The following is a 57,671-nucleotide window of genomic DNA, read 5'->3' on the forward strand; positions in this document are numbered from 1 at the left end:
CGCCACTACCAGGCCATGGTCACCATCGCCTGCCTACAACTCTGGCTCACCACATGACTTTGCGGACACGCCCTAGCGCAGGCCGCCCGCCGCGAAGGTGAGCACCAGGTCGGGGTCGAGGGACAGGATGACCCCGGCTGCCGCCGTCAGGGCGATGCCCGCGGAGAGCGGGGCGGCGATCCGCGGACGCTGCTGCGGCCCGTCTCCGCCGGCTCCTGCCGCCGCGGGCTTCGCGGCACCCTTGGCGGCGTGCTCCGCGCCCCGGAAGGCGAGCGCGGTCCAGCGCAGGTAGTAATAGAGCGCGATCACGACGTTCACGGCCATGATCACCGCGAGCCAGCCCAGCCCGTTCTCGACGGCCGTCGAGAAGACCGCGACCTTCGCGAAGAGGCCGATGACGCCGGGCGGCAGCCCTGCGAGGCAGAGCAGGAAGAAGCCGAGGGCGAGGGCGGCGAGCGGGTGTGAGGCGTAGAGGCCGCGGTAGTCCTGGAGGCGGTTGGCCCTGCCGGCGCGGCCGATGTGGGCGACGACGGCGAAGGCGCCGAGGTTCACCGCCGCGTACATCAGGAGGTAGGCGACGGTGGCGCCGGCGGAGGACAGCGCCCGCTCGGGATGCGTACCGGCCTCGGGCGCGGCGGCGGCCAGCGGCACGAGCAGGTAGCCGGCTTGCCCGACGGAGGACCAGGCCAGGAGGCGTACGGCGCCGTGTGCCCGGTCGGGGCGCTGGCGCAGCGCGGCCGCGTTGCCGGCGGTCATGGTCACCGCCGCGAGGACGGCGAGGGCGGGACCCCAGATCTCGCCGCGGGACGCGAACGCCTGGACGACCAGCAGGACGAGGCCCGAGAGGCCGGCGGTCTTCCCGACGACGGAGAGGAACGCGGCCACGGGCACGGGAGCGCCGACGTACGTGTCCGGGACCCAGAAGTGGAAGGGGACGACGGACGCCTTGAACGCGAACCCGACCATCGTGAGGGCCAGTCCGGCCGAGCCGAGGGGGTTCAGCTGCGGGTCGGTGTTGGTGAGCCCGTCGCTGATCCCCTGGAAGTGGAGGGTGCCGGTGACGGCGTAGAGGAAGCTCGCCCCGAGCAGGGTCACCGCGGTGGCGGTGACCGAGGAGAGGAAGAACTTCAGGGCGGCCTCCGCCGATCCCCTGTTGCCCAGGCGCAGTCCGACGAGCGCGAACGAGGGCAGGGAGGCGACCTCGAGGGCGATGACGAGGGTGACGAGGTCGCGCGACGCCGGTACGAGGGCGGCTCCCGCGGTCGCGGACAGCAGCAGGAACCAGTACTCCCCCGCGGGCAGCTTCAGGTCCCGTACCGCCGGCATGGAGATGAGGACGGTGACGAAGGCCGCCGCGAGGACGAGGAACTGGAGTACGAGCGCGAGGGTGTCCGCGGAGTAGCTGCACTCCTGGAGGCCGTCGGGCAGGCAGAAGGTCGCGGTGTTCCGGGTGCGCAGGAAGAGCAGCGGGACGGCGGCCAGCAGCAGCGCGGCCCCGGAGAGCGGACCGAGGATCCGCTTGCGGTGCTCCGGCAGGAAGAGGTCCGCGACGAGGACGGCCAGCCCGGCGACGGCCACCGCCGTCGGCGGTGCGATGGCGAGCCAGTCGACGGACTGGGCGGCGGGGCCGGCGGGCGCGGTGAGTGCTCCGTCGGCTGCCGGTGCGTGGACCTGGACGTCGGTCGTGGCGCTCATCGGCTCACTCCAGGCAGGAGGTTCTGCACGGCGGGGTCGGTGAGCCCGATCAGGAGGGCGGGCCAGAGTCCGGCCACGACCGTGAGCAGTACGAGGGGTGTCCACGCGGCGTACTCGTAGCTGTGGACGTCGGGGAGGCGCGCTGCCGCCGTGTCCGCCGCTCCGGCCGCGCCGGATCCGGTCTCCCGGTGGGCCAGTTCGGCACGCTCGCGGCCGCCGCCCGCGTGCCGCGGGGCGTCCTGCGGGTCGCCCATGCAGACGCGGCGTACGACGACGAGCATGTAGGCGGCGGTCAGCAGGGTGCCGAAGGCGGCGACGGCCGTGAAGGTGAGGAAGGCGGGGCGGCTGAGTCCGTCCGCGGGGTCGAACGCGCCGAGCAGTGCGAGCATCTCGCCCCAGAAGCCCGCGAGTCCGGGGAGTCCCAGCGAGGCCACGGCGGCGAAGGCCAGCAGTCCGCCGAAGCGGGGCGCGCTGCCGTACAGAGCGCCGCCGCTCTCACCCGAAAGGGTGTCGAGGTCCGTGGTGCCCGCGCGTTCCTTGAGTGCGCCGACGAGGAAGAACAGCAGACCCGTGATGAGCCCGTGGGCGACGTTCGCGAACAGCGCGCCGTTGACACCCGAGGGCGTCATGGAGGCGATGCCGAGCAGCACGAAGCCCATGTGTCCGACGGACGAGTAAGCGATGAGGCGCTTGAGGTCGCCCTGCGCGCCTCTGCGGGCCAGGGAGAGGCAGGCCAGCGAGCCGTAGACGATGCCGGCCACGGCGAAGGCCGCCAGGTAGGGCGCGAAGACCCTCATCCCCTCCGGAGCGGCGGGCAGCAGGATGCGGACGAAACCGTAGGTCCCCATCTTCAGCAGGACGCCCGCCAGCAGTACGGAGCCGACGGTCGGAGCCGTGGTGTGGGCGTCGGGCAGCCAGCTGTGCAGCGGCCACATGGGGGTCTTCACCGCGAGCCCGGCGCCGATCGCCAGCACCGCGACGATCTGCGTGGTGCGGCTGAGTCCGGCGTGGTCGCCGCCGGCGAGCGCGACCATGTCGAACGTGCCGGCCCTGAGTCCGACGAGGAGCAGGCCCAGCAGCATCACGACGGAGCCGAGCAGCGTGTACAGGATGAACTTCCAGGCCGCGCGGGCCCGTTCGCGGGCGTCCCCGCCGCCCCAGCGGGCGATGAGGAAGTACATCGGGACGAGCACCGTCTCGAACGCCAGGAAGAACAGCACGAGGTCGAGCGTCGCGAAGGTGGCGAGCATGCCCGTCTCCAGGAGGAGCAGCAGCGCGACGAACGCCTGCGGGCTGCCGCCCTGGTGCGCGGGCCCGGCCGGGCCCGCTCCGCCGGGACGGGCGTCCGCGGAGGCGGCGTCGCCGGCTGCGGCGTCTGCCGGGGCGCGGTCCGCGGAGGTGTGGGCCCCGTAGCTGTAGAGCGCGCACAGGAAGGTGAGCAGCGCCGTCAGCACGACCAGCGGCAGGGAGATTCCGTCCACCCCGAGGTGGAAGCGGATGCCCAGGGAGGGGATCCAGCCGGCGTCCGACTCCGCCTGCACGGTGCCCGCACGGTCGGTGTCGAAGCCGAGGGCGAGCACGACGGACAGGGCGAGCACGGCGCCGGTGACGGTCACGCCGTGTCGGAGCACGGCCTGGCCGGGGTCGCGTCCCCGCAGCCCGGGCGGGGCCGGCAGCAGCGCCGCCACCGAGCCGGCCAGCGGGACGAGCAGCACGCCGACGAGGAGCACCTGCATGACTGTGTTGCTGACGGAGATCACGGTCAGGCTCCCGAGGTTCCGGCGGCGACGAGGACGGCGGCCACCGCGAGCACCAGCGACCCCACGAGCAGCGCACCGAGGTAGGTCTGGGTGTTGCCCGTCTGCGTACGGCGGACGAGCGAGCCCAGGAGCCGGGGCCCGAGGCCCGCGCCGCGCACGTAGGTGTCGACCACTTCGCGGTCGATGAAGCGGACGAGCCGGGCGGCGGCCCGCGTGGGGCGCACGAACAGGACGGCGTACGCGGCGTCGAGGCGGAAGCCGTGGGCCGCGGTGTCGTGCAGCGGTCCGAGCAGCAGCCGGGAGGGGTCGGCCGGGTCGGGCGCGGAGGCGATGTCGCCGTAGGCGGGTTCGTGGGTGGCGATGGCCTCGGCCTCGGAGAGTGCGGCGTCTCCCCGCGGATGCGCGGCGACGGCTCCCATGGGGGTGCGCGGGGCGGCGTGCGCGGTCGTCTGCCGCCACGCTCCGTAGGTGAGGAGGACGCCGACGAGCGCCACGCCCGTCGCCAGTACGGAGGTCGCGAGGGACGGAGCCAGGGAGCCGCCGCCGAACCACTCCGGCAGGACGCCGTAGGCGAGTCCCAGCGCGAGGGAAGGGAGGGCGAGCACCCACAGCACGACGTTCATGACGGCCGGCTCGCGGCGGTGCTCCTCCGCGGGGACGGGCGGGCCCTCGCCGCGGAAGGCCAGCAGCCACAGCCGGGCCGCGTAGGCGGCGGTGAGGAGCGCGCCGAGCATCCCGGCCGCGAGGACGATCCAGCCCGCCGCGGGTGTCGTGCCGGCGGCGGCGGCGCCGAAGGCGGCGTGCTCGGCGGCGGCGAGCACCGCCTCCTTGGAGAAGAAGCCGCTGAAGGGCGGGATCGCCGCCAGGGCCAGCAGCCCGACCGTCATCGTCCAGTAGGCGTCCGGGGCGATCCTGCTCAGCCCGCCCATCCGGGACATGGCGGCGAGGGAGTTCGTCCCGGCGGCGTGGATGAGTACGCCGGCCGCGAGGAAGAGCAGGGCCTTGAACGCGCCGTGCACCAGCAGGTGGAAGACGGCCGCGCCGCGGTCGGCGACGGCCAGCGCGCCCGCCATGTAGGCGAGTTGGCCGATCGTCGAGTACGCGAGCACGCGTTTGACGTCGTCCTGCGCGAGCGCGGACAGGCCCGACCCGACGATCGTGACCGCCGCCAGGACGGCCAGTACGACCATCGCGGCGGCCGACGCGGCGAACACCGGCAGCAGACGGGCGATGAAGTACACGCCGGCGGCGACCATCGTCGCGGCGTGGATCAGGGCGGAGACGGGCGTGGGACCGGCCATCGCGTCCGGGAGCCAGGTGTGCAGCGGGAACTGGGCGGACTTGCCGGCGACTCCGGCGAGCAGCAGCAGCGCGATGACGGTGGGGTGTGCGAGTTCGAACTCGGCGAGCTGCGACCCGAGCCGGCTGGTGATGCCGCTGATCCGGAAGGTGCCCGCCTCGGTGGCGAGGGCGAGGATGCCGAGCAGGAAGGGCACGTCGCCGAGCTTGGTGACGAGGAAAGCCTTGAGGGAGGCGTCGCGGGCGGCCCGCGTCTCCCAGTAGTGGCCCACCAGGAAGTACGAGCAGATGCCCATGACCTCCCAGCCGACGAGCAGCACGATCAGGTCGTCCGCGTAGACGACGAGCAGCATCGCGGCGGTGAAGAGGGAGACGAACGAGGCGTAGCTCGCGTAGCGCGGGTCGTCCCGGAGGTAGCCGGTGGAGTACAGCTGGACGCAGGTGGCGACGGCGCCGACCAGTACGGCGACGAGGGCGGCGAACCCGTCCACGTCGAGGGCGAGTTGGATCGGCAGGGAATCGTCGCCGGTCGGGGTGAGCTCCGTGGCGGCCCGCAGCGGCTCGCCGCCTCCCTGGCGTACGGCGACCAGGACGGCCAGGACCGCGGAGACGAGCGTGGGCAGCACGGCGAGCGGCTGGGCGAACCCGGGTGCGCGGCGCCCGGTGAGCAGGCCCGCGACGGCGCCGAGGAGCGGCAGCAGGGGGACGAGGGCGGCCAGGGTCGTGGTGCTCACGAGGTCTGCCTCCCGCTGTCGGTGGTGGCCTGCACGCCTGCCTGCTCCTCGGGTCCGTCGGCGCCGGACGCGGCGCCCGCGTCCGGGCCGGTGTCCGTCTCGCGGAGGTCTCTGAGCCGGTCGATCTCGGAGCTGCCGCGCGTGCGGTACACGAGGAGCACGATGGCCAGGCCGATGCCGATCTCGGCGGCGGCGACGGCGATGGTGAAGAGGGCGAGCGCCTGCCCGGTGTGCAGCCGCTCCTGCAGCCAGACGTCGAAGGCGACGAGGTTGAGGTTGACGGCGTTGAGCATCAGCTCGACGGACATCAGCATGAGGATCGCGTTGCGCCGGGCGAGTACGCCGTACAGGCCGACGCAGAACAGCAGGGCCGCGAGTACGGCGGGGTAGGCGAGATGCATCAGCCCTGCGCCTCCCCGTCCCGGCCCGTCCGGCCGTGCCCGCTCGTCCTCGTACCGCCGCCGCCGTGCCCGTCGCCCGGGCGCGCGGCCTTCCCCTTGCGGGAGAGGACTATCGCGCCCACGAGCGCGGCGAGCAACAGCACCGACAGCGCTTCGAAGGGAAGGACCCAGCCGCGGAAGAGCGCCTCGCCGGTGACACGCGTCGAACCGCGGCCCGTGGTGCCGAGGTCGATCCAGGTGGTGCGGAAGGCGTCGACGACGAGCGTGACGAGGGTGGCGGCGGAGACGAGAGCGGCTGCGAGGGCGACCGGGCGGTTGCCGGAATCGGCGTCCGGCGACGGCCCTATCGGCGCCTTGGTGAGCATCAGCCCGAACAGCAGCAGGACGACGACCGAGCCCACGTAGATCAGCACCTGCACCCAGGCGATGAACTCGGCCGTCAGCAGCAGGTATTCGACGGCGACACCGCCCAGCGCGGCCACCAGCCACAGGGCCGCGTGGACGAGCTTCTTCGTGGTGACGGTGACGACGGCCGCGCCGAGGGTCGCCAGACCGACCAGCACGAAGACGATCTCCACCCCCGTCGGCGAGAGAAAACCGGGATGGGCGGCCGCTTCGGCCACGGCGCCGTGGCCGGCTTCGGTCAGGGTCACGCGTCGCCCTCTCCTTCGGCCCGGCCGGGCCGCTCAGCCGACGGGGACGGCGGTGTCGAGCCGGAAGACGGCGGCGTCGCACCGGAAGACCGCGGCGGGGACGCGGACGGGGGGCCTCCGGAGGGACGCTGCCCCTCTCCGGCCTCCTTGGCCGCGAGCTTCTCGGCGGACTTGCGGGCGGCTGCCATCTCCTTGGGCTCCTCCGCGGCCGCGTCGAGCGCGGGCGGCTCCGGCACGGTCCACATCCACTCCCGGAGCGTGTCGCGCTCGTGCGTCAGGTCGCGGATGTCGGTCTCCGCGTACTCGAACTCCGGCGACCAGAACAGCGCGTCGAAGGGGCACACCTCGATGCAGATGCCGCAGTACATGCACAGGGCGAAGTCGATGGCGAAGCGGTCCAGCACGTTGCGGCTGCGCTCGCGGCCCCCCGGCGCCGCGGCCGGCATCGTCTCCTTGTGGGAGTCGATGTAGATGCACCAGTCCGGGCACTCACGCGCGCACAGCATGCAGACCGTGCAGTTCTCCTCGAAGAGACCGATCACCCCGCGGCTGCGCGGCGGCAGCTCCGGCTGCACGTCCGGATAGTGCGCGGTGACCGAGCGGCGGGTCATCGTGCGCAAGGTGACGGCTAGGCCCTTGGCCAGTCCGGCTCCGGGCACGGCCATTACTGGATCACCACCTTGACGACGCCGGTGAGGGCGATCTGGAAGAGGGCGAGCGGAACGAGCACGGTCCAGGCCACGCGCTGGATCTGGTCCTCGCGCAGCCGCGGGTAGCTGACGCGCAGCCAGATGACGACGAAGGCGAGGACGGCCGTCTTCAGCAGCGTCCACACCCACCCCAGCGTGTCGGCGAACGGCCCGTGCCAGCCGCCCAGGAAGAGCACCGCGGTCAGCGCGGAGAGCACGACGATGCCCGCGTACTCGGCGAGCAGGAAGAGGGCGAAACGCAGCCCGGTGTACTCGGTGTAGGCACCGAAGATGATCTCGGAGTCGGCCACCGGGGCGTCGAAGGGCGGACGCTGCAGCTCCGCGAGGCCCGCGGTGAAGAACACCAGACCGCCGACGATCTGCCAGGGCAGCCACCACCACTGCCACGCGTCGAGGATGCCCGGCAGGGACAGCGTGCCCGCGGCCATGGCGACCGAGGCCGCCGCGAGCAGCATCGGCAGCTCGTAGGCCATCAGCTGAGCCGCGGTGCGCAAGCCGCCCAGCAGCGAGAACTTGTTGGCCGACGCCCAGCCGCCCATGAGCGACCCGAGTACGCCGACGCCCATCACGGCGAGGACGAAGAAGACTCCGGCGTCCACCACCTGTCCGACCATGTCGCCGTCCCCGACCGGGATGACGATCAGCACGACGAGGTAGGGCAGCAGCGCGACGGCCGGCGCCAGCTGGAAGACCCTGCGGTCGGCGCCGCTGGGGACGATGTCCTCCTTCTGCGCGAACTTCACGCCGTCGGCCACGAGTTGGGCCCAGCCGTGGAAGCCTCCCGCGTACATCGGGCCGACCCGGCCCTGCATGTGGGCCATCGCCTTGTGCTCCGCCTGCCCCACGAGCAGGGGGAGGACGAGGAAGGCGAGCAGGACGGCGAGGAGCCGCCACAGGACGTCGAGCGCATCCATCAGGAACCGCCCTCCGTCCGGCCGCCGGTGCCCTCGCCGGGCCCGTTCCCGCCGGGTTCGTTCTCGCCCGGTCCTCTCCCGCCGCTCGCGTCGCCGGACCCGCCGGACTCGTCGCGCCGCGGGGCGTCTCCGGCTTCCGGCCCGTCTCCGCCGTCGCGCTCCTCGCCGCCGAAGGCGGGACGCGCGTCGTGCCACGGCGCCTCGGCCGCAGGCCCGGCGGGCCGCGGCCCGGCAGCGGGGCGGCCCTCGGCTCGCGGTCCCTCCCGCGACTGACGCTCCTGCTCACCGGCTGTTTCGGCCGCCAGCTCCCCGGCACGCGCCTGCGACTCCGCGGCCTTCTCCGCCTCGGGCCCCGGCTGCCGTGGCTCCCGCTCCCGCGGTGAGCCCTGCCCGGGGCCCTGCTGGGGCCCCTGTTCCGCCGGCTCCGGTGCGCTGCCCGCCTCGCCGCGCTGGCTGGCCGAGCCGGCACTCGCGGAGCGGCTGCGCCGTACGGGACGGTCCCCCGCGGCTCGCCCCGCTGCCGCACGGCCGGCCCCCGCGCCACCCGCGCGTCCGCGGGCCGGCCGGGACGGCACGGGCGGCAACTGGCCCTTGAGCGGCCCCCATTCGTTCGGGTCGGGCACTCCCGGCGGCAGCATCTGGCGGCGCTTGGGACCGCCGTGCTCGGACTCGCCGGGTTCCTTCGCGCCGGGCCAGGCCTTCGCCACGCGTGCGGCGAGGACGAAGTCCTTGCGCAGGGGGTGTCCCTCGAAAGCGTCGGGGAGGAGCAGCGGGGCGAGGCCGGGGTGGCCGGTGAACTCCACGCCGAACATCTCGTGCGTCTCCCGTTCGTGCCACGCGGCGCCCGCGTAGACGGGCGTCGCGGTCGGGAGTACGGGCGCCTCGTGCGGGACGGTCGTGCGCAGCAGCAGCCGCTGCACGTACAGGCCGTGCACGGCGGGCAGCAGCACCACGTGCGCGCAGACGCGGAAGCCTGTGCCGGGTTCGTCGACGGCGCTCAGCCAGTCGAAGTAGCGGCAGCCCAGCCGGTCGCGAGCGGTTTCGAGAGCGGAGATCCAGGAGCCGGGGGGCACGTCGACGGTCAGCACGCCGTACGCCTCCTCGGCGTGCGCGCCCTCGCCGAAGAGCGTCACCGCGTCGCGCGGCAGCCAGCCGACCTGGGCGTCCGCGGGCTCCGGGGCAGGCCCGTCCGCGGGCTGCGTGCCGGAGGCATCGGGCGGGCCGGCCGACCCGGTCTCGTCGGGCTTCTCGGAATCCGTCACCGGCCGCCCTCCTGTGGCCGCTGCCCGGGCTCGGGCGGCTCGACGAGTCCGCTGGTGAGCGCGGCGGCCGAAGGACGGCCGCGTCCGCCGCCCGCGTAACGCTCCGCCGTCGACTCCCGCGCGATCTTCTCCTGGAGCTTCAGTACGCCCTGCAGCAGCGCCTCCGGGCGCGGCGGGCAGCCCGGCACGTACACGTCGACGGGGACGATCTGGTCGACGCCCTTGGTCACCGAGTACGAATCCCAGTACGGGCCGCCGCAGTTGGAGCAGGCGCCGAAGGAGATCACGTACTTCGGCTCGGGCATCTGCTCGTACAGCCGCTTCACGGCGGGCGCCATCTTGTCCGTCACCGTCCCGGAGACGACCATCAGGTCCGCCTGCCGCGGCCCTGGCGCGAACGGGATGACGCCGAGGCGGATGAAGTCGTGCCGGGCCATGGAGGCCGCGATGAACTCGATGGCGCAGCAGGCGAGTCCGAAGTTGAAGACCCACAGGCTGTACCGGCGGCCCCAGTTGAGGATCACCTTCATCGGCTCGGGTGCGAGCCGGGCCAGCGGGCCGAGGCGGCGGGGCTCGGGGAGGTCGGTCGTCGTGCGTGTCACGTCCATTCCAGGACGCCCTTCTTCCATGCGTAGAGCAGGCCGACGGCGAGGAAACCGAGAAAGACGAACATCTCCACGAGCGTGACGCCGCCGAAACCGGGTTCCGCGAAGACCGTGGCCCAGGGGAAGAGGAAGACGGAATCGACGGCGAAGATCACATACAGGAACGCGTAGACGTAGTAGCGGATCTGCGTGTGCGCCCAGCCTTCGCCGACGGGGTCGACCCCGCATTCGTAGGTGAGGAGTTTCTCGCGCGTCGGCACCACGGGCCGCAGCAGCCGTCCGGCGCCGAAGGCAACGGCGACGAAGAGCACTCCGACCACCGCGACCAGCCCGACGACCGAATAGCCGTGGAAGTAGTCCGGCACGTCTGCCCGTCCTCACTCTTTCGCTGGTGGAAGTGCTCGGTCCCGGCAGGGGCGCGGGGAGACGCGCCGCCGCCGTTCCGTACGCAGGGGAGTCTAGGGCGTAACGCCGGACTTTCACCGGGCAGGACCTGTGACCGGAAAGCATGCCGCGTGTGCCCCTTTATGGACCCCTTGCCGCCGGAAACCGCCTCTTGCCATGAGCGCACGTACCGGCAGAGAATCGCAAAGCGTCTAGCGGGACCTTGACCAATTCCCGGATTACCGCCGGAACTTGGGATCTTGCAAGGTGTCATCTCCTCGCGGGTGTCATGGCCCTGACCAGGCGCAAACCCCCCACCGAGAGGAAGAACCGTGGAGAAGAACCGCAAGGTGCTCGTGAGAATCATCGCCGGTGCCGCCGTCGGGCTCACCGCCCTGGGCATGACCGCCGCCGGCAACGCCATGGCCGGCACGGACGACGTCAAGGCCTCGCACTCCGCCACGGCGAAGAAGGACGGCCCAAGCACGAAGATCGTCGGCGGAACCCCGGCCGAGCAGGGCGAGTTCCCCTGGATGGTCCGCCTGTCCATGGGCTGCGGCGGCGCACTGTTCGAGAAGGACGTCGTCCTGACCGCCGCGCACTGCGTGGACGGCAGCGGCGACGACACCAGCATCACCGCCACCGGCGGCGTCGTGGACCTTGAGGACTCCAACAAGGTCGAGGTCAAGTCCACCAAGGTCCTGCAGGCCCCCGGCTACAACGGCACGGGCAAGGACTGGGCGCTCATCAAGCTCGCCGAGCCGATCGACCAGCCCACCCTTCCGATAGCCGAGGACCCTGCCCTCAACGAGGGTGACCTCACCGTCGCCGGCTGGGGCGCCGACAAGGAGGGCGGCGAGCAGCAGCAGAAGCTGCTCAAGGTCACCGTTCCGTTCATCGACGACGCGACCTGCAAGAAGGCCTACGGCGAGCTCGTCGAGGGCGAAGAGCTGTGCGCCGGCGTCGACGAGGGCGGCCTCGACAGCTGCCAGGGTGACTCGGGCGGCCCGCTGTTCCGCAAGGACGAGGCCGGCGAGTTCGTCCAGGTCGGCATCGTCAGCTGGGGCGAGGGCTGTGCCCGTCCCGGCAAGCCCGGTGTCTACACCGAGGTGAGCACCTTCGCCGCGGACATCAAGAAGGCCGCCGGCGAGCTCGGCTGACGCCTGGAAGTTCTCACCGCGGAGCCCGCACGTCCCTTGGTGGACGTGCGGGTTCCGCTGTTTCCGCCCCTGTCCGCCGTTCCGCCGCGTTCCGGCACACCGCCGGCCGGCCCCGGACGGACCGCTGGGAACGGATCGGGACGGAGGTGGGGTTAGCCCCACCGCGTTCCCCCGCCGAACCCCATGGCGCCACCCCCCTGCGCGGTGCAGTCTTGGCGCATGACCGCGAGCGCGTACCGCCCCGGCCGCCAGGAGCAGCCGCACGGAGGGGACCCCGACCAGCACGGCGACCAGCACCACGAGGACGGCGACCGCCTGCCGCCGCCCCGCGCGGTGGCGCTCGACGGGCAGACGTGGCGGGAGATCGCGCACCTGCTGAGCGACCTTCCCGTCGGCATCGTGAGCTTCACCTACATCTCCGTCTGCATCTACGCCAGCGCGGCGCTCTCCATCACGGTGATCGGGCTGCCGCTGCTGGCCTTCACGCTGCTCGGCTGCCGTCAGCTCGGACGGTTCGAACGGGCACGGGCACGGCGGCTGCTGCGCGTGCGCATCGACGAGCCGAGCAGCGTGCGGCCGCGTCAGCCGGGCTTCCTGTCCTGGGTGTGGGCCCAGTTGAAGGACTCGGTCGCCTGGCGGCACGTCCTCTATCTCCTGCTGCGGCTGCCCTGGGGGTGGCTGACGTTCTCCGTGACGCTGCCCGCGCTCTTCGTCGCCTGGCCCGTGCTGCCGTGGCTCGCGCGGGGGCTGACGAACGTGGACCGGGCTCTCGTACGCGCCCTGCTCTCGCCCTCCGACGAACTGGAGCGCCGTATCGAGGAGTTGGAGTCGGACCGTGGTTCGGTGGCCGACACCGCCGCGGCCGACCTGCGCCGCATCGAACGAGACCTCCACGACGGCGCACAAGCACGCCTCGTCACCCTCGCCATGGACCTCGGCCTCGCCAAGGAAAAACTCCTCGAAGACCCCCAAGCCGCCGCCAAAATGGTCGACGAAGCACACGGCGAAGTAAAAATCGCCCTCCAAGAACTACGCGACCTCGCCCGCGGCATCCACCCCGCCATCCTCACCGACCGCGGACTCGACCCCGCCCTCTCCGCACTCGCCGCACGCTGCACCGCCGACGTCACCGTCACCGTCGACCTCCCCCGACGCCCCGCCCAAGCCATCGAAGGCATCACCTACTTCACCGTCTCCGAACTCCTCCAGAACATCACCAAACACTCCCGCGCCACCACCGCACGCATCGACGTCTGGCACACCCCCCACCGCCTCCTCCTCCAAGTCACCGACAACGGACAAGGCGGCGCCAACACCACCACCGGAACCGGCCTCGCCGGACTCACCGAACGACTCGACGCCGTCGACGGCCTCCTCCTCATCGACTCCCCCACCGGCGGCCCCACCACCATCACCGCCGAACTCCCCTGGCGGGAGCGGGAAGGACTCACCGCCGAGAGCGGCGGCAAGGGCTTCGCCAAGGGCTGGCGGCGGCCGCCGGGGGACGCCCGCCGGGGCGCCGGGGTGGGGTAAACCCCCTCTCCCTGAGACCGGCCGGCGCCATGGCCACCGTCCCCGTCCACAGCGGATCCTGACGGTGAAGCAGGAGCCCGGCCGCCGGCAGGCGGACCGCGCACCCGATCGCGGAAGGACGGGACCTCGCCATGGCCACCGCAACGAACACCGCGCAGCCGCGATCCCACGCGGTGCCGGCGGTACTGCGCGCACCCTTCGAGGGCCGCAACTGGCGCGAGCTGCTGTACGTCCTGACCGGGCTGCCGGTCGCCTGTTTCAGCTTCGCCTACTCCGTGACCTTCTTCTCGGCCAGCGCCGGGCTGCTGATCACTTTCCTGGGCGTCCCCCTCCTCGCGGCCGGCCTCATGGGCTGCCGGGCCATCGGACGGCTGGAGAGAGCCCGCGCCCGGGGCCTGCTGCGGCTGGACGCCGCGGAGCCCGAGCCCGTACGCGTCCTGCAGCGACGCAGCGGGCTCATGCCCTGGGTCGGCGCCCTGCTGCGCAGCGGCGTCTCGTGGCGGCACCTCCTCTACACGGTGGTGCACTTCCCCTGGGCGCTCTTCTCCTTCGTCCTCACTGCCGTCTTCTTCCCCCTCGGGTGGTCGCTGGCGCTGTACCCGGCCTGGCAGTGGGTCTTCCCCCGCTACCTCGGGGAACCGGGGCTGCAGTGGGGGCCCGACGGCCTCACCGCCGTGGGCCCGGCCACGGTCGGCGACACCTACCTCGACAACGCGCCCGACATGGCGCTCACCAGCGCCGCCGGAGTGGGACTCGTCCTGCTGACGCCGTGGCTGGTGCGGGGCCTCAACACCGTGGACCGGCTGCTGGTGGCCGGGCTGCTCGGCCCGTCCCGGCTGGCGACGCGTATCGAGGAGTTGGAGTCGGACCGTGGTTCGGTGGCCGACACCGCCGCAGCCGACCTGCGCCGCATCGAACGAGACCTCCACGACGGCGCACAAGCACGCCTCGTCACCCTCGCCATGGACCTCGGCCTCGCCAAGGAAAAACTCCTCGAAGACCCCCAAGCCGCCGCCAAAATGGTCGACGAAGCACACGGCGAAGTAAAAATCGCCCTCCAAGAACTACGCGACCTCGCCCGCGGCATCCACCCCGCCATCCTCACCGACCGCGGACTCGACCCCGCCCTCTCCGCACTCGCCGCACGCTGCACCGCCGACGTCACCGTCACCGTCGACCTCCCCCGACGCCCCGCCCAAGCCATCGAAGGCATCACCTACTTCACCGTCTCCGAACTCCTCCAGAACATCACCAAACACTCCCGCGCCACCACCGCACGCATCGACGTCTGGCACACCCCCCACCGCCTCCTCCTCCAAGTCACCGACAACGGACAAGGCGGCGCCAACACCACCACCGGAACCGGCCTCGCCGGACTCACCGAACGACTCGACGCCGTCGACGGCCTCCTCCTCATCGACTCCCCCACCGGCGGCCCCACCACCATCACCGCCGAACTCCCCTGGCGGGTCTGACGTCCGGCCTCCGGCCCCCGGGCCCCGCGTCCAGCCGCCCGCCCGTCCCGCCGTCCCGGCCAGGGCTGAACCACGCGGTGCGTTGCCGCGTCCCCCCGTGCGGGACGCCGGCTTCTGGAATGCTGAGCGCGTCGCGGGCGTCGTACTCAGGGACGGCGCGGGCGCACACAGGAGTCCGGGACCGGACGGGTCCGCAGGGGAGTCGGGGGGCCGTGATCGTGGAGGACGTGAAGAAGGTGCAGGTCGTCATCGCCGAGGACTCGGTGCTGCTCCGCGAGGGGCTCACCCGGCTGCTGACCGACCGCGGGCACGAGGTGGTGGCGGGCGTCGGCGACGGCGACGCGCTGGTCAAGACGGTCGCGGAGCTGGCAGGTGACGGGCGTCTCCCCGACGTGGTGGTGGCGGACGTGCGCATGCCCCCGACCCACACGGACGAAGGCGTCCGCGCCGCCATCGCCCTCCGCGAGGCGCACGCGGACCTGGGCGTCCTGGTGCTGTCGCAGTACGTGGAGGAGCAGTACGCCACCGAGCTGCTCGCGGGCTCCAGCAAGGGCGTCGGCTACCTGCTGAAGGACCGTGTGGCGGACGTACGCGAGTTCGTCGACGCCGTCGTCCGGGTGGCCGGGGGCGGTACGGCGCTGGACCCGGAGGTCGTCGCGCAGCTCCTGGGCCGCAGCCGCAAGCAGGATGTACTGGCCTGTCTGACCCCGCGTGAGAGGGAGGTGCTGGGGCTGATGGCCGAGGGCCGCACGAACTCCGCGATCGCCGGCCAGCTGGTCGTCAGCCACGGCGCCGTCGAGAAGCACGTGAGCAACATCTTCCTGAAGCTGGGCCTCTCCCAGAGTGACGCGGATCACCGCAGGGTGCTGGCCGTGCTGACCTACCTCAACTCATAACCGTCTCCGGGCCCCGTCCCGCGTCCGGCATCCACCGCGTGAGCTGGGACGAAGCCCGCTCTCTAGAAATACTGAAGGCCGCATGGTGCAGAGTGGGCCGACTGGCGGACGGTCGTCTCACGGGTGCGTCCGCGATGTGAGCGCTCCAGGGAAGGTAACCCTTACCGACGTACGATGGCTGGCGAGTACGCCGCCTCAAGGAGGTCCGATCCACCGTGACCAACCAGGTCAACAGCCCAGCCGGGCAGCGCCCGGGCACCGACGCGCCCCGCAGCGGCGGGACGGACGGAGCCGACGGCGCCGAGGGGGATGCGAAGACCGAACTGGGCGGCGGCAAGGAGGTCCGCCGCCTCGACCGCGTGATCATCCGCTTCGCGGGCGACAGCGGCGACGGCATGCAGCTCACCGGTGACCGCTTCACCTCCGAGACGGCCTCGTTCGGCAACGACCTGTCGACGCTGCCGAACTTCCCCGCCGAGATCCGGGCCCCCGCAGGCACGCTGCCGGGCGTCTCCAGCTTCCAGCTGCACTTCGCCGACCACGACATCCTCACGCCGGGTGACGCGCCGAACGTCCTGGTCGCGATGAACCCCGCGGCGCTCAAGGCGAACATCGCGGACGTCCCGCGCGGTGCGGAGATCATCGTCAACACCGACGAGTTCACCAAGCGGGCCATGGCGAAGGTCGGATACCCGGTCAGCCCGCTGGAGGACGGCTCGCTGGACAACTACAACGTCCACCAGGTGCCGCTGACGACCCTGACCGTCGAGGCGCTGAAGGACTTCGACGTCGGCCGCAAGGACGCCGGCCGCTCGAAGAACATGTTCGCCCTCGGGCTGCTGTCGTGGATGTACAACCGCCCCACCGAGCAGACCGAGCACTTCCTGCGGACGAAGTTCGCGAAGAAGCCGCAGGTGGCGCAGGCCAACATCGCCGCCTTCCGCGCGGGCTGGAACTTCGGCGAGACCACCGAGGACTTCGCGGTCTCCTACGAGGTCGCCCCGGCGAAGACGGCCTTCCCACCTGGCACGTACCGCAACATCTCGGGCAACCTGGCCCTGTCCTACGGGCTGGTCGCCGCGTCCCAGCAGGCGGACCTGCCGCTCTTCCTCGGCTCGTACCCCATCACCCCCGCATCGGACGTGCTGCACGAGCTGTCCCGGCACAAGAACTTCGGCGTGCGCACCTTCCAGGCCGAGGACGAGATCGCCGGAATCGGCGCGGCCCTCGGGGCGGCGTTCGGCGGCGCGCTCGGCGTGACCACGACGTCCGGCCCCGGTGTGGCGCTGAAGTCCGAGACCATCGGGCTCGCCGTCTCCCTCGAACTGCCGCTGCTCGTGGTCGACATCCAGCGCGGCGGCCCCTCGACGGGACTGCCCACCAAGACCGAGCAGGCCGACCTGCTGCAGGCGATGTACGGGCGCAACGGCGAGGCCCCGGTGCCGATCGTCGCCGCCGCCACCCCCGCCGACTGCTTCGACGCGGCACTGGAGGCGGCCCGCATCGCGCTCACCTACCGCACGCCCGTCTTCCTGCTCTCCGACGGCTACCTGGCCAACGGCTCCGAGCCGTGGCGCATCCCGGAGGTCGACGACCTGCCGGACCTGCGGGTGCACTTCGCCAAGGAGCCCAACCACAAGCTGGACGACGGCACCGAGGCGTTCTGGCCGTACAAGCGCGACCCGCAGACCCTCGCCCGCCCGTGGGCCGTCCCGGGCACGCCCGGCCTGGAGCACCGCGTCGGCGGCATCGAGAAGCAGGACGGCACCGGCAACATCTCCTACGACCCGGCCAACCACGACCTGATGGTCCGCACCCGGCAGGCCAAGGTCGACGGCGTCGACGTCCCCGACGTCGAGGTCGACGACCCGCGGGGCGCGGCAAACGTGCTCGTGCTGGGCTGGGGTTCGACGTACGGCCCCATCACGGCGGCGGTCAGGCGGCTGCGCCGCGACGGTCAGCAGATCGCACAGGCCCACCTGCGGCACCTCAACCCGATGCCGGGCAACCTCGGCGCGGTGCTGCGCAGCTACGACAAGGTCGTCATCCCCGAGATGAACCTGGGCCAGCTCGCCACCCTCGTACGCGCCAAGTACCTCGTCGACGCTCACTCCTACACCCAGGTCAACGGCATGCCGTTCAAGGCCGAACAGCTGGCGACCGCCCTGAAGGAGGCCACCAATGACTGAGACGGCCCAGGTCTCCGAGCCGCTCTCCCTCGTCCCCAAGGCCGAGGCCGCCCAGACGATGAAGGACTTCAAGTCCGACCAGGAGGTGCGCTGGTGCCCCGGCTGCGGCGACTACGCCGTACTGGCCGCGGTGCAGGGCTTCATGCCCCAGCTCGGCCTGGCCCGGGAGAACATCGTCTTCGTCTCCGGCATCGGCTGCTCGTCCCGCTTCCCGTACTACATGAACACCTACGGGATGCACTCCATCCACGGCCGCGCCCCGGCCATCGCGACCGGCCTCGCCAGCTCGCGCCGCGACCTGTCGGTGTGGGTCGTCACAGGTGACGGGGACGCGCTGTCGATCGGCGGCAACCACCTCATCCACGCGCTGAGGCGGAACGTCAACCTGAAGATCCTGCTCTTCAACAACCGCATCTACGGCCTCACCAAGGGCCAGTACAGCCCCACTTCGGAGGCAGGGAAGATCACGAAGTCCACGCCGATGGGCTCGCTGGACTCCCCGTTCAACCCGGTCTCCCTCGCCCTGGGCGCCGAGGCGTCGTTCGTCGCACGTACGGTCGACTCCGACCGCAAGCACCTCACGGCGACCCTGCAGGCGGCCGCGGACCACCCCGGCACCGCGCTGGTGGAGATCTACCAGAACTGCAACATCTTCAACGACGGCGCGTTCGAGGTGCTCAAGGACAAGCAGCAGGCCCAGGAGGCCGTCATCCGCCTCGAGCACGGGGAGCCGATCCGCTTCGGGACCCCCGGCGAGGACGGCCTCGGCGGCAAGGGCGTCGTCCGCGACCGGGCGACCGGCGAGCTGCGCATCGTCGACGTCGCCGAGGAGGGCACCGACGGCGTCCTCACGCACGACGCTCACGCCTCCTCGCCGGCCACCGCGTTCGCGCTCTCCCGGCTGGCCGACCCGGACACCCTGCACCACACGCCGATCGGCGTGCTGCGGGACGTCCGGCGCCCCGTCTACGACGACGACATGGCGCACCAGCTCGAACAGGCGGTGGAGCAGCACGGGAAGGGCGACCTCGGTTCGCTCCTCGCCGGCAACGACACCTGGACCGTCGCGGGCTGAGCCCCGCAGGACGGCGCCGTCGGCACGGCACAGCAGCGGGCGGGCCCCGTCGGAGATGCTCCGGCGGGGCCCGCCCGCGCCGTATGCGGAGGCCACGGACGCATCCCCCGGGTGTCAGTACCGTCATGTGGAACGGATATGACACCGGATTGAGGTGAGCGCTACCGTCGATCTGGTGCCGGGCCAGTACGCGTCTGGAGCCGCGCGCACGACGAGGAGGACGGCAGTGGGAGACCGAAGCGACAACCGCGTCGGCCTGCTCTACGGTTTCGGCGCCTACGGCCTGTGGGGAATCCTGCCGCTCTACTGGCACCTTCTCGAAGCCACTCCCCCTACCGAGGTCCTCGCCCACCGCATGGTGTGGTCCCTGCCGACGGCGCTGCTGCTGCTCGTCGCGCTGCGGCGCTGGTCGTGGATCCGCCCCCTGCTGCGGCAGCCGAAGAAGCTCGGGCTCGTCGTCCTCTGCGCCGCCGCCATCTCCCTCAACTGGGGGCTGTTCATCTGGTCGGTCAGCGTGGGGCGTGTGCTGGAGTCGTCCCTCGGCTACTTCATCAACCCCCTGATGTCCATCGCCTTCGGCGTGCTGCTGCTGCGCGAGCGGCTCCGTCCCGCCCAGTGGGCGGCGGTCGCGATCGGCGTGGTGGCGGTGGCCGTGCTCAGCATCGGTTACGGCCAGGTGCCGTGGCTCTCCATCGCCCTGGCGCTCTGCTTCGCGCTGTACGGGCTGTTCAAGAAGCGCCTCGAGATGGACGGCGTCGACAGCTTCAGCGCCGAGACCGCCGTGCAGTTCCTGCCCGCGTTCGGCTACCTCGTCTACCTCGCCGCCGCCGGCGAGGGGACGTTCACCGACGGCGGCACGGGACACATGCTGCTCCTGGCCGTCTCCGGCCTCGTCACGGCGGTCCCGCTGATCTTCTTCGGCAGCGCCGCCGTACGGCTGCCGCTCTCCACGATCGGGCTGCTCCAGTACGTGGCGCCCGCGCTGATGTTCGTCCTCGGTCTGCTCGTCTTCCACGAGGCGATGCCGCCGGAGCGCTGGGCGGGATTCGTCCTGGTGTGGGTCGCGCTGTGCGTGCTCACGTGGGACGCGCTGCGCACCAGGCACCAGGGCCGCGTCCGGCTCCGCGCCGCGGAGCGTGAGGCTGCGGAGCGCGGCGCCGCCCGGCGGGCGCAGGTCACGTCAGCCGGCGCGACGACCGAGGGCGCGACGACCGACGACGTGGCGGAGGACGGCGTGACTGCGGACGGAGCCTCCGGCGACGGGGCGAAGCCCGCCTCCGCGCCGTGCACTAAGCCGTGATGTCGCGCGTGGTGAAACGCGCCCACGCCGCGGAGCCGAACACCGCTGCGTAGAGCGCCTGCACCCCGGCGTTCCTGAGCAGCTCCTCCCAGTAGACGGGCGCGCGGAGCAGGTCGGCGAAGCTGAGCCAGTAGTGCGTGAAGAGGTACGGATGCACCGCGTGCAGCTGCGGCACGGTGTCGACGATCTGCACCGTCAGCAGCAGCCCGACCGTCGTGGCCATGGCGGCGATCCCGCTGTTCGTCAGGGTCGACACGAACAGTCCGAGCGCGGCCAGACCCGTCAGCGACAGAGCCACCGCGACTGCGATCGCCAGGGCGCGCAGCAGCCCGTCCGAGAAGGGGACCGTGGTACCCGACAGCAGGGTGACCTCGCCCACCGGGAAGAGCAGCACCCCCGTGCCGAGAGCGAAGACGGCCACGACGAGCGTGGCGGCCAGGCAGAAGACCATCGTCCCCGCGAACTTGACGAGGAGCAGCCGGGTGCGTCCCGCCGGGGCGACGAGCAGGTACCGCAGCGTCCCCGCACCGGCCTCGCCCGCGACGGAGTCCCCCGCGACGACGCCCACCGTCATCGGCAGGAAGAAGGGCAGGGTGACGGCCAGCGAGGTGAAGACGAGGAAGAGGCCGTTGTTGGTGATCTGCGAGATGAAGGCCGGCCCGCCTCCCCCGCCGCCTCCGTCGTCTGCCCCGCCGGTCTCGATCCTGACCGCGATGCCGACGAGGACGGGGACGGCGGCGAGGACGCCCAGCAGCGCGAGGGTCCGCCAGCGCCGGAACGTCATGAGGACCTCGCTGCGGAAGAGCGGCCAGACCCGGCGTGCGGAGGGGCGGCCGCCGGCCGCGGCCCCGGCACCCCCGGGGTTCGTGCCGTCCGCACCGGCGGCGAACCGGCCGTCCTGGCCCGCGAGTTCAGCCCGCGACATCGAAACCCTCCCCCGTGAGAGAGACGAAGACGTCCTCCAGCGACGCCCTGGTGACGCCGAAGGCCCGCACCCGCACCCCGGCCCGTACGAGCGCGGCGTTGAGGTCGGCGAGGTCCGGCGGCGGCCCGCCGGGCGGCTCACCCGGCCCGGGCAGCTCACCCGTGACGGTCTGCCCCTCCGGCGACTCCGCCGTGGCCAGGTCGCTCAGCCCGTGCCCCTTCAGCACGCGCATCGCGTCCGCACCGTCCGGTGTGGTGACGGAGAGCCTGCCGCGCGCCCCGGCTGACATCTCGGCGACGGTGCCCTGGGTGACGAGGCGTCCGCGGTTCATCACCGCCGTGTGCGAGCAGACCTGCTCGATCTCGTCGAGCAGGTGGGAGGAGAGGAAGACGGTGGTGCCGTCCTGCGCGAGCGCCCGCACCAGCGAGCGGATCTCCCGCATCCCCTGCGGATCGAGGCCGTTGGTCGGCTCGTCCAGCACCAGCAGCTCGCGCGGCTGCAGCAGCGCGGCGGCGATGCCGAGCCGCTGCTTCATCCCCAGCGAGTACGCCTTGGCCTTCTTGCCCGCCGCGGCCGAGAGCCCCACCCGCTCCAGCGCCGCCTCCACCCGTGCGTCACGCGTGCGGGGATCCGCGGTGGGGTCCGCGGCGTCGTAGCGGCGGAGGTTGCCGCGCCCGGAGAGGAATCCGTAGAGCGCCGGTCCCTCGATGAGCGCGCCCACCCGCGGTAGTACGCGCCCCGCCGCCCGCGGCATCGGTTCGCCGAGCAGCCGGGCGCTGCCGCCGGTGGCGTCGATGAGGCCCAGCAGCATCCGGATGGTGGTGGTCTTCCCCGAGCCGTTCGGGCCGAGGAAGCCGAAGACGCTGCCGCGCGGCACGGACAGGTCGAGCCCGTCGACGGCCGGCCGCCCTCCGCGGTAGGTCTTGCTGAGCCCGCGCGTCTCGATGACGGCTTCGGCGGACGGCTGGCGGCCCATGGTGCTCCCGTGCTCGGTCGTGGTTCCGCCCCGCGCACCGGTTCCCGCCGCGGGCGGCGGGAACCGGACCGGAGTTCAGGCTGCGGCGGCCGTCACCTGCCGGCTGCCTCGGCTGCCTTGATCAGGCCCTCCTTGCTGACCGCCCCGACGTAGACCGTCCCGTCCTCCGTCATCAGGGCGTTGACGAGACGGGTCTTGAAGACGCGGCCCTGGCCGAAGTCGCCCTCGGCCTTCTCGGTGAAGCTGTCGAGCATCTCCTCGGCCTGCGACGACTTCGAGCCGCCCTCCGGCTCTCCGCCGCCCATGCCGGGAAGCCCGCCCAAGGCCCCGTCGGGGGCCTTGAGTTCGGCGACCGCGCCCCAGCCCTTGCCGATGGTGTTCAGGCCGGACAGCTCGGGCCGGACGTCCTTGCCGGGCTTGCCGCCCTTCTCGGACGTCCCGTGGTGCCCGGACTTGCCGTGGTGCTCGCGCAGGGCCTTGCCGTCGAGCTTCTGCTCCGTGACGTCGGTGCCCTTCGGGGGCTTGAAGTCGAAGGTGCCGGCCGACGGCTTGCCGAAGTCGACCTTGGTGTAGACCGCCTCGACGACGGGCTTGCCGCCGCCCTTCGGGCTGAGCGTGAACTTCAGGGGCGTGCCGTTCTCGGCGTCCACCGCGATCCGTACGGAGTCGACCGTCGAGTGCGGGGCGCCCTTGGGCTTCACGACCAGCTGGTAGGCGTCGCGCCCAGCGACCTGGGCCGTGCCGTCGACGGAGACGGAAGCGGTGTCCTCCGTGGCCTTCAGCACCTCCCGGGCCGCCTCCTGCGGGGTGGCGTTCCCCAGGCCCTTGTGCAGCTTTCCGCCGTGTCCGCCGTCCTTCGAGACGGCGTCCTCGGGGGCGACGACGTGGAGGGCGGAGTCGCTGCCGCTGTCGTACGCCCACGCCTCGTTGCCGTTGTGGATCCAGCTGTACTCGGCGGCCTCCTCGACGACCGAGACGCGCTGCCTGTCGGGGCCGTCCGTGGCGACGCGGAGCGTGTGCTCCCCGGAGGCGAGCTCCATCAGCTTCTCCTGCGGCTGAGCGGTGGAGCCCTTGCCTCCGCCCTTCCCGTCGCCGCCGGGGCCGTCCCCGTGCGGGCCGCCGCCGAAGAGGCCGCCGCCCTGCTTGCCGCTGCCGGCGTCCATCCCGGGCATCCCGGGAAGTCCGAGATCCGCGCTCACCTTGACGGTGCCGGACATGTGCTCCGTGTCCGAGGCGGCCATCTTCTCCACCAGCTTCTGCGCCGAGATCTCGGGCAGGTCCGGGTTGCCGGAGCTGGCCAGCGCCGGTACGAGCCCGACGGTCGCCGCGGCGATGCCCACGACGGCGACCGGTATGCCGTACCTGACGGCTTTACCGCCGGGCGTCCTCGGTTGGATCTGTGCCATGTTGGTGCCTACCTCCGGGTCGGTGGCGGTTCAGTACCTCGCACTCGTCCTTCCCCAGCCGTCGGCGGGGAGGCCCCTCCCGCATCCTGCGGGGAGGCCCCTCCCGCATCCTGCGGGGAGGCCCCAGGCCTGCTCCGCCATTCTCCCCGATATTCCGGGGACGGCGCGGGGTGGTTCCTCAATGGCACCAAAACGGTGAGCTTCGCGCGTCAGCCGGTGGAGGCAACTGTGCGTACTCCCGCAGTTGGAGGCAGAGTCCTCCCGCCTCCCCCGCACGGCGGCCCGCCCTGGGTGACAACCCTGATACGCCGTCGCGCCGCACGGCCCGTCAGAAGGCGCGGTACAGGGCCCTCGGCGGGCGGGGCACACACGGCCCGTCAGGACGCCCGGACCGGTCAGGAGGCGCGGTGCACGACCGCGTCGCACAGCTCCGAAAGGGCCGCCTTGGCCGCGCAGTCGGGCAGCGGGCGCAGCGTCTCGCGTGCCTCGTCCGCGTAGCGCACGGTGTCGCGGCGGGCCTGCTCCAGCGCCGGGTGGGCCCGCAGCCCCGCCAGGGCCTCGGCGTGACGGGCGTCGTCGGTGAGGTCGCCGTCCAGCAGCTCGCACAGCGCGCGGTCCTCGGCGGTGCCCTCCGCGGAGGCGGCACGCCTCCGCAGGTGGAGCACCGGGAGCGTGGGGATGCCCTCGCGGAGGTCGGTGCCGGGGGTCTTGCCCGACTCGTGCGAGTCGCTGGCGATGTCCAGTACGTCGTCCGCGAGTTGGAAGGCGGTGCCGACGCGCTCGCCGTACTGCGTCAGGATGGAGACGGCGCTCTCGTCCGCGCCCGACATGAGCGCTCCGAAGCGGCCGGCGACGGCGATGAGCGAGCCGGTCTTGCCGGCGATGACGTCCAGGTAGTGCTGGACGGGGTCGCGGCCCTCACCGGGGCCGGCGGTCTCCATGATCTGTCCGGTCACGAGCCGCTCGAACGCCTCCGCCTGGATGCGGACGGCCTCGGGGCCGAGGTCGGCCAGGGTCTGGGAGGCGCGGGCGAAGAGGAAGTCCCCGGTCAGGACGGCCACGGAGTTCGTCCAGTTGACGTTCGCGCTGGGGACTCCGCGCCGCACGTCCGCCTCGTCCATCACGTCGTCGTGGTAGAGCGTCGCGAGGTGCGTCAGCTCCACGACGACCGCCGAAGGCACCACACCCGGTGCGTGCGGGTCGCCGAACTGTGCGCCGAGCATCACCAGGAGGGGCCGGAAACGCTTCCCGCCGGCCCTCACCAGGTGCTGCGCGGCGCCCGTTATGAACGGGACGTCGCTTTTGGTGGCCTCGAAGAGACCTTCTTCGACAGCCGCCAACCCTGCCTGGACATCGGCTTCGAGGGCCTGGTCCCGCACGGTCAGTCCGAAGGGCCCGACGACGGTCACGAGGGGTCTCCTGTCTGCGAACGACAAAGGGGCGGCCGGGGCGGACACCCGCTGTCTCAACTTCCCGGCATCGCCGCGACCAGTCGCCGGCGCTGCCTTCACCTGGAAGCGTATCCGGTCCTTGCCCGATCACCATGGGCGCCCGGTCGGCACCGCAGCAAGGGGTACCGCACCCCCGATTCCGGAGACGTCGCGCACACGAGCCCCAGATGGGAGCGCCCGCGCGCGTTCCCCGGCCCCGGGCCGGGGCGGGACAACACGGCCCCGGGCCGGGGCAGGACAGCACAGCCCCGGGCCGGGGCGGGACGGCACAGCCCCGCCCCCGGGGAGGGCGGCACCGTCCCGGGACGGGGAAGGGGCGGCACGCGGCGTCCGCGGCCCGTGCCCGTGCCCGTACGCTGAACTCGCCCTGGACCGGCGACGATCTCGAAGGCGAGGCATCCGTGACCGACGCGACTCCGCCCCCACAGCTACGCGTGGGAGGTACCCCCATCGATCTGCCCGAGGGGGACCCCTTCGGCCCGCACAACCTCCCCTACGGGGTGGGCGCCGCCCGTGAGGAACCGGACCGTCCGCACATCGTGGTGCGCTTCGGCGACTCCGTGCTGGACGCTGGCGCGGCCGCGGAGGCGTTCGGCTCGCCCCACGCGGCGCTGCTGCGGGAGACGCGGCTCAACTCGCTGATGGCGGCGGGCCGTCCGGTGTGGACGGACGTCCGGGCCCAGCTGCGCGAGTGGCTGACCGAGCCCCGGCACCGGGAGACGACGCTGCGGTTCCTGCGACCGCTGGACGCCATGACGATGCGGCTGCCGTTCGACGTCGCGGACTACGTGGACTTCTACGCGAGCGAGCACCACGCCACCAACGTCGGCCGGATCTTCCGGCCCGACGGGGCGGCTCTGACGCCCAACTGGAAGCACCTGCCCATCGGCTACCACGGCCGTGCCGGCACCGTCGTGGCCTCCGGCACCCCCGTCGTACGGCCCAAGGGCCAGCGCAAGCCTCCGAACGAGGAGGCGCCGCTCTTCGGGCCGTCCCGCAGGCTCGACATCGAGGCCGAGGTCGGCTTCGTCGTCGGCACGCCCTCCGAGCAGGGCACCGCCGTGCCGCTGTCCGGCTTCCGCGAGCACGTCTTCGGCGTGACGCTGCTCAACGACTGGTCGGCGCGCGACATCCAGGCGTGGGAGTACGTGCCGCTCGGGCCGTTCCTCGGCAAGTCCTTCGCGACGTCGGTCTCCGCGTGGATCACCCCGCTCGACGCCCTGGACGCGGCACGCACGGCTCCCCCCGCACGGGACGTACCGGTCCTGGAATACCTGGACGACGCGGCGGAGAGCGAGCCCGGCGGCATCGACCTGCGCATCACGGTGAGCGTCAACGGCCATACCGTCGCCGAGCCGCCGTTCTCCGCCATGTACTGGACGGCCGCGCAGCAGCTCGCCCACATGACGGTCAACGGCGCGTCCCTGCGTACGGGCGACCTGTACGCGTCGGGGACGGTCAGCGGTCCGGAACCGGGCCAGCGGGGCTGCCTGCTGGAGCTGACGTGGGGCGGCAAGGAGCCGCTGCAACTCCCGGACGGCAGCCGGGCGTTCCTGGAGGACGGCGACGAGGTGACGCTCTCCGCGTGGGCGCCCGGCCCGGACGGCAGCCGCATCGGAATGGGCGAGGTCAGCGGACGCGTGACGCCGCCGCGCTGACACCGGCGGGAGCGGGAGCGGCAGGTGTGCCGGGCCGGGCCGGCGGTCCGCCCGGCACGGCGCCTCCCCGGCCGGGGCGTGCGGGGCCCAGGTTCAGGGGCCGTCGGCGGGCGCTCCGGCGGCGCCGGCGCCCTCGGCCGCTCCGGGCACGTCCGTGCCCGGGCCCTCCGTCCCGTCGCGGACGGCGTCCAGCCGAGCCCGCACCCAGTTCTCGACATCGCTCACGTGGCGGCTCGCCGCCGCGAACGCCCCGAGACTGTCGCGGGCGCGGAGCGCCGTGTAGATGTCCATGTGCTGCTGATGCGTCCAGGCGAGCACGTCCGACTTGACCAGGGCCCGCCAGATGCGCGCCCTGGCCGTGCGGTTGCTGACGGAGGAGACCAGCGACTCCAGCGTGCGGTTGCCCGTCGACGCGACGATGTCGCGGTGGAACGCCAAGTCCTCTCGGACCAGTTCGCCCGGGTCCTGGAGCGTGCGCATCCTCTCGATCCGCTCCAGCAGCGCGTCCAGCGCGGCCTCGTCCATGCGGGTCGCCGCGAGCGCCGTGGCACCCGGCTCCAGGACCTTGCGGCACTCGAGCATCTCGTCCAGCGCGGTGTCCTGGGCCAGGTCCAGGAAGCTGCCGATCGCGCTCAGCAGCCGTTCGGGACGCAGGTCGGTGACGAAGGTGCCGTCGCCCCGCCGCACGTCCAGGACCCCGGCCATCGCCAGCGCCCGTACGGCCTCCCGGAGCGAGGGGCGGGAGAGCTCCAGCTCCCCGGCGAGCACGGCCTCCGGCGGAAGCCGGTGGCCCGGCGCGAACTCGCCCGTCTCGATGCGCCGCTTGAGACGGCTGATCGCCACGTCGACGACGCTCCCCGGGCCGCCTCCCGGCCCGGCGGCACTCATGTCCCCGCCCGATCGTGCACGGTGTGTCCCCTGTCTCCTCCGTCGGCGTCCCCCGGCATGCGCGACGTCAGGATGTCACCCGCTGCGCACCGCTCCACACGGAACCGTCCGGGTAGCGGTGGGCGTCGAGCGTCTCGCGGCGGATCTGTGCGCTGTAGCCGGGGGCCTCGGGAACCATGTAACGGGAGCCGCGCACCCGGACCGGGTCGTGGAAGTGCTCGTGCAGGTGGTCGACGTACTCGATCACCCGGTCCTCCATCGATCCGCTGACCGCCACGTAGTCGAAGATCGACAGGTGCTGCACCAGCTCGCACAGCCCCACGCCGCCCGCGTGCGGGCAGACGGGGACGCCGTGCGCCGCGGCCAGCAGCAGGGACGCCACCGCCTCGTTGACGCCGCCCAGTCGGCAGGCGTCGATCTGGCAGATGCCGATCGCGTCCGCCTGGAGGAACTGCTTGAACATCACGGCGTTGTGGGCGTGTTCGCCTGTGGCGACGTGGGTGGGCTTGATGCTGCGGGCGATGGCGGCGTGCCCGAGGACGTCGTCGGGGCTGGTGGGCTCCTCGAACCACCAGATGTCGAACTCCTTGAGCGCCTGCGCCCATTCGACCGCTTCGGCGACGCCGAGGGTCTGGTTCGCGTCGATCATCAGCCTGCGGCCGGGGCCGATGATCTCCCGTGCGATGCGGCAGCGGCGTACGTCGTCGGCGAGGTCGGCGCCCACCTTGAGCTTGACGGAGTCCCAGCCCTGCTCCACGGCCTCGCGGCACAGCCGGGCCAGCTTCTCGTCGTCGTAGCCGAGCCAGCCCGCGCTGGTGGTGTAGGCGGGGTATCCCTGTTCGCGGACGTGCGCCTCCCGCTCGGCACGGCCCGGCACGCGGGCCTCCAGCATCTCCAGGGCGGCCTCCGGGGTGAGGGCGTCCTTGAGGTAGCGCCAGTCGACGAGGTCGACGATCTGCTGCGGCGTGAAGTCGGAGAGGAGCTTCCACACCGGTTTGCCCGCGAGCTTGGCGGCGAGGTCCCAGCCGGCGTTGACGACGGCGGCGGTGCCCAGGTGGATCGCCCCCTTGTCGGGGCCCAGCCAGCGCAGCTGGCTGTCGCCGAGCAGGTGCCGGGAGAACCCGCCGAGATCGGCGGCGATCTCCTCGACGGAGAGCCCCACGGCCCGCTCGCCGACGGCCTGGGCGGCGCGGGCCGCCAGGTCGTTGCCGCGTCCGATCGTGAAGGTGAACCCGTGGCCCTCCGCGACGGCGGGCCGGCCTCCGCCCTCCTCCTCGACGTGCAGCACGACGTACGCGGCGGAGTAGTCCGGCGCCTCGTTCATCGCGTCGGAGCCGTCGAGGGCGCGGGACGTGGGGAAGCGGACGTCGATCGTCTCGACGCCGGCGATACGGGCGGTCATCGGCACTCACTCCTGTTGCGTGCGTGAAGGCTGAGGGACACGGCCGCGGCATGCCCGGGAGGGCCTCACCCGGCCGCGGAGCCGCGGTGGGCGTGCGGCCTCAGACTCGCGAACTCAGGCCAAGATGTCAGATGTCTGCCGTCATCGCCAGAGCGATACCCGAAGGTCCGGTGATCAACACACAGGTAGATCGTTGATTCACCACCTCTTGTCAGCACTTCCCACGGAGGTTACGTTCCAGCGGTCAGACGTCTTCAGGCCGTCTCTCCTCGTCCACAGCGGCAGGCACGTGCAGACGGAGATGAGCAAGAGAGGAGCAGGCGAATGACACGCATCATCCGCTTCGCCGACGAGAGCGGGACCGTACGCACGGGCGTCGCCGACGGATCGGGAGCCGTGCGCCCCTTCGACGGCGTCTCACGCGTCGCCGATCTGCTGCGGCTGCCCACCGCCGAGCTGCGCGCCCTCGTGGAGCGGACCTGCGAGGCTCCGGCGGTCTTCACCGAGTCCTCGGTGCTGCTCCTGCCGCCGCTGGACGGGCTGATGGAGCTGTGGGCGGCCGGCGTCACCTACGAGCGGTCACGGGAGGCGAGGGTCGCCGAGAGCACCGAGCAGTCCGTGTACGAGCGGGTCTACGAGGCCGAACGCCCCGAACTGTTCTACAAGGCCCCGCCGTGGCGCGTGGTGACGGACGGCGAGCCGATAGCCGTACGGGACGACTCCGAGCTGAACGTGCCCGAACCCGAGCTCGGCCTCGTCGTCAACAGGCAGGGCGACACGGTCGGTTACGTCGTCGCCGACGACGTCAGCTCGCGCACCATCGAGGGCGAGAACCCGCTCTACCTCCCGCAGGCCAAGATCTACGGCGGAAGCGCGTCGGTCTCCCCCGGCATCGTGCCGGCCTGGGAACTGCCGGACACGGCGGACCTCCGCATCCGCCTCGTCGTACGGCGGGACGGCTCCGTCGCCTTCGAGGGCGAGACCTCGACGGCCGCCTTCCACCGGGACCCGCACGGCCTGCCCGCCTACCTCTGGCACGCCCAGCCGTTCCCCGACGGGGCGGTGCTGTGCACCGGCACGGGCATCGTCCCCGAGATGGACTTCACGCTGCGGGGCGGCGACACGGTGGAGATCACCATCGACGGCGTGGGCACGCTGAGCAACCCCGTGCTGGGCGACCAGGCGCAGCTGGACTGGCTGGTCGACGCCGTCGACGAGCCGCTGATCCGGCGCCGCGAGCGGCGCGGTCACGCGGCTTCCTGAACCGCCTCCGGAGCCGCGGTGCGGCCGGGGCGTCACAGGTACAACTGCACGCCGCAATCCGCGCAGCAGATCTTGCCGTCGCGCTTCTTGATCGCGGGGTGTGCGCACCTGACGGGCTTCGGACTGCGCGTCGGGGCGTCGTCACGTTCCGGCTTCGGAGCGGGGGTCACCGCTTCCACCTCCATGGTGATCGCGACGCCGACTCGTGGCTGAGCCCAGAAGCGTGACGTGGTCGGGGTCGGTGGTCCACTCAAGGCCACCGCCCTCGGGCCGCAGGAACGCCAGGCGCCGACGCCGGCGGGGATGGCCGGCGAGGTCCTCGTACTCCCCGACGTGCATCAACTCGCCCACCTCGCCCGTCACTTCGTCGCGGACGAGCCGGCCGTGCCCCTCGGCTGCCACTCCCTCAGGGTCGAAACTCACCGGCCCGCACCCTTCTCGATCACTGCCGCGAGGTCACGTGCCACCGGCGCCGAGCACTCGCCGAGGTTCACGAACGCGTACGTCGCCCTGCCCGCGCCCAGAGGCACCCGGACGTCCGTGGCCGGAAGCTGGACGCCCGCACGCCGCAAGGCCGCCACAAGCGCCTCCCGCGCCTCCTCGGCTTCCTTGATCTTCCTCGAATCCGCCTGCTGCCCCGTCGTCATGCTGCCTACTCCTTCGTCCGCCTGCCGGCCCCGGCAGGAATCCATTACGTTGCGTAGTCACAGCATTGCCCTGCATGACGGGCGATGAGTAGGGGTTCATGTCCCCAGCCGCTTTTGGGGAGACGGGAGTTGCACAGTGGCCGCACGTCCTCGGGAGCTGACCCCCGACCGGAGCGCCCGCCATCTGTTCGGCGCGAAGATGCGCGCGCACCGAGAGCGCGCCGACACGAGTCTCGAGGGTCTGTCGGACATCGTGAACGTCAGCCGCAGCCACCTGGCCCGCATCGAGACAGCCGAAGCGATGCCGCCCCCGTCACTCCCGGCGAGGCTGGACGCGGCCTTCGGGACGGACGGGATCTTCGAGGAGCTGTACCGGCTCGCCAGCCGGGAGATCCACCCCGACCAGTTCAGGCGTCAGATGGAGCTGGAGGCACGAGCCAGGCTCATCGAGGAGTACAGCCCTCAGATCGTGCCTGGCCTGGTGCAGACGGAGGACTACGCCCGCGCCCAGTTCGTCGTGTCCAGCCCCAAGGCGGCGACGGACGCGATCGAGGATTTGGTCACGGCCCGCATGAGCCGGCAGGCGCTGCTGAAGGCCGATCCGCCGCCCGACCTCTCCCTGATCATCGATGAGGCAGTGCTCCGGCGAGGCTTCGGCGGACCGGCAGTCATGCGCGCCCAGTTGGCGCGTCTCGCAGAGCTGGCCCTCACGCCGACGACCGTGGTGCAGGTTCTCCCCTTCGACCGAGGGGGACATGCCTTGGTGGGTGGCACGCTGAGGCTAATGACCTTGGAAGACGGTGCGCGGGTGGCCTACGAGGAGAGCATCAGCACCGGAACGCTGCTGGAGGATATTGGGATCGTGGCGGAACGGCAGCGGGCATACGATCTGCTGAGGGCTTGCGCCCTGTCGCCGGGCGACTCGGCGGCACTCATCCGGTCCGCAATGGAGGAGCTTCCGACATGAGCACCAACCCCGACCTCTCCCGGGCGGAGTGGGTCAAGTCGAGCTACAGCGGCAATGGGGGCGCCAACTGTGTTGAGTGGGCACCGGCTTACGTCAACGCAGGCGCCGTACCCGTGCGCGACAGCAAGGACCCGGACCTTCAGGCACTCACCTTCGAGCCGTCTGCCTGGTCGTCGTTCATCACGGCTGTCCAGCGGGACGAGTTGCGCGGCCTCTGACCCCGTCCCGACTCCGTGATGCCCCGCCACTCCCAGCGAGCGAGCAGCGGGGCATCACTCGTGTCACCACGCGCCCCGGGTCACTCCTGCGGGATCAGCTTCGCCACGTCCCCCGGGTTCTCGGGCAGCTTCGCCGGAGCGTCGGCGACCCTCTTGTAGACGTCCGTGGCGCCGCCGTTCCAACTGACCTTCATGCTCTCGGACTTGAGCGCGCCCACCGTTCCGTTCGTACGGTCCTCCCCGGTCCCGCCGGGGCACTTGAGCGTCAGCGTCGTCTTGTCCACGACCCGGCCCGTGCAGTTGGACTCCGGCCGCAGCAGGGTCACGGCGTCCCCAGCGATGGTCAGCACGAACTGCTTCCCCTTCGCCTTCCAGATGCCGGCGACCTTCGGCGGCTTCGCGTCCTTCCCGCCTGACGGCGGCTTCGGCTTCTGGGACTTCTCAGCCGTCGCGGTGGCCTCAGGGTCCGCCTCCGGCGACGAGACCGAGGCGTCGCTCTTGCCGCCGTCGCCGCCGTCGTCGGCCCCCTTCTTCTCGCTGCTTCCGCAGCCGCTCACCAGCAGCGCCGCGGCCGCGATAGCGGCCACCGCCCCCGTCGTCCGCGCCGACCTGCGCACGTGTCGTCTCCCTCGACTCCCGCCCCGCCGAGTTGCAGGGGCATGTCAAATTAGCAGCAGCCGGGCGCCTCCTGACGGAATCACTCACGACCGCGAGGGCCGGGCGCGGCAGACGTACACGCCGGCTCACCCTCCCCGGCCGGGCTGGACGTACCTCCACCAGCCAGTACGCGGAAGCGGCGGCCACCACCAGCAGGCAGGCCAGCAAGTCCCAGCGGGGGTACGGCGCCACGCTCCGCACCAGCAGGCAGGCGGCGAAGGCGAGCACGCCCAGCCATGCCAGCGCCGTGGCGGCCCGCAGCGTCACGTCGCGTCGGATCACCCGAAGTCGTCCCTCCTCGGGGCACGTCGTTTGGATCTTCGCGCGCTCGCGACGACGCAGCCAAGCCCTTCCGCGCGCTCGCGCAGCGCGCCCGGTCCCCCCTGCCGAAGTCGCCCCCGCCGTCCCCCGCCGCGCCCGCCCGGGCCGGACGCGCTGCTGCCCGGCGCCCCCTCGCGGGGGCGCCGGGCAGCGGCGACTCGGTACGCCTGGAAGGCGGCGTCAGCGGACGAAGACGCCCGCCTGGCTCGCCAGGTCCAGGAAGTACTGCGGGAAGACGCCCAGTACGAGCGTCACGACGACGCCGATGGCGATGGCGGACGTCGTCCACACGCTCGGCACGGCGACCGTCGGCCCGTCCGCCTTCGGCTCGCTGAAGAACATCAGCACCATGACGCGGATGTAGAAGAACGCCGCGATGGCCGAGGCGATCACACCGACGACGACGAGCGGGGTGGCCCCGCCCTCCGCCGCCGCCGCGAAGACGGCGAACTTGCCGATGAACCCGGACGTCGCCGGGATGCCCGCGAACGCCAGCAGGAAGACCGAGAAAGCGGTCGCCAGCAGCGGCGAACGGCGGCCCAGGCCCGCCCACTTGGACAGGTGCGTGGCCTCGCCGCCCGCGTCCCGTACGAGCGTGATCACCGCGAAGGCGCCCAGCGTCACGAACGAGTAGGCGCCCAGGTAGAAGAGCACCGAGGAGACGCCCCTCCCCTCCGTCGCGATGACACCCGCGAGCAGGAAGCCCGCGTGAGCGATGGACGAGTACGCCAGCAGCCGCTTGACGTCGGTCTGCGTGATGGCGATGACGGCGCCCGCGATCATCGTGACGATCGCGACGCCCCACATCACGGGGCGCCAGTCCCAGCGCAGCCCCTCGAGCGCCACGTACAGCAGACGCAGCAGCGCGCCGAAAGCGGCGACCTTCGTCGCGGCGGCCATGAAGCCGGTGACGGGGGTCGGCGCGCCCTGGTAGACGTCCGGCGTCCACATGTGGAACGGCACGGCGCCGACCTTGAAGAGCAGGCCCATCACGACCAAGGCCCCGCCGATGAGCAGCAGCGCGTCGCTGCCCGCGGTCTCGGCGAGGACCGCGGTGGTCTGCCGGTCGGCGTTGCCGATGACGCGGGCGATGCCGGAGTAGGCGAAGGTGCCCGCGTAGCCGTAGATCAGCGCCGCGCCGAACAGCAGGAACGCGGACGAGAAGGCCCCCAGCAGGAAGTACTTGACGGCCGACTCCTGCGAAAGCAGACGCCGCCTGCGGGCGAGCGCGCACAGCAGGTACAGCGGGAGGGAGAAGACCTCCAGCGCGATGAAGAGCGTCAGCAGGTCGTTCGCCGCAGGGAAGAGGAGCATGCCGCCCACTGCGAAGAGCAGCAGGGGGTAGACCTCGGTCGTCGTCCAGCCGGCCGCGTTCGCCTCGCGCTCGCCCTCACCGCCGGGAACGGCCGCGGGCTGTGCGGCGAAGGAGTCGACGTGGGCCGTCTGCGACTTGGGTTCGAGCCTGCGCTCGGCGAAGACGAAGACCGACACCAGGCCGACCAGCAGGATGGTGCCCTGCAGGAAGAGCGTCGGCCCGTCGACGGCGAGCGCTCCCATGCCCACGACGGCGCGCTTCGTCGTGGCGTGCCCCGTGACGGCCAGGCCCAGGACCGCCGCGAAGGCGCTCACCAAGCCCAGTGCGGTGACGACCAGTTGGGCGCCGTAGCGCACCCTGCGCGGCAGGAACGCCTCCAGCAGGATCCCCAGCACGGCGACGCCGAGCACGATGATGACCGGCGAGAGCTGGCCGTACTCGATCTTGGGGGCTTCGAGCGGCTCCGCCGCAAGTGTCCACAGGCTGGGGACAGTCCCCGCTGTTGCCACGGCGCTCACTTGTGGTCACCTCCGGCGTGGCCGTCCACCGGCTTGTAGTCGAACCAGCCCTTGTCGGCGACTGGATGGTCTGGTTTGGGGTCCTTCTTCTGCACGTCGGACATCGTGTGCTCGACGGCGGGGTTCACGATCCCGGTGAGTGACTGCGGGAAGACACCGAAGAAGATCAGCAGCGCGATCAGCGGTGCCACCACTGCCAGTTCGCGGGGCCGCAGGTCCGGCATCTCGCGTACGACGCTCTTCTCCACCGGTCCCGTCATCGTCCGCTGGTACATCAGCAGGACGTACAGCGCGGCGAGGATGATGCCCGCCGTAGCCACGATCCCGGCGACCGGGTACCGGCTGAACGTGCCCACCAGCACCAGGAATTCGCTGATGAACGGCGCGAGACCCGGAAGCGACAGCGTCGCGAGACCGCCCACGAGGAACGTCCCGGCGAGCACCGGGGCGACCTTCTGGACGCCGCCGTAGTCCGCGATGAGACGCGAGCCGCGGCGGCTGATGAGGAAGCCCGCGACCAGCATCAGCGCGGCGGTGGAGACGCCGTGGAAGACCATGTAGAGCGTCGCCCCGCTCTGGCCCTGGCTGGTCATCGCGAAGATGCCCAGCACGATGAAGCCGAAGTGGGAGATCGACGCGTAGGCGATCAGGCGCTTCATGTCGCGCTGGCCGACGGCCAGCAGGGCGCCGTAGAGGATGCTCACCAGCGCCAGCACGATCACGACCGGCGTCGCCCACGCGCTGGCCTCGGGGAAGAGGCCGAGGCAGAAGCGGAGCATCGCGAAGGTGCCGACCTTGTCGACGACCGCGGTGATCAGCACCGCCACCGGAGCCGTCGACTCGCCCATCGCGTTCGGCAGCCATGTGTGCAGCGGCCACAGCGGGGCCTTCACGGCGAACGCGAAGAAGAAGCCGAGGAAGAGCAGCCGTTCGGTGTTCGTGCCGAGCTGGAAGTCGCCGTCGGCACGTGCCTGCACGATCTGCTGCAGGGAGTACGTGCCCTCGCCGAGCTGGTCGGAGGTGACGACGAAGAGGCCGATCACCGCGGCCAGCATGATGAGGCCGCCCGCCAGGTTGTAGAGCAGGAACTTCACCGCGGCGTACGAGCGCTGCTTCCCCGCCTCCTCCTCACCGGCCGCGTGCGCGCGGTCGCCGAAGCCGCCGATGAGGAAGTACATCGGGATGAGCATGGCTTCGAAGAAGACGTAGAAGAGGAACACGTCCGTCGCGGCGAAGGACATGACGACCATCGCCTCGACGGCGAGCATCATCGCGAAGAAGCCCTGGGTGGGCCGCCACCGCCGGTTGGGGCGGGTGGGCTCCAGGTCGTCCGCGTCGTGCCAGGCCGCTCCGATGATGAAGGGGAGCAGCAGGGCCGTCAGCGCGATGAGTACGGCGGCGATGCCGTCGACGCCCAGTTCGTAGCGGACGCCGAAGTCCCTGATCCAGGAGTGCGATTCGGTGAGCTGGTAGCGCTCCCCGTCCGGGTCGAAGCGCACCAGCACGGCCACGGCCAGCGCCAGCGTCGCCACCGAGAAGAGCAGCGCGACCCACTTGGCGACGCGCTTCCTGGCGGCGGGCACGGCCGCGGTGGCGATCGCGCCCACCGCGGGCAGCGCCGCCGTTGCCGTCAGCAGAGGAAATGACATGACTCAGACCGCCCTCATCAGCAGGGTCGCGGCGACCAGTACCGCCGCGCCGCCGAACATCGAGACCGCGTACGAGCGGACGAAACCGTTCTGGAGCCGGCGCGTACGGCCGGACAGACCGCCGAACGAGGCGGCGGTGCCGTTGACGAGACCGTCGACCACCTTGCTGTCGACGTAGACCAGACCTCGCGTGAGGTACTCGCCGGGCTTGACCAGGACGGCGTGGTTGATGTCGTCCTGGAGCAGGTCGCGGCGGGCGGCCCGCGTCAGCAGGCTGCCGCGCGGCGCCACGACCGGTACGGGCCTGCGCCCGTACTGCAGCCATGCCGCGCCGACGCCGACGAGCATGGTGACGACGGTCGCGCCGGTGACCACCGCGGCCGAGACCGGCGGGTGGCCGTGCTCGAACTGGGTGACCGGCTCCAGCCAGTGCACGAACGAGTCGCCCACCTTGAACAGGCCGCCGGCGAAGACCGATCCGAAGGCCAGGACGATCATCGGGATCGTCATGGAGCGCGGCGACTCGTGCGGGTGCGGCCCGCCGTGCTCGCCGTGCACCTCGGCCGCCGGCTCCGCGCTGGGCGCGTCCGCTGACGGCGTCTTCTGCCGCCAGCGCTCCTCGCCGAAGAAGGTCAGCAGCATCACGCGCGTCATGTAGTACGCGGTGATCGCCGCACCCAGCAGCGTGACGGCGCCCAGGATCCAGCCCTGCGTGCCGCCCTTGGCGAAGGCCGCCTCGATGATCTGGTCCTTGGAGAAGAAGCCGGAGAGGCCGGGGAAGCCGATGATGGCCAGGTATCCGAGCCCGAACGTCACGAAGGTGACCGGCATGTACTTGCGGAGACCGCCGTACCTGCGCATGTCGACCTCGTCGTTCATGCCGTGCATCACCGAGCCGGCGCCGAGGAAGAGGCCCGCCTTGAAGAAGCCGTGCGTGACGAGGTGCATGATCGCGAAGGCGTAGCCGATCGGGCCGAGTCCGGCCGCGAGGACCATGTAGCCGATCTGCGACATCGTGGAGCCCGCGAGGGCCTTCTTGATGTCGTCCTTCGCGCAACCGACGATCGCACCGTAGAGGAGCGTGACCGCGCCGACGACGACCACCACCGTCTGCGCGTCCGGGGCCGCGTTGAAGATCGCGCCGGAGCGGGTGATGAGGTAGACGCCCGCGGTGACCATCGTCGCGGCGTGGATGAGCGCGGAGACCGGGGTGGGGCCCTCCATCGCGTCTCCGAGCCAGGACTGCAGCGGCACCTGCGCCGACTTGCCGCACGCGGCGAGCAGCAGCATCAGGCCGATCGCCGTCAGCTTGCCCTCGCCCGCCTCGGTGGCGTTGCTGAGGACGGGCGCGAAGGCGAAGCTGCCGAAAGTGGTGAACATCAGGAAGATGGCGATGGCCAGGCCCGCGTCACCGACGCGGTTGACGATGAACGCCTTCTTCGCGGCCACCGCCGCGCTCGGCTTGTGCTGCCAGAATCCGATGAGCAGGTACGACGCGAGGCCGACGCCCTCCCAGCCGACGTACAGCAGGAGGTAGTTGTCGGCCAGCACCAGCAGCAGCATCGCCGCGAGGAACAGGTTGAGATAGCCGAAGAAGCGGCGGCGGCGCTCGTCGTGCTCCATGTAGCCGACCGAGTAGATGTGGATCAGCGTGCCCACACCCGTGATCAGCAGCACGAACGTCATCGACAGCTGGTCGAGCTGGAAGGCGACGTCCGCCTGGAAGCTCTCCACCGGCACCCAGCTGAACAGGTGCTGGTGCAGGGCCCGTTCGTCGGCGTTCTTGCCGAGCATGTCGAGGAAGAGGACCGCGCCCACCACGAACGAGGCTCCGGCGAGCAGTACGCCCAGCCAGTGGCCCGTCCGGTCCACGCGCTTGCCGCCGCACAGCAGCACTGCCGCACCCAGCAGCGGGAAGCCGACGAGCAGTCCGATCAATGACTCCACTGGTTCGTACCCCTTACAGCTTCATCAGGCTGGCGTCGTCGACCGAGGCCGAGTGCCGGGAGCGGTACATCATCACGATGATCGCCAGCCCCACCACGACTTCGGCGGCAGCGACGACCATGACGAAGAACGCCATGATCTGGCCGTCGAGGTTCCCGTGGATGCGGGAGAAGGCGATCAGCGTCAAGTTCGCCGCGTTCAGCATCAGTTCGATGCACATGAACACCACGATGGCGTTCCGCCTGATCAGCACACCGGCGGCACCGATGGTGAACAGCAGCGCGGCGAGATAGACGTAGTTGACGGGGCTCACTTCGCGGCCTCCTCTTCCCGGGCCTCGTCCCGTGCCTGCCGGGCCTCACGGCCCTGGCCCGCGTCGTCCGCGTCGTCCGTGTCGCGGTCCGGGTCGTGGGGTTCGCCGTACATCCGCCCGTGGTCGGCCTGACCGTGCTGGTCGGCGGTGCGCTGCTCCAGCGCCGCGACCCGGTGCAGGGCCTCGGGGCCGACCTCGCGCATCTGGCCGCGGTCGCGCAGCGTGGCGCTGACCGTCATGTCGGACGGGGTTCCGTCCGGCAGGAGGCCGGGGCGGTCGACCGCGTTGTGCCGTGCGTAGACGCCGGGCGCGGGCAGCGGGGGCAGCTGGGTGCCCTTCCTGACGCGCTCCTCGGCCTGTTCACGCTGCGACTTGGACTTCTCGATGCGCTCGCGGTGCGTCAGCAGCGTCGCACCGACGGCGGCGACGGTGAGCAGCGCGCCCACCACCTCGAACGCGACGACGTACTTCGTGAACAGCTGCGAGGCCAGGGCCTGCACGTTCCCGCCGGAGTTGGCGGCCTCCAGCCCGCTGAAGGACACCACGGACGCCTGCCCGATGCCGGAGATCAGCAGCAGGCCCAGGCCGAGACCGCAGGCCACGGCCAGCCAGCGCTGGCCCTTGAGCGTCTCCTTGAGGGAGTCCGCGGTGCTCACGCCCACGAGCATCAGCACGAAGAGGAAGAGCATCATGACCGCGCCCGTGTAGACGACGATCTGGACGATGCCCAGGAAGTACGCGCCGTTGGCGAGGTAGAACAGCGCCAGCAGCACCATCGTGCCCGCGAGGCACAGCGCCGAGTGCACGGCCTTGCGCAGCAGTACGGTGCCCAGCGCGCCGATCACGGCGATGGTGCCCAGCACCCAGAACGCGGCCGCCTCACCGGCGGAGGTGCCGGAGGAGGTGGCGGCGAGGGCGGCACCGTCGATGTGTGCCGCGTACGCCGTGGAGGCCGAGGACAGCATGGTCACCGTCCCTCCTTCGAGTCGTTGCCGGAGCGGTTGCCCGCCGCTCTGGCGGCGGTGCCCTGCCCGCGGACGTCCTCGTCGGGCGCGTCCTGCGCGGAGGGGTCGACGCCTCCGCCGTGCGCCGCGGGGCCTTCCGAGACGACCGGCGCGGCCGCGGGCTCCTCCTCGCCGAACGTCGACGCCGAGTCCTGCGGGTCGCCGGTGTCGGTGACGGTCTGGACCTCGGTGCCGGGGGCGGCCTCGGTGACCAGCCCGCGGTAGTAGTCCTTCTCCGTCATGCCCGGGAAGATGGCGTGCGGCGAGTCGACCATGCCCTCTTCGAGGCCCGCGAGCAGCTCCTTCTTGGTGTAGATGAGCGACTCGCGGGAGGAGTCGGCGAGTTCGTACTCGTTCGTCATCGTCAGGGCGCGCGTCGGGCACGCCTCGACGCACAGGCCGCACAGGATGCAGCGCAGGTAGTTGATCTGGTAGACGCGGCCGTAGCGCTCACCCGGCGAGTAGCGCTCCTCGTCCGTGTTGTCCGCGCCCTCCACGTAGATGGCGTCCGCGGGACAGGCCCAGGCGCACAGCTCGCACCCCACGCACTTCTCCAGGCCGTCGGGGTGCCTGTTGAGCTGGTGGCGGCCGTGGAAGCGCGGTGCCGTCGGCTTCTTGTACTCGGGGTACTGCTCGGTCAGCCGCTTCTTGAACATGTCCTTGAAGGTCACGCCGAAGCCGGCAACGGGGTTCTCAGGCACCGTCGGCCTCCTTTCCGTCGGTCTTCTCCGCGTCCTCACCGGCGGACTCCCCCGCTCCCGAGGGCCCGACCAGCGCGTGGTCGGCCTGGCGGGAGCGGCGGCGCGGTACGGGCGGCAGCGTCTGCCCGGGCAACGGCGGTACGGGATAGCCGCCCGCCATCGGGTCGAAGACCTCGGATGCGGCCTTCTCCTTGGCGGCCTGCTCCTCCGCGTCCTCCTTGCGTCCGCGGAAGACGTCCACGACGAAGGAGAGCAGCAGGATCGCGAGCGCCGCGCCGGCGACCCAGTAGACGATGCCCGCGAAGTCGTAACCCTCGTTCCGCATGGCCCTGATGGAGGCGACCAGCATCAGCCACACCAGCGAGACGGGGATGAGGACCTTCCAGCCCAGCTTCATGAACTGGTCGTACCGCGTACGCGGAAGCGTGCCGCGGATCCAGACGAAGAAGAAGATCAGGCAGCAGACCTTGAGGAAGAACCAGAGCAGCGGCCACCAGCCGTGGTTGGCGCCCTCCCAGTAGGTCGAGATCGGCGCCGGCGCACGCCAGCCGCCCAGGAAGAGGGTGGCGGCGAGGGCGGAGAGCGTCACGATGTGCACGTACTCGGCCATCATGAACAGCGCGAACTTGATGGAGCTGTACTCGGTCTGGTAGCCGGCGACCAGGTCGCCCTCGGACTCCGGCATGTCGAACGGCGCGCGGTGCGCCTCGCCCACCATCGACACCATGTAGATCAGGAACGACACCGGCAGCAGCGCGGCGAACCACGTGTCCTGCTGGGCGTCGACGATCGCCGACGTCGACATGGAGCCCGAGTAGAGGAAGACCGCCGCGAAGCTGAGGCCCATCGCGATCTCGTAGCTGATGACCTGAGCCGTCGCGCGGACGGCACCGAGCAGCGGGTAGGTCGAGTTGGACGACCAGCCCGCCAGCACCACGCCGTACGCGCCGATGGAGGCGGTGGCGAGGATGTACAGAGCCGCCACCGGAAGGTCGGTGAGCTGCATCGCCGTACGCGTGCCGAAGATCGAGACCTCGTTGCCGGGAGGCCCGAACGGGATGACCGCGATCGCCAGGAAGGCGGGGATCGCGGCGAGCACGGGCGCCAGGAGGTACACGACCTTGTCGGCGCCCTTGACGACGACGTCCTCTTTCAGCATCAGCTTGATGCCGTCGGCGAGCGACTGCAGCATGCCCCAGGGGCCGTGCCTGTTGGGGCCGACGCGGAGCTGCATCCAGGCGACGACCTTGCGCTCCATGACGATGGAGATCAGGACGGTCACCATCAGGAACGCGAAGCAGAAGACCGCCTTGAGCGCGATCAGCCAGAACGGGTCCTTGCCGAAGAAGGAGAGGTCCTCGGCGGCGAGAAGAACGGTGCCGGTCACGCCGTCACCTCCCCGGTGCGGGCGCTCGGCCCGTCCGCGGCGGTGACGTCCGCGCACAGGTGCCGGACCTGTAGGAGCGCGCTCACGCGCTCACCTCCTCCTGAACGATGCGCTGTCCGCGCGGGGTTCGAGACCGCCCGGGCGGTCGAGCGGAGCGGAGTCATGCGCCCGCCCCCTCGGTTCCGGCGCCTGCGGCCGCCGCGGCGGGTGCCGCGGAGAGGCGTACCAGCTCGCCCGGGAGCGCGCCCGTGTCCGCCTGTACGCCGCCGCCGACGGAGTTCAGCGGCACCCAGACCACACGGTCGGGCATCTGCGTGATCTGCAGCGGAAGCTGGATGCTGCCCAGCGGTCCGGAGACGGCGACCGTGCCGCCGTCCGCGACGCCGACCTCGGCCGCCGTGGCCCGCGAGAGCCGGGCTACCGCGGGGTGACGGGTGCCGGCGAGGGCCTCGTCGCCGTCCTGCAGGCGGCCCTGGTCCAGCAGCAGCCGGTGTCCCGCGAGCACGGCCTCGCCCTTGCCCGCCTGCGGCGTGGACGCGGAGGGCGCCCCTGTCCGTGCCTCGGGGACCCCGGCGGACATCGAGCCGTCCGGGTTCCACTGGCCGAGCCTGTCGATCTCGGTGCGGATGGTGCGCACGTCGGGCAGGCCCAGGTGCGCGTCGAGGGCGTCGGCGAGCATGTGCAGGACCCGCGCGTCGGGCTGGACGTGGCGGCGGGTCATCTGGTCCGCACGGAGGGACGCCGCGAACGGCCGTGCGCGCCCTTCCCAGTTGAGGAACGTGCCCGCCTTCTCCACCACGGCCGAGACCGGCAGGACGACGTCCGCCCGGTCCGTGACCTCGCTGGGACGCAGCTCCAGGCTGACGACGAAACCGGCCGTCTCCAGCGCCTGCGCGGCACGCGCCGGGTCGGGCAGGTCGGCGAGTTCGACACCGCCGACGACCAGCGCCGACAGCTCCCCGTCGATGGCTGCGTCGACGATGCCGGAGGTGTCACGGCCCTGCCCGCCGGGCAGTTCGGCGACTCCCCAGGCCCGTGCGACCTCGTCCCGTGCGCGCGCGTCGCTCAGGGGACGGGCGCCGGGCAGCAGCGTCGGCAGCGCGCCGGCCTCGACGGCACCGCGCTCGCCGGCCCGCCTCGGGATCCACACCAGACGGGCACCGGTGGCGACGCTCGTGCGGACCGCGGCGGTGAGCGCGCCGGGGACGGCCGCGAGCCGCTCTCCGACCACGATGACCGAGCCCTCGGCGCGCAGCGCGTCGGCCGCCGCCTCACCCGCGGCGTCGAGCCCGACGCGGCCGGACAGCGCGTCCAGCCACTCGGTCTCGGTGCCGGGTGCGGCGGGCAGCAGCGTGCCGCCCGCCTTCTGCAGTCCGCGGGTGGCGTGCGAGGCGAGGGAGAAGGTGCGCTGGCCGTGCTTGCGCATGGCCTTGCGCAGCCGCAGGAAGACGCCCGGCGCCTCCTCCTCGGCCTCGAACCCGGCGAGCAGCACCGCGGGCGCCGCCTCCAGCGCCGAGTACGTCAGGCCCTTGCCGTCCCCGACGTCCACGCCCGTTCCGGCGACGTGGGCGGCGAGGAAGCCGGCCTCCTCGGCGGAGTGGACGCGGGCGCGGAAGTCGATGTCGTTGGTGCCGAGCACCACCCTCGCGAACTTCGCGTACGCGTAGGCGTCCTCGACCGTGAGGCGTCCGCCCGTCAGCACGCCCGCGCGGCCCCGCGCGCCGGACAGCCCGCGGGCCGCCCTCTCCAGCGCCTCGGGCCAGCTCGCGGGGGCGAGTTCGCCGTCCTCACCGCGAACGAGAGGCGTGGTGAGACGGTCGGGGCGCTGGGCGTAGCGGAACCCGAAGCGGCCCTTGTCGCAGAGCCATTCCTCGTTGACCTCGGGGTCGTTCGCCGCCAGCCGCCGCATGACCTTGCCGCGCCGGTGGTCCGTACGGGTCGCGCAGCCGCCCGAGCAGTGCTCGCAGACGGACGGCGACGAGACCAGGTCGAACGGGCGCGAACGGAAGCGGTACGCAGCCGAGGTGAGCGCGCCCACGGGGCAGATCTGGATGGTGTTGCCGGAAAAGTACGACTGGAACGGCTCGTCCTCACCCGTGCCCACCTGCTGCAGGGCACCGCGCTCCAGCAGCTCGATCATCGGGTCGCCGGCGATCTGGTTGGAGAAGCGGGTGCAGCGCGCGCACAGCACGCACCTCTCGCGGTCCAGGAGCACCTGCGTGGAGATCGGCACCGGCTTGGCGAAGGTGCGCTTGGCGCCCTCGAACCTGGAGTCGGCCGAACCGGTCGACATGGCCTGGTTCTGCAGCGGGCACTCGCCGCCCTTGTCGCAGACCGGGCAGTCCAGCGGGTGGTTGATGAGCAGCAGCTCCATCACACCGCGCTGCGCCTTCTCCGCCACCGGCGAGGAGAGCTGCGTCTTGACGACCATGCCGTCGGTGCAGGTGATGGTGCAGGACGCCATCGGCTTGCGCTGGCCCTCCACCTCGACGATGCACTGGCGGCAGGCGCCGACCGGGTCCAGCAGCGGGTGGTCGCAGAAGCGCGGGATCTCGATGCCGAGCTGCTCGGCTGCGCGGATGACCAGCGTGCCCTTCGGCACGGAGATCTCGGCTCCGTCGATGGTGAGGGAGACCAGGTCTTCCGGCCGTGGTCCGTCGCCCCCCGAGGAGGTCTTCGCGTCTGTGGTGACTGTCACGCCTTCACCTCCGGGTGAGCGGTCTTGTTCTCGTCGGCCCAGAGGGTCGACTTCGCGGGGTCGAAGGGGCATCCGCGCCCGTCGAGGTGCGCCTCGTACTCGTCGCGGAAGTACTTCAGCGACGAGAAGATCGGCGAGGCGGCGCCGTCGCCGAGGGCGCAGAACGACTTGCCGTTGATGTTGTCGGCGATGTCGTCGATCTTGTCGATGTCGGCCTTGGTGGCCTTGCCGGACTCGAAGTCGCGGAGCAACTGGACGAGCCAGTACGTCCCTTCACGGCACGGCGTGCACTTGCCGCACGATTCGTGCGCGTAGAACTCCGTCCAGCGCGTCACCGCCCGGACGACGCACGTCGTCTCGTCGAAGCACTGCAGCGCCTTCGTGCCGAGCATGGAGCCGGCCGCGCCGACGCCCTCGTAGTCGAGCGGCACGTCGAGGTGCTCGTCGGTGAGCATCGGCGTCGAGGAGCCGCCCGGCGTCCAGAACTTCAGCCGGTGGCCGGGGCGCATGCCGCCGCTCATCTCCAGCAGCTGGCGCAGCGTGATGCCCAGCGGGGCCTCGTACTGGCCGGGGTTGGCGACGTGGCCGCTGAGGGAGTACAGCGTGAAGCCCGGGGACTTCTCGCTGCCCAGCGAACGGAACCACTCCTTGCCCCGGTTGATCAGGGCCGGCACCGAGGCGATGGACTCGACGTTGTTCACCACGGTCGGGCACGCGTACAGACCGGCGACCGCCGGGAACGGGGGCCGCAGCCGGGGCTGTCCGCGCCTCCCTTCGAGGGAGTCGAGCAGCGCGGTCTCCTCACCGCAGATGTAGGCGCCCGCGCCCGCGTGGACCGTCAGCTCCAGGTCCTTGCCCTCGCCGAGCGCGTTCTTGCCGAGCAGCCCCGCCTCGTACGCCTCCCGCACCGCGAGGTGCAGGCGGCGCAGCACGGGCACGACCTCGCCGCGCAGGTAGATGAACGCGTGGGAGGAGCGGATCGCGTGGCAGGCGATGATGATGCCCTCGATGAGGGAGTGCGGGTTCGCGAAGAGCAGCGGGATGTCCTTGCAGGTGCCCGGCTCGGACTCGTCCGCGTTGACGACGAGGTAGTGGGGCTTGTCGTCTCCCTGCGGGATGAACTGCCACTTCATGCCCGTGGGGAAGCCCGCGCCGCCGCGGCCGCGGAGGCCGGCGTCCTTCACGTAGGCGATGACGTCGTCCGGCGGCATGGCCAGGGCCTTGGCCAGGCCCTCGTATCCGTCGTGGCGGCGCTTGTAGGTCTCCAGCGTCCACGCATCGGGCTCGTCCCAGTACGCGGAGAGGACCGGGGAGAGAAGCTTCTCCGGGGATTCGGTCGCCATTACTCCCTCTCCTCCCCCGGGCCCGGGTCGGCCGGGCGGCCGGACGGGTTGGCCGGGTCGGACGCGGCGGTCGACTGCGGCATGTCGTGCGAACTGGGGTGGCTCTCCGGGGCTTCCTCACCCGGGAGCGGCACCGGCTGGTCGGCCGGCCCGGCGGGGCCGCGCGGGTGCGCGAGCCGCCCGGGAGGCGCCTCGCCCTTGGCGAGCCGCAGCCCGGCCAGCGAGGGGGCGCCGCCACCGCCGGTCGCCTCGACGGCGCCGGGGCGCTCGTCGGGGAAGCCGGCGAGGATGCGGGCGGTCTCCTTGAACGTGCACAGCGGCGCGCCGCGGGTGGGTGCCACCTCGCGTCCCGCGCGCAGGTCGTCGACCAGCTGCCGGGCGGACTCGGGCGTCTGGTTGTCGAAGAACTCCCAGTTGACCATCACGACGGGCGCGTAGTCGCAGGCGGCGTTGCACTCGATGTGCTCGAGCGTGACCTTGCCGTCCTCGGTGGTCTCGTTGTTGCCGACGCCCAGGTGCTGCTTCAGGTCGTCGAAGATCGCGTCTCCGCCCATCACCGCGCAGAGCGTGTTGGTGCAGACGCCGACCTGGTAGTCGCCGGACGGCTTGCGGCGGTACATCGAGTAGAACGTCGCCACGGCGTTGACCTCGGCCGTGGTCAGCTCCAGCATCTCCGCGCAGAAACGCTGCCCGGTGCGCGTCACGTGCCCTTCCTCGGACTGCACGAGATGCAGCAGGGGCAGCAGCGCGGAACGGCTGTCGGGGTAGCGCGCGATGATCTCGCGCGCGTCGGCCTCCAGCCGCTCGCGGACGTCGGACGGGTAGTCCGGCGCGGGCATCGAGGGGATGCCGAGCATCGGTGCTTCGGGGGTCGTGCCCCGGTCGGGCGCGGTGGTCATCGGTCGACGCCTCCCATCACGGGGTCGATGGACGCGACGGCGACGATCACGTCGGCGACCTGGCCGCCTTCGCACATGGCCGCCATGGCTTCGAGGTTGGTGAAGGAGGGGTCGCGGAAGTGCACGCGGTACGGGCGTGTGCCGCCGTCGCTCACGGCGTGCACCCCCAGTTCGCCCTTGGGCGACTCCACCGCCGCGTACGTCTGTCCCGGCGGTACGCGGAAGCCCTCGGTGACGAGCTTGAAGTGGTGGATCAGGGCCTCCATGGAGGTGCCCATGATGTTCTTGATGTGGTCGAGCGAGTTGCCCAGCCCGTCGGGGCCGAGGGCCAGTTGCGCGGGCCAGGCGATCTTCTTGTCGCCGACCATGACGGGCCCGGGCTCCAGGCGGTCGATGCACTGCTCGATGATCCGCAGCGACTGCCGCATCTCCTCCAGGCGCAGCAGGAAACGTCCGTAGGAGTCGCACGTGTCGACGGTGGGGACCTCGAAGTCGTAGTCCTCGTAACCGCAGTACGGGTCAGACTTGCGCAGGTCGTGCGGCAGCCCGGCGGAGCGCAGGATCGGGCCGGTGGCGCCCAGGGCCATGCAGCCGGCCAGGTCGAGGTAGCCGATGTCCTTCAGGCGGGCCTTGAAGACGGGGTTGCCGGTGCACAGCGCGTCGTACTCCGGCAGGTTCTTCTTCATCTTCTTCAGGAACTCGCGCAGCGCGTCGACGGTCCCGGGCGGCAGGTCCTGGGCGAGGCCGCCGGGACGGATGAACGCGTGGTTCATCCGCAGGCCGGTGATCAGCTCGTAGAGGTCCAGGACCAGTTCGCGGTCGCGGAAACCGAAGATCATGACCGTGGTGGCGCCGAGCTCCATGCCGCCCGTGGCGATCGCCACCAGGTGCGAGGAGAGACGGTTCAGCTCCATCAGCAGGACGCGGATGACGTTGGCCCGGTCCGGGACGTCGTCCTCGATGCCGAGCAGCTTCTCGACCGCCATGCAGTACGCCGTCTCGTTGAAGAACGGCGTCAGGTAGTCCATGCGCGTCACGAACGTCGTGCCCTGCGTCCACGTCCGGTACTCGAGGTTCTTCTCGATACCGGTGTGCAGGTAGCCGATGCCGCAGCGCGCCTCGGTCACCGTCTCGCCGTCGATCTCCAGGATCAGACGGAGCACGCCGTGCGTCGACGGGTGCTGCGGACCCATGTTGACGATGATCCGCTCGTCGTCGCTCCGCGCGGCGGCCGCGGCGACCTCGTCCCAGTCGCCGCCGGTGACGTCGTAGACCGTGCCCTCGGTGGTCTCGCGGATGCCCGCGGTCGCGTGGGTGGTGGATGTGCTCATCAGCTGTACGACCTCCGCTGATCGGGAGCCGGAATCTGGGCGCCCTTGTACTCGACGGGGATGCCGCCGAGGGGGTAGTCCTTGCGCTGCGGGAAGCCCTGCCAGTCGTCGGGCATCATGATCCGCGTCAGCGCGGGGTGCCCGTCGAAGATCAGGCCGAAGAAGTCGTACGTCTCGCGCTCGTGCCAGTCGTTGGTCGGATAGACCTCGACCACGGAGGGGACGTGCGGGTCGGCGTCCGGTGCGCTGACCTCCAGGCGGATCACCCTGTTGTGGGTGATGGAGCGCAGGTGGTAGACGGCGTGCAGCTCGCGGCCCTTGTCGCCCGGGAAGTGCACTCCGCTGACGCCGGTGCACAGTTCGAAGCGGAGCGCCGGGTCATCCCGCAGCGTCCGGCACACCTGGAGCAGATGCTCGCGCGCGATGTGCAGCGTCATCTCGCCGCGGTCGACGACGGTCTTCTCGATCGCGTCCTCGGGCGCCAGGCCCTGCTCCTCCAGCGCGCCCTCGAGTTCGTCCGCGACCTCGTCGAAGTACCCGCCGTAGGGGCGGCTGCTCGCGCCGGGGAGCCGGATCGTGCGGACCAGGCCGCCGTACCCCGAGGTGTCGCCGCCCCTGTCCGCGCCGAACATGCCGCGGCGTACGCCGATGACCTCGCCGCTGTCGTTGCGCGGCGCGGGGACGGAACCGTTCGCGTTCTCGGCGCCGTTGCCGTTGCTGGTCTCGCTCACCTCAGCAACCCCTTCATCTCGATCGTCGGCACGGCCTTCCGCGCTGCTTCCTCCGCCTCACGGGCCGCCTGCTCGCGGTTGACGCCGAGCTTCTCGCCCTGCACGTGCTGGTGCAGCTTGAGGATCGCGTCGAGGAGCATCTCGGGGCGCGGCGGGCAGCCGGGCAGGTAGATGTCGACCGGGACGATGTGGTCGACGCCCTGCACGATCGCGTAGTTGTTGAACATCCCGCCGGACGAGGCGCAGACGCCCATGGAGATGACCCACTTGGGGTTGGGCATCTGGTCGTAGACCTGCCGCAGCACCGGGGCCATCTTCTGGCTGACGCGGCCGGCCACGATCATCAGGTCGGCCTGGCGGGGCGATCCGCGGAAGACCTCCATGCCGAAGCGCGCCAGGTCGTAGCGGCCCGCGCCCGTCGTCATCATCTCGATGGCGCAGCAGGCGAGTCCGAAGGTCGCGGGGAACATGGACGACTTGCGCACCCAGCCCGCGGCCTGCTCGACGGTGGTCAGCAGAAAGCCGCTCGGCAGCTTCTCTTCGAGTCCCATTGCGTACCTGCCCCTAATCCCATTCCAGGCCGCCGCGCCGCCAGTCGTAGGCGTACGCGACGCCGATGAGGGCGACGAAGACCAGCATTTCGACCAGGCCGAAGATCCCGAGGGAGTCGAAGTGAACGGCCCACGGGTAGAGAAAGACGATTTCGATGTCGAAGACGATGAAGAGCATCGCCGTCAGGTAGTACTTGACCGGGAAACGCCCGCCGCCCGCCGGCTGGGGAGTGGGCTCGATGCCGCACTCGTACGCTTCCAGCTTGGCTCGGTTGTAGCGCTTGGGGCCGATGACCGATGCCGCGACCACCGAGAAGATCGCGAACCCGGCCGCGATGGCTCCCAGTACAAGGATTGGCGTGTAGGCGTTCACCGCTCCCCGCTCCTTCCAGTCGACCCTGGAGACCTCCCGGACCGGTAGGCCCAGGGGACTGTCGACGCTGACTGCCGGCTGTCCACCTGGCTCGCGCCGCCTTCACCAAGATCGCTTCTATGTGAGGCAGTTCACAAGCCCTTGCGGGAGGCATCTTATGCCCGGGCCTTGTGACGTGCGACACGGGGTCCCCCCAGAGACTTGTGATCTCCAACACGCGACGACAAAACCGCACGTCAGAGGCTTGCCGGTTAGCAATGTCCAAGATCCGCAAAGGCGTTCCCCGCGACGCCCGGAAAGCGCCCGCGCGAGGCCCCCGGAAAGCGCTCCCGGATGCCCGGCCGAGGCGAGAGCCGGACCCGTCTGCGATTGCGGCGTTCGTGAACGTCAGCACAATCCTCCGCCGATCGGCCACTTCATTCACCGTCCGAACACGGGGACCGATCGGCACAGAATGGGATGACCGGGCATCAAAACGCCATTCACGGACGGAGTCGACACGGCGAGTGTGACGTGCGTCACGCAGCACCCTGGCAGCCCCTGCCACCTTTGCCAGACCTACGAAGGCCGTGGTATACGCGGCTACTTCCCGTCACCATGAAGATAACTAGGTGGTCACAGCGGGGTAGTTGGGCGACGGCCGTGACCGGAGCGAGACCTGTGAAGATCAACCGGGTCTCAACTGGGCGTTCTCGCAGCGGCTGTGTCAGATTGCACGAATTTTGAACGGATCATCTGCGGGCTGCTATCCATGCCCCATGTCCCGGAACACTCACGTACCCAGACACCGGAAGCCTCGCCAGAGCAGCGTGAACAGGTCGCTGCGAGTGAGCGCCACCGGCGGCGTCCTCGGCGCCATCGCCTTCACCACGGCGATGTCCCCGTCCTCGCCCCTGGCCGACAAGGCCTCGGCGAAGTCGGAAGCCGCAGCCGAGACGGGCGCGGTCTCCGAGGTCAGTCACACCGTGGCGGGTTCCTCCGCCAGGGCTGCCGACTCCCTCAAGACCACGGCACTGCAGTACGAGGTGCGCCAGGCCGAGGCCAAGGCCACCGACCGCGCGCTGGAGGCGGCCCAGAAGAAGGCCGCCGCTGCCGAACGCAAGGCCGAGGCGCGGGAGAAGGCGGCCGACGCACGGGCTTCCCGCTCCACGGGCCGCACGGATCTCTCGTCGGGCAGCGGCAACGTCTCCTCCGTCATCGGCTTCCTCAAGGCCCAGGTGGGCAAGTCCTACGTGCTGGGCGCGAGCGGGCCCTCCTCGTACGACTGCTCCGGCCTCACACAGGCAGCCTTCAAGCAGGTCGGCGTGAGCCTCCCGCGTACCTCCCAGACCCAGTCCCTCGAGGGCACGCCCGTCTCCATGGACGCGCTTCAGGAGGGCGACCTCCTCTACTGGGGCGGCCGCGGCAGCGCCTACCACATCGGCGTCTACGTGGGCGGCGGCAAGTTCATCGGCGCCCAGAACTCCTCGACCGGCGTGGTCGAGAAGCCCCTCGACTACGACCCGCCGTCCGGCGCGGTCCGCGTGCTGTGACGATCTGACGTCCACGGGGACGCCTCCCGCGTCCGCAGCGCGCTGACGCGGCACCTGAGAACCCAACGCACCGCACGGCGCCCCCTGTACGGCCACACGGCCGTACAGGGGGCGTCCGTCTGTCTGGCGGGCCCTCGCGCCCTGCGAGGGCGGCCGGAACGGCGAAGAGGCGGTGCTCCCACGGCCGGGGTTTGCTCGCCCCGGCCGCAGGCGCACCGCCTCAGGTGGGTGTCAGGCGCGCGGAGCGACCTTGCTCAGGCCGTTGATGACGCGGTCCATGGCGTCGCCGCCGGTGGGCTCCGTGAGGTTGGCGAGCATCTTCAGGGCGAAGCGCATCAGCACCGGGTGCGAGAGGCCGCGCTCCGTGGCCACCTTCATCACCTTGGGGTTGCCGATCAGCTTCACGAAGGCGCGTCCGAGCGTGTAGTAGCCGCCGTACGTGTCCTTGAGGATCTTCGGGTAGCGGCGCAGGGCCAGTTCGCGCTGTGCGGGCGTGGCCCGCCCCTGCGCCTGCACGATGGTCTCGGCCGCGATGACGCCGGACTCCATGGCGTACGCGATGCCCTCGCCGTTGAAGGGGTTGACCAGACCGCCCGCGTCGCCGACGAGCATGAGCCCGCGCGTGTAGTGCGGCTGGCGGTTGAAGGCCATGGGGAGCGCGGCGCCGCGGATGGGCCCCGTCATGTTCTCCGGCGTGAATCCCCACTCGGCGGGCATGGACGCGCACCACGCCTTGAGGATCTCGCGCCAGTCGAGCTCCTTGAAGGAGTCCGAGGTGTTGAGGACGCCCAGGCCGATGTTGCTCGTCCCGTCGCCCATGCCGAAGACCCATCCATAGCCGGGCAGCAGGCGGTCCTGAGCACCGCGGCGGTCCCACAGCTCCAGCCACGACTCCAGGTAGTCGTCGTCGTGGCGGGGCGAGTTGAAGTACGTGCGGACCGCGACGCCCATAGGGCGGTCCTCGCGGCGGTGCAGGCCCATTTTCAGCGACAGCCGCGTCGAGTTGCCGTCGGCCGCGACGACGACGGGGGCGTGGAAGGTGACGGGCGTCTTCTCCTCGCCCAGCTTGGCGTGCACGCCGGTGATGCGTCCCGCGGAGTCCAGCACCGGCTCGCCGACGTTGCAGCGCTCGTGGAGCCGCGCGCCGGCCTTCTCGGCCTGCCTGGCGAGCTGCTCGTCGAAGTCGTCGCGCTTGCGCACGAGTCCGTAGTCCGGGTAGCAGGCCAGCTCCGGCCAGTCGAGCTGCAGACGCTGGCCGCCGCCGATGATGCGCAGGCCCTTGTTGCGCAGCCAGCCCGCTTCCTCGGAGATGTCGATGCCCATGGCGATCAGCTGCTTCGTCGCGCGCGGCGTCAGGCCGTCGCCGCACACCTTCTCGCGCGGGAACGCGGTCTTCTCCAGCAGCAGCACGTCGAGGCCGCTGCGGGCGAGGTGGTAGGCGGTGGTGGCCCCCGCGGGGCCGGCACCGACAACGATCACATCGGCTGTCCGGTCGGAGGTGACGGTCTCGGTCACGAGGGCTCCCGCAGATGCTGGGCAGTAGGGCATTGGCAGTCTAAGAGGCACGTCCGGGCCGTACGGGAACGCCCCGTCGAACCGGCTCCGACCGGCGTCGCACGGGGAGTTCACCGGCTCCGGACGACACGGCCTACGGGCGCACGCCGCGGTGCAGGGCGACCACGCCGCCCGACAGGTTCCGCCACGCCACCTTCGCCCACCCGGCCTTCTGCAGGCGCCCCGCCAGCGCGGGCTGGTCCGGCCACTCGCGGATGGACTCGGCGAGGTAGACATAGGCGTCGGGGCTGGAGGAGACCGCCCGCGCCACGGGCGGCAGGGCCCGCATCAGGTACTCGGTGTAGACCGTGCGGAACGGCGCCCAAGTCGGGTGGCTGAACTCGCAGATGACGACCCTGCCGCCCGGCGCGGTGACGCGCAGCATCTCCCGCAGGGCGGCGTCGGTGTCCTGCACGTTGCGCAGCCCGAAGGAGATGGTCACGGCGTCGAACACGCCGTCGCGGAACGGGAGCCGGGTCGCGTCCCCGGCGGTGAACGGCATCCGGGGGAGCCGCTTCTTGCCTTCGGAGAGCATGCCGAGGCTGAAGTCGCAGGGCACGGCGTAGGCGCCGCCCTCGACGAACGGCTGGGACGAGGTGCCCGTCCCCGCGGCGAGGTCGAGCACGCGCTCGCCCGGGCGCGCGTCGACGGCGCGGGCCACGGCCTTCCGCCACAGCCGCGCCTGCCCGAGGGAGAGCACGTCGTTGGTGATGTCGTAGCGCGCCGCGACGTCGTCGAACATCGCGGCGACTTCGTGCGGCTGCTTGTCGAGGGATGCGCGGGTCACCCGCTCATTGTCCCCCTCGCGCCGCGGGCCCGTCGCGCGGGGGCACCACCCCCGCGCGAACGGGCCGCGGAACGGCTACTTGGCCTCGATGAGGTTGAGCTCCGGGTGGGCGCTGCCGCCCTCGATCGCGGTCGAGGAGAAGTGCGAGACCACGCGGTCGTCCGACGGGTCGTCCGCCGGGTCCTCGTGCACGACGAGGTGCTCGTACGTCGTGCTCCGCTGGGCCGGCACGCGGTCCGCGGAACGGATGAGTTCGAGCAGCTCCATGCGGTTGGAGCGGTGCTTCGCGCCCGCCGAGGAGACCACGTTCTCCTCCAGCATCACCGAGCCCAGGTCGTCGGCGCCGTAGTGCAGCGAGAGCTGGCCGACCTCCTTGCCGGTCGTCAGCCAGGAGCCCTGGATGTGGGCGACGTTGTCGAGGAAGAGCCGCGCGATGGCGATCATGCGCAGGTACTCGAAGAGCGTCGCCTGCGTCTGGCCCTTCAGGTGGTTGTTCTCCGGCTGGTAGGTGTACGGGATGAAGGCGCGGAAGCCTCCCGTGCGGTCCTGCACGTCGCGGATCATCCGCAGGTGCTCGATCCGCTCGGCGTTGGTCTCGCCGGTGCCCATCAGCATCGTCGACGTGGACTCGACGCCGAGGCTGTGCGCCGTCTCCATGATCTCCAGCCAGCGCTCGCCGGACTCCTTGAGCGGGGCGATCGCCTTCCGCGCCCGTGCGGGCAGGAGTTCGGCGCCGGCGCCCGCGAACGAGTCCAGCCCGGCGGCGTGGATGCGGCGGATCGCCTCTTCCGGAGTGACACCCGAGATGCGCGCCATGTGCTCGACCTCGGACGCGCCGAGCGAGTGGATGACGAGCTGCGGGAACTGCTTCTTGATGGCCGCGAAGTGCTCTTCGTAGTACTCCACGCCGTAGTCCGGGTGGTGGCCGCCCTGGAACATGATCTGGGTGCCGCCCAGTTCGACCGTCTCCGCGCAGCGCCGGAGGATGTCGTCCAGGTCCCGCGTCCACACGTCGTCGCTCTTCGGCGAGGCGTAGAAGGCGCAGAACTTGCACGCCGTGACGCAGGAGTTGGTGTAGTTGATGTTCCGCTCGATGATGTACGTCGCGATGTGCTCCGTGCCCTCGTAGCGGCGGCGGCGGACGGCGTCGGCGGCGGAGCCGAGGGCGTGCAGCGGAGCCGAGCGGTAGAGGTCGAGCGCTTCCTCGGGGGTGATGCGGGCGCCCTCGGCGGCACGGTCGAGTACGGACTGACGGTCGGCGGTCTCAGGCACCGGGGGCGTCCCTCCGAAGGTGGCGGTTCGGTTTTCCCTGACCCGGCCAGCGTACGCCAGGGCCTCATTCCACCTTCCGGAGCGTCGCCTCGGCCCCGGGCTCCCCGGGGCCGGAGGCGCGCGAGGTGTAGCGGAGCGTCCCGTCGTCGCGAAGGGTGAACTCGACGGGCTGGCCGTCCGCGCACACCTCCGGGCCGTCCGGCGCGGAGGGCGTCATCCGGAGCGTGCCGTCGCTGACCGCGTCCAGTTCGTAGTCCGCGTCGCACGCGGTGCCGTCCTCGACGGGGCCGCCGTGGGCCGCCTTCCGTCCGGCGGCACCTCTCTCGAAGGTGACCCGCATGGTGCCGACGGACTCCCCGTCTGCGAAGACCACGCGGCCCTGCCAGGTGCCGGCGAAGCCGTCCGGCACCTCCTCCTTGCGGCTCTCCCCGGCGTGCGAGTCGGCGGGCGGCGCGGGGGCCCCGGCGTCGCCGCCACCGCTGCTGCCGGGAAGGAACCGGAAGAAGTACGTGCCGAGCAGGGCGACCGCCAGCAGGCACGCGACCGTGAGGACGAGGCTGCAACTGACCTGGCGTTTGCTCCGCTCCGCGCTGGCGGTCAGCGCGATGCCGGGACGGGCGGACGGCGCGGCCGGGACGCCTCCGCCGGACGCGGCACCGTCGGGGGCGCCGCCGTTCGACGCGCCGTCCGCGACGGCGCCGGGACCCGTGCCGGACCGCTCCCCCGGCTGCACGCCCGCCGCCGCGGGCGCCTCCGACGCACCGGAGAGCGGCGCCGGCTGCCAGGAGGGCCAGGACCGCCCGGGCACGCCGGGCCGGTCCGGCTGCCCCGGCGTCTCCGCCCCGTCCGAGCCGTCCGAGCCGTCCGGGAGGTCGGCGGGGTCCGGCCGCCCTGCCGCCACCGGGGGCTGCTGCGGCTGCCGCGCCGGAAGCGGGGTCTCCGACGGGGTCGTGAAGGGGACGGGCCCGGACTCCGGGCCGGCGTCCGCCGGGCCGCCGCCGCTCCCGTCGCTTCCCCCGGGGCCGGCGGTGAAACCACCGCCCTGCTCGGACGGTTCGAGGTCGAGGAGCTCGATCACGCGCCGGCTGATCTGCTCCACGATCGGAGCGGGCAGCCAGCCGTCGCGCATCGTCGCGGCGGCGGTGCCGGCCGTGCCCTCGCCCCCCGGCAGCTCCGCGAGCCGGGCGGGTGACGGGCGGCGCCCCGGGTCCTTGTCGAGGCAGGATGCGGCGATCTCCCGCAACTCACCGCTCAGGGAACCGAGTTCGGGATCCTCGTGGACGACCTTGTAGAGCAGCACCGCCGAGCTGTCCCCACGGAACGGCGCCTCGCCCGTCGCCGCGTACACCAGCACGGCACCCAGCGAGAAGACGTCCGAGGCCGGACCCGTCTCCTCGCCCAGCACCTGCTCGGGCGACATGTAGCCGGGCGAACCGATCGACGCGCCGGTCGACGTGAGCGACGCGGTGCCCGCCGTCGCGCGCGCGATGCCGAAGTCGATCAGCCGCGGTCCGCCGGGCGTGAGCATGACGTTGGACGGTTTGACGTCCCTGTGCACCAGGCCCAGCCCGTGCACGTGCCGCAGCGCCTCCGCGAGGCCGCCGCCGAGGATGCGCACCGACCGCTCCGGCAGGGGGCCGTGCTCGCCGACGGCCTGCTGCACCGACGGGCCCGCCACGTAGCCCGTCGCGACCCACGGGGCGGAGGCACCGGGGTCCGCGTCCAGCACGGGAGCGGTCCACTGGGCGGCGGGGCTGTCCGCACCGCCGGACGCCGGCGGTGCGGTGCCCACGCGCCGCGCGGACGCCACCTCACGGCGGAAGCGCCTGCGGAACTGCTCGTCGGCGGCGTAATGGGGGTGCACGACCTTCACCGCGACCGTCCGGCCGCTCGGCGAACGGCCCAGGTAGACCCGGCCCATTCCCCCGGCGCCGAGCCGGCGCAGCAGCCGGTACGGCCCGACCGTGCGCGGATCGTCAGGCTCGAGCGGCTGCATCCGGATCCCCCCGCCGTGTGACTGCCGCACTCAGCTTAGAGCCCGGCCCTGACGTGCGGCCACGGCGCGAGGGAGCGGACCGCGGGCGGGGGCCGGCGCGCGGCGGGACCGGCCGGTCAGGACGGCACCGGAGGCGCTCCCGACCGGACGGAGCCGCTCAGGCCGGGTCGTACAGCAGCTCGACCCGTACGTCCCCGGGATAGTCGCCCGTGCCGGCGGTGCGCCGGACGAACTCTTCGACGCCCTTCAGCTGCTGCCTCCCCAGACGGAAGTCGAGCGTCGTGAAGTACCGCTCCAGCACGGGCGGTTCGAAGACCTCCCAGCGCGCGGCGTGCTCGGCGACCTTCGCGACCTCCTCCAGGGCCAGGTCCCGCGAGGCGAGGAAGGCGCGGTGCACGTCCCGCACGGTCTCCGGGAAGCGCTCCAGATACTCGCGGCGGACCGCCCAGACCGCCATGACGAACGGGAGGCCCGTCCACTCCTTCCACAGCTGGCCGAGGTCGTGGACCTCCAGGCCGGGATCGGGCAGGTTCCGCAGGTACGCACGGAGACCGACGTCGCCGATCACCACGGCGGCGTCCGCCTCCCGCATCATGAGGCCGAGGTCGGGCTCGCAGCTGAAGTACTCGGGCCGCACGCCGAAGCGTTCCGAGAGCAGCAGGCGGGCCAGGCGTACCGACGTACGCGACGTGGAGCCCAGTGCGACCTTCCCGCCGTCGAGCTGGTCCAGGGGGACGCGGGAGACGATCTCGCACGACATCACCGGCCCGTCGCAGCCGACCGCGATATCCGGCAGCGCCACGAGCTCGCCGGCATTCTTGAGGAATTCGACCAGCGTGACGGGGCCGATATCGAGATCCCCGTTCACCAACTGGTCGCTCAGCTTTTCGGGGGTGTCCCGCGTCAGCTCCAGATCGAGCAGGGAGCCGGTGTGAACAAGGCCCCA

General features: G+C 71.5%; 50 protein-coding genes (1 of these 50 running past the window's edge). 12 read left to right on the forward strand and 38 right to left on the reverse strand.

Features of this window, described 5'->3' with window-relative positions:
- Positions 1 to 72: 72 nt before the first annotated feature.
- The 10 genes from IEY56_RS25950 to IEY56_RS25995 are packed head-to-tail and all read right to left on the reverse strand — an operon-like array spanning position 73 to position 10,398.
- The gene (locus tag IEY56_RS25950; RefSeq protein ID WP_189039709.1) at positions 73 to 1,695 is read right to left on the reverse strand and encodes an NADH-quinone oxidoreductase subunit N; all 1,623 of its coding nucleotides are present in this window, start codon (positions 1,693 to 1,695) and stop codon (positions 73 to 75) included.
- A complete protein-coding gene (locus tag IEY56_RS25955) occupies positions 1,692 to 3,431 on the reverse strand; it encodes a complex I subunit 4 family protein (protein ID WP_373292192.1) in 1,740 nt (579 codons plus the stop codon). The genes IEY56_RS25950 and IEY56_RS25955 overlap by 4 nt, the downstream gene beginning before the upstream one ends.
- 26 nt (positions 3,432 to 3,457) lie before the next feature.
- Positions 3,458 to 5,488, reverse strand: coding sequence for an NADH-quinone oxidoreductase subunit 5 family protein (locus tag IEY56_RS25960; protein ID WP_189039711.1), 2,031 nt, complete (start codon positions 5,486 to 5,488; stop codon positions 3,458 to 3,460).
- Positions 5,485 to 5,889, reverse strand: coding sequence for an NADH-quinone oxidoreductase subunit NuoK (nuoK, locus tag IEY56_RS25965; RefSeq protein ID WP_189039712.1), 405 nt, complete (start codon positions 5,887 to 5,889; stop codon positions 5,485 to 5,487). Before nuoK (IEY56_RS25965) ends, IEY56_RS25960 begins: the two co-directional genes overlap by 4 nt.
- Positions 5,889 to 6,542 (reverse strand): NADH-quinone oxidoreductase subunit J family protein, encoded by a 654-nt coding sequence (locus IEY56_RS25970; protein WP_229712212.1) that lies wholly within the window; start codon positions 6,540 to 6,542, stop codon positions 5,889 to 5,891. The genes nuoK (IEY56_RS25965) and IEY56_RS25970 overlap by 1 nt, the downstream gene beginning before the upstream one ends.
- Positions 6,539 to 7,207, reverse strand: a complete 669-nt coding sequence (locus tag IEY56_RS25975) for a NuoI/complex I 23 kDa subunit family protein (protein ID WP_189039713.1) — start codon at positions 7,205 to 7,207, stop codon at positions 6,539 to 6,541. Before IEY56_RS25975 ends, IEY56_RS25970 begins: the two co-directional genes overlap by 4 nt.
- Positions 7,207 to 8,166: a complex I subunit 1/NuoH family protein gene (locus tag IEY56_RS25980; RefSeq protein WP_189039714.1), complete on the reverse strand. Its 960-nt coding sequence runs from the start codon at positions 8,164 to 8,166 to the stop codon at positions 7,207 to 7,209. The genes IEY56_RS25975 and IEY56_RS25980 overlap by 1 nt, the downstream gene beginning before the upstream one ends.
- Positions 8,166 to 9,428 (reverse strand): NADH-quinone oxidoreductase subunit C, encoded by a 1,263-nt coding sequence (locus IEY56_RS25985; protein WP_189039715.1) that lies wholly within the window; start codon positions 9,426 to 9,428, stop codon positions 8,166 to 8,168. Before IEY56_RS25985 ends, IEY56_RS25980 begins: the two co-directional genes overlap by 1 nt.
- Entirely contained in the window at positions 9,425 to 10,036 is a 612-nt protein-coding gene (locus tag IEY56_RS25990) for an NADH-quinone oxidoreductase subunit B (protein WP_189039716.1), read from the reverse strand. Before IEY56_RS25990 ends, IEY56_RS25985 begins: the two co-directional genes overlap by 4 nt.
- The gene (locus tag IEY56_RS25995; protein WP_189039717.1) at positions 10,027 to 10,398 is read right to left on the reverse strand and encodes an NADH-quinone oxidoreductase subunit A; all 372 of its coding nucleotides are present in this window, start codon (positions 10,396 to 10,398) and stop codon (positions 10,027 to 10,029) included. The genes IEY56_RS25990 and IEY56_RS25995 overlap by 10 nt, the downstream gene beginning before the upstream one ends.
- Positions 10,399 to 10,749: 351 nt before the next feature.
- Between IEY56_RS25995 and IEY56_RS26000 the strand changes: the two genes are divergently transcribed.
- The 7 genes from IEY56_RS26000 to rarD all read left to right on the forward strand — a co-directional run bounded on the left by IEY56_RS26000 (position 10,750) and on the right by rarD (position 20,045).
- Entirely contained in the window at positions 10,750 to 11,577 is an 828-nt protein-coding gene (locus IEY56_RS26000) for a S1 family peptidase (RefSeq protein ID WP_229712213.1), read from the forward strand.
- A gap of 219 nt (positions 11,578 to 11,796) precedes the next feature.
- Entirely contained in the window at positions 11,797 to 13,110 is a 1,314-nt protein-coding gene (locus tag IEY56_RS26005) for a sensor histidine kinase (RefSeq protein WP_189039718.1), read from the forward strand.
- Between the two features lie 131 nt (positions 13,111 to 13,241).
- Complete coding sequence (locus tag IEY56_RS26010; RefSeq protein ID WP_189039719.1) at positions 13,242 to 14,585, forward strand: sensor histidine kinase; 1,344 nt, start codon at positions 13,242 to 13,244, stop codon at positions 14,583 to 14,585.
- Between the two features lie 236 nt (positions 14,586 to 14,821).
- Complete coding sequence (locus tag IEY56_RS26015) at positions 14,822 to 15,481, forward strand: response regulator transcription factor (RefSeq protein ID WP_302622658.1); 660 nt, start codon at positions 14,822 to 14,824, stop codon at positions 15,479 to 15,481.
- 323 nt (positions 15,482 to 15,804) lie between these two features.
- Positions 15,805 to 17,670, forward strand: coding sequence for a 2-oxoacid:acceptor oxidoreductase subunit alpha (locus IEY56_RS26020; RefSeq protein WP_373292193.1), 1,866 nt, complete (start codon positions 15,805 to 15,807; stop codon positions 17,668 to 17,670).
- Positions 17,663 to 18,745 (forward strand): 2-oxoacid:ferredoxin oxidoreductase subunit beta, encoded by a 1,083-nt coding sequence (locus tag IEY56_RS26025; protein ID WP_189039721.1) that lies wholly within the window; start codon positions 17,663 to 17,665, stop codon positions 18,743 to 18,745. Before IEY56_RS26020 ends, IEY56_RS26025 begins: the two co-directional genes overlap by 8 nt.
- A gap of 226 nt (positions 18,746 to 18,971) precedes the next feature.
- Positions 18,972 to 20,045, forward strand: coding sequence for an EamA family transporter RarD (gene rarD / locus IEY56_RS26030; protein WP_189039722.1), 1,074 nt, complete (start codon positions 18,972 to 18,974; stop codon positions 20,043 to 20,045).
- On the opposite strand, the gene IEY56_RS26035 is transcribed toward rarD, so the two are convergent.
- The 4 genes from IEY56_RS26035 to IEY56_RS26050 all read right to left on the reverse strand — a co-directional run bounded on the left by IEY56_RS26035 (position 20,035) and on the right by IEY56_RS26050 (position 24,761).
- Positions 20,035 to 20,970 (reverse strand): ABC transporter permease, encoded by a 936-nt coding sequence (locus IEY56_RS26035; RefSeq protein ID WP_189039723.1) that lies wholly within the window; start codon positions 20,968 to 20,970, stop codon positions 20,035 to 20,037. The genes rarD and IEY56_RS26035 overlap by 11 nt on opposite strands.
- Entirely contained in the window at positions 20,957 to 21,946 is a 990-nt protein-coding gene (locus IEY56_RS26040) for an ABC transporter ATP-binding protein (RefSeq protein ID WP_189039724.1), read from the reverse strand. Before IEY56_RS26040 ends, IEY56_RS26035 begins: the two co-directional genes overlap by 14 nt.
- Positions 21,947 to 22,038: 92 nt before the next feature.
- Positions 22,039 to 23,352, reverse strand: coding sequence for a LolA family protein (locus tag IEY56_RS26045; RefSeq protein ID WP_189039725.1), 1,314 nt, complete (start codon positions 23,350 to 23,352; stop codon positions 22,039 to 22,041).
- Positions 23,353 to 23,747: 395 nt separating this feature from the next.
- On the reverse strand, positions 23,748 to 24,761 hold the full coding sequence (locus IEY56_RS26050) for a polyprenyl synthetase family protein (RefSeq protein WP_189039726.1): 1,014 nt from the start codon (positions 24,759 to 24,761) through the stop codon (positions 23,748 to 23,750).
- A 443-nt stretch (positions 24,762 to 25,204) separates the two neighbouring features.
- Between IEY56_RS26050 and fahA the strand changes: the two genes are divergently transcribed.
- Entirely contained in the window at positions 25,205 to 26,461 is a 1,257-nt protein-coding gene (gene fahA / locus IEY56_RS26055) for a fumarylacetoacetase (protein ID WP_229712214.1), read from the forward strand.
- Between the two features lie 93 nt (positions 26,462 to 26,554).
- Here the strand turns inward: fahA and IEY56_RS26060 are convergent, their stop codons facing one another.
- Together IEY56_RS26060 and IEY56_RS26065 are read right to left on the reverse strand one after the other, a co-directional pair.
- Entirely contained in the window at positions 26,555 to 27,304 is a 750-nt protein-coding gene (locus tag IEY56_RS26060) for a FadR/GntR family transcriptional regulator (protein WP_229712215.1), read from the reverse strand.
- Between the two features lie 112 nt (positions 27,305 to 27,416).
- Positions 27,417 to 28,751: an enolase C-terminal domain-like protein gene (locus tag IEY56_RS26065; protein WP_189039728.1), complete on the reverse strand. Its 1,335-nt coding sequence runs from the start codon at positions 28,749 to 28,751 to the stop codon at positions 27,417 to 27,419.
- A gap of 324 nt (positions 28,752 to 29,075) precedes the next feature.
- On the opposite strand from IEY56_RS26065, the gene IEY56_RS26070 reads away from it, so the two are divergent.
- Positions 29,076 to 30,014, forward strand: coding sequence for a fumarylacetoacetate hydrolase family protein (locus tag IEY56_RS26070; protein WP_189039729.1), 939 nt, complete (start codon positions 29,076 to 29,078; stop codon positions 30,012 to 30,014).
- A gap of 141 nt (positions 30,015 to 30,155) precedes the next feature.
- Here IEY56_RS26070 and IEY56_RS26075 read toward each other — a convergent pair whose 3' ends face one another.
- On the reverse strand, positions 30,156 to 30,437 hold the full coding sequence (locus IEY56_RS26075; RefSeq protein WP_189039730.1) for a hypothetical protein: 282 nt from the start codon (positions 30,435 to 30,437) through the stop codon (positions 30,156 to 30,158).
- Positions 30,434 to 30,661 (reverse strand): hypothetical protein, encoded by a 228-nt coding sequence (locus tag IEY56_RS26080; protein WP_189039731.1) that lies wholly within the window; start codon positions 30,659 to 30,661, stop codon positions 30,434 to 30,436. Before IEY56_RS26080 ends, IEY56_RS26075 begins: the two co-directional genes overlap by 4 nt.
- Before the next feature lie 136 nt (positions 30,662 to 30,797).
- Here IEY56_RS26080 and IEY56_RS26085 point away from each other — a divergent pair, with 136 nt between their 5' ends.
- Together IEY56_RS26085 and IEY56_RS26090 are read left to right on the forward strand one after the other, a co-directional pair.
- A complete protein-coding gene (locus IEY56_RS26085; protein ID WP_189039732.1) occupies positions 30,798 to 31,628 on the forward strand; it encodes a helix-turn-helix domain-containing protein in 831 nt (276 codons plus the stop codon).
- Positions 31,625 to 31,846 (forward strand): DUF397 domain-containing protein, encoded by a 222-nt coding sequence (locus tag IEY56_RS26090; RefSeq protein WP_189039733.1) that lies wholly within the window; start codon positions 31,625 to 31,627, stop codon positions 31,844 to 31,846. The genes IEY56_RS26085 and IEY56_RS26090 overlap by 4 nt, the downstream gene beginning before the upstream one ends.
- Positions 31,847 to 31,926: 80 nt before the next feature.
- Here IEY56_RS26090 and IEY56_RS26095 read toward each other — a convergent pair whose 3' ends face one another.
- The 15 genes from IEY56_RS26095 to IEY56_RS26165 all read right to left on the reverse strand — a co-directional run bounded on the left by IEY56_RS26095 (position 31,927) and on the right by IEY56_RS26165 (position 49,584).
- A complete protein-coding gene (locus IEY56_RS26095) occupies positions 31,927 to 32,463 on the reverse strand; it encodes a hypothetical protein (protein WP_189039734.1) in 537 nt (178 codons plus the stop codon).
- A 541-nt stretch (positions 32,464 to 33,004) separates the two neighbouring features.
- Positions 33,005 to 34,648: an NADH-quinone oxidoreductase subunit NuoN gene (gene nuoN / locus IEY56_RS26100; RefSeq protein WP_189039767.1), complete on the reverse strand. Its 1,644-nt coding sequence runs from the start codon at positions 34,646 to 34,648 to the stop codon at positions 33,005 to 33,007.
- Between the two features lie 5 nt (positions 34,649 to 34,653).
- Entirely contained in the window at positions 34,654 to 36,306 is a 1,653-nt protein-coding gene (locus tag IEY56_RS26105; protein ID WP_189039735.1) for an NADH-quinone oxidoreductase subunit M, read from the reverse strand.
- Between the two features lie 3 nt (positions 36,307 to 36,309).
- Positions 36,310 to 38,253, reverse strand: coding sequence for an NADH-quinone oxidoreductase subunit L (nuoL, locus tag IEY56_RS26110; protein ID WP_189039736.1), 1,944 nt, complete (start codon positions 38,251 to 38,253; stop codon positions 36,310 to 36,312).
- Positions 38,254 to 38,266: 13 nt separating this feature from the next.
- Positions 38,267 to 38,566 carry an NADH-quinone oxidoreductase subunit NuoK gene (gene nuoK, locus IEY56_RS26115; protein WP_045866878.1) on the reverse strand — a complete coding sequence of 100 codons (300 nt, stop codon included), beginning with the start codon at positions 38,564 to 38,566 and terminating at the stop codon, positions 38,267 to 38,269.
- Complete coding sequence (locus IEY56_RS26120) at positions 38,563 to 39,531, reverse strand: NADH-quinone oxidoreductase subunit J (RefSeq protein WP_189039768.1); 969 nt, start codon at positions 39,529 to 39,531, stop codon at positions 38,563 to 38,565. The genes nuoK (IEY56_RS26115) and IEY56_RS26120 overlap by 4 nt, the downstream gene beginning before the upstream one ends.
- Before the next feature lie 2 nt (positions 39,532 to 39,533).
- A complete protein-coding gene (gene nuoI / locus IEY56_RS26125; protein WP_229712221.1) occupies positions 39,534 to 40,226 on the reverse strand; it encodes an NADH-quinone oxidoreductase subunit NuoI in 693 nt (230 codons plus the stop codon).
- A 37-nt stretch (positions 40,227 to 40,263) separates the two neighbouring features.
- Positions 40,264 to 41,658 (reverse strand): NADH-quinone oxidoreductase subunit NuoH, encoded by a 1,395-nt coding sequence (gene nuoH, locus IEY56_RS26130; RefSeq protein ID WP_189039737.1) that lies wholly within the window; start codon positions 41,656 to 41,658, stop codon positions 40,264 to 40,266.
- Positions 41,659 to 41,818: 160 nt separating this feature from the next.
- Positions 41,819 to 44,356 carry an NADH-quinone oxidoreductase subunit G gene (locus IEY56_RS26135; RefSeq protein WP_229712216.1) on the reverse strand — a complete coding sequence of 846 codons (2,538 nt, stop codon included), beginning with the start codon at positions 44,354 to 44,356 and terminating at the stop codon, positions 41,819 to 41,821.
- Positions 44,353 to 45,699 (reverse strand): NADH-quinone oxidoreductase subunit NuoF, encoded by a 1,347-nt coding sequence (gene nuoF / locus IEY56_RS26140; protein ID WP_189039739.1) that lies wholly within the window; start codon positions 45,697 to 45,699, stop codon positions 44,353 to 44,355. Before nuoF ends, IEY56_RS26135 begins: the two co-directional genes overlap by 4 nt.
- The gene (gene nuoE, locus IEY56_RS26145) at positions 45,699 to 46,598 is read right to left on the reverse strand and encodes an NADH-quinone oxidoreductase subunit NuoE (protein ID WP_045866874.1); all 900 of its coding nucleotides are present in this window, start codon (positions 46,596 to 46,598) and stop codon (positions 45,699 to 45,701) included. The genes nuoF and nuoE overlap by 1 nt, the downstream gene beginning before the upstream one ends.
- On the reverse strand, positions 46,595 to 47,929 hold the full coding sequence (locus tag IEY56_RS26150) for an NADH-quinone oxidoreductase subunit D (RefSeq protein WP_189039740.1): 1,335 nt from the start codon (positions 47,927 to 47,929) through the stop codon (positions 46,595 to 46,597). The genes nuoE and IEY56_RS26150 overlap by 4 nt, the downstream gene beginning before the upstream one ends.
- The gene (locus IEY56_RS26155; protein WP_189039741.1) at positions 47,929 to 48,660 is read right to left on the reverse strand and encodes an NADH-quinone oxidoreductase subunit C; all 732 of its coding nucleotides are present in this window, start codon (positions 48,658 to 48,660) and stop codon (positions 47,929 to 47,931) included. Before IEY56_RS26155 ends, IEY56_RS26150 begins: the two co-directional genes overlap by 1 nt.
- Entirely contained in the window at positions 48,657 to 49,211 is a 555-nt protein-coding gene (locus IEY56_RS26160) for a NuoB/complex I 20 kDa subunit family protein (protein WP_045866871.1), read from the reverse strand. The genes IEY56_RS26155 and IEY56_RS26160 overlap by 4 nt, the downstream gene beginning before the upstream one ends.
- A gap of 13 nt (positions 49,212 to 49,224) precedes the next feature.
- On the reverse strand, positions 49,225 to 49,584 hold the full coding sequence (locus IEY56_RS26165; protein WP_070008848.1) for an NADH-quinone oxidoreductase subunit A: 360 nt from the start codon (positions 49,582 to 49,584) through the stop codon (positions 49,225 to 49,227).
- 827 nt (positions 49,585 to 50,411) lie between these two features.
- On the opposite strand from IEY56_RS26165, the gene IEY56_RS26170 reads away from it, so the two are divergent.
- On the forward strand, positions 50,412 to 51,116 hold the full coding sequence (locus tag IEY56_RS26170; protein ID WP_308424179.1) for a C40 family peptidase: 705 nt from the start codon (positions 50,412 to 50,414) through the stop codon (positions 51,114 to 51,116).
- 231 nt (positions 51,117 to 51,347) lie between these two features.
- Here IEY56_RS26170 and IEY56_RS26175 read toward each other — a convergent pair whose 3' ends face one another.
- The 5 genes from IEY56_RS26175 to IEY56_RS26195 all read right to left on the reverse strand — a co-directional run.
- Positions 51,348 to 52,664, reverse strand: a complete 1,317-nt coding sequence (locus tag IEY56_RS26175; protein WP_189039743.1) for a geranylgeranyl reductase family protein — start codon at positions 52,662 to 52,664, stop codon at positions 51,348 to 51,350.
- A 100-nt stretch (positions 52,665 to 52,764) separates the two neighbouring features.
- On the reverse strand, positions 52,765 to 53,457 hold the full coding sequence (locus tag IEY56_RS26180; RefSeq protein WP_189039744.1) for a demethylmenaquinone methyltransferase: 693 nt from the start codon (positions 53,455 to 53,457) through the stop codon (positions 52,765 to 52,767).
- 75 nt (positions 53,458 to 53,532) lie between these two features.
- The gene (gene mqnC, locus IEY56_RS26185) at positions 53,533 to 54,729 is read right to left on the reverse strand and encodes a cyclic dehypoxanthinyl futalosine synthase (RefSeq protein WP_189039745.1); all 1,197 of its coding nucleotides are present in this window, start codon (positions 54,727 to 54,729) and stop codon (positions 53,533 to 53,535) included.
- Positions 54,730 to 54,793: 64 nt separating this feature from the next.
- Positions 54,794 to 56,725, reverse strand: a complete 1,932-nt coding sequence (locus IEY56_RS26190; RefSeq protein WP_189039746.1) for a serine/threonine-protein kinase — start codon at positions 56,723 to 56,725, stop codon at positions 54,794 to 54,796.
- A 157-nt stretch (positions 56,726 to 56,882) separates the two neighbouring features.
- A protein-coding gene (locus IEY56_RS26195) for a menaquinone biosynthetic enzyme MqnA/MqnD family protein (RefSeq protein WP_189039747.1) crosses the window boundary here: on the reverse strand, positions 56,883 to 57,671 show its 3' portion. Its footprint extends 78 nt past the window's final position; 789 of the gene's 867 nt are visible here — the last part of the coding sequence; the start codon falls outside the window, past its right edge; its stop codon occupies positions 56,883 to 56,885.

This window comes from Streptomyces daqingensis (genome assembly GCF_014645895.1).
GTDB classification, from domain to species: Bacteria; Actinomycetota; Actinomycetes; order Streptomycetales; family Streptomycetaceae; genus Streptomyces; species Streptomyces daqingensis.

Bases quoted from the DNA above. Each gene is read 5' to 3' on its own strand.
- IEY56_RS25950 (WP_189039709.1), bottom strand. From the start codon at position 1,695: ATGAGCGCCACGACCGACGTCCAGGTCCACGCACCGGCAGCCGACGGA.
- IEY56_RS25955 (WP_373292192.1), bottom strand. From the start codon at position 3,431: ATGCAGGTGCTCCTCGTCGGCGTGCTGCTCGTCCCGCTGGCCGGCTCG.
- nuoK (WP_189039712.1), bottom strand. From the start codon at position 5,889: ATGCATCTCGCCTACCCCGCCGTACTCGCGGCCCTGCTGTTCTGCGTC.
- IEY56_RS25975 (WP_189039713.1), bottom strand. From the start codon at position 7,207: ATGGCCGTGCCCGGAGCCGGACTGGCCAAGGGCCTAGCCGTCACCTTG.
- IEY56_RS25980 (WP_189039714.1), bottom strand. From the start codon at position 8,166: ATGGATGCGCTCGACGTCCTGTGGCGGCTCCTCGCCGTCCTGCTCGCC.
- IEY56_RS25990 (WP_189039716.1), bottom strand. From the start codon at position 10,036: ATGGACGTGACACGCACGACGACCGACCTCCCCGAGCCCCGCCGCCTC.
- IEY56_RS26005 (WP_189039718.1), top strand. From the start codon at position 11,797: ATGACCGCGAGCGCGTACCGCCCCGGCCGCCAGGAGCAGCCGCACGGA.
- IEY56_RS26010 (WP_189039719.1), top strand. From the start codon at position 13,242: ATGGCCACCGCAACGAACACCGCGCAGCCGCGATCCCACGCGGTGCCG.
- IEY56_RS26025 (WP_189039721.1), top strand. From the start codon at position 17,663: ATGACTGAGACGGCCCAGGTCTCCGAGCCGCTCTCCCTCGTCCCCAAG.
- IEY56_RS26035 (WP_189039723.1), bottom strand. From the start codon at position 20,970: ATGTCGCGGGCTGAACTCGCGGGCCAGGACGGCCGGTTCGCCGCCGGT.
- IEY56_RS26040 (WP_189039724.1), bottom strand. From the start codon at position 21,946: ATGGGCCGCCAGCCGTCCGCCGAAGCCGTCATCGAGACGCGCGGGCTC.
- IEY56_RS26045 (WP_189039725.1), bottom strand. From the start codon at position 23,352: ATGGCACAGATCCAACCGAGGACGCCCGGCGGTAAAGCCGTCAGGTAC.
- IEY56_RS26065 (WP_189039728.1), bottom strand. From the start codon at position 28,751: ATGACCGCCCGTATCGCCGGCGTCGAGACGATCGACGTCCGCTTCCCC.
- IEY56_RS26070 (WP_189039729.1), top strand. From the start codon at position 29,076: ATGACACGCATCATCCGCTTCGCCGACGAGAGCGGGACCGTACGCACG.
- IEY56_RS26080 (WP_189039731.1), bottom strand. From the start codon at position 30,661: ATGACGACGGGGCAGCAGGCGGATTCGAGGAAGATCAAGGAAGCCGAG.
- IEY56_RS26090 (WP_189039733.1), top strand. From the start codon at position 31,625: ATGAGCACCAACCCCGACCTCTCCCGGGCGGAGTGGGTCAAGTCGAGC.
- IEY56_RS26105 (WP_189039735.1), bottom strand. From the start codon at position 36,306: ATGTCATTTCCTCTGCTGACGGCAACGGCGGCGCTGCCCGCGGTGGGC.
- IEY56_RS26120 (WP_189039768.1), bottom strand. From the start codon at position 39,531: ATGCTGTCCTCGGCCTCCACGGCGTACGCGGCACACATCGACGGTGCC.
- nuoI (WP_229712221.1), bottom strand. From the start codon at position 40,226: ATGTTCAAGAAGCGGCTGACCGAGCAGTACCCCGAGTACAAGAAGCCG.
- nuoF (WP_189039739.1), bottom strand. From the start codon at position 45,699: ATGGCGACCGAATCCCCGGAGAAGCTTCTCTCCCCGGTCCTCTCCGCG.
- nuoE (WP_045866874.1), bottom strand. From the start codon at position 46,598: ATGACCACCGCGCCCGACCGGGGCACGACCCCCGAAGCACCGATGCTC.
- IEY56_RS26150 (WP_189039740.1), bottom strand. From the start codon at position 47,929: ATGAGCACATCCACCACCCACGCGACCGCGGGCATCCGCGAGACCACC.
- IEY56_RS26160 (WP_045866871.1), bottom strand. From the start codon at position 49,211: ATGGGACTCGAAGAGAAGCTGCCGAGCGGCTTTCTGCTGACCACCGTC.
- IEY56_RS26175 (WP_189039743.1), bottom strand. From the start codon at position 52,664: ATGCCCTACTGCCCAGCATCTGCGGGAGCCCTCGTGACCGAGACCGTC.
- IEY56_RS26190 (WP_189039746.1), bottom strand. From the start codon at position 56,725: ATGCAGCCGCTCGAGCCTGACGATCCGCGCACGGTCGGGCCGTACCGG.